The following is a 57,671-nucleotide window of genomic DNA, read 5'->3' on the forward strand; positions in this document are numbered from 1 at the left end:
AGAATGTGATGAAAGTAGATCGCGAAAGTGTCAAATCGATGCAGGAAAAAGGGAGCGCCACTTTGATAGAAGGCTTAGCTACTATTCCTGGAGTTTCTCAAGTTTCTACAGGAACTTCAATTGGGAAACCTGTAATTCGAGGATTGAGTGGCAATCGAGTGTTGGTCTATACGCAAGGCGTACGATTAGAAAATCAACAGTTTGGAGACGAACACGGCCTGGGGCTAAACGATGCAGGAGTAGAAAATGTTGAGGTTATAAAAGGACCAGCTTCTTTGCTTTACGGCTCGGATGCTTTGGGAGGTGTGTTGTTTTTTAATCCTGAAAAATTTGCTCTGGCCAATACTTTTCAAGGGGATTTCGGTCAACGATTGTTTTCGAATACGCTAGGGAGTAGTACTACTTTGGGTTTAAAAACATCTACTACAAATTGGAAATACTTAATTCGCGGCGCTTATAATACCCAATCCGATTATAAAATCCCAGATGGAGATCGTGTTACCAACACTCGCTTTCAGGAAATTGATTTCAAAGCAGGAATTGGATACAGTAATGCTAAGTTTTCGAGTGTTTTGAGATACAATTACAATAATTTGGATATTGGAATTCCAGAAGATGGTATTGCAGATCAAACTACAACCAAGAAGACTACTTTCCCCAAACAAGGTGTTTTTAATAATTTATTCTCTTTAAATAATACACTATTTTTTAGCGATTCAAAATTAGATGTGAATTTAGGCTATATCCAGAATGATCGAAGCGAATTTGAAGATAGCAATGTTGCAGTTTTACACATGATTTTGCATACTTTCGATTATAATGTCAAATATTATTTACCAAAGATTGGTAAAGTAGAAACAATTGTAGGTGTTCAAGGAATGTCTCAGGAAAATAAAAACCGTGCCGAAGAGTTTTTAATTCCAAATGCGAAAACCAATGATTTTGGAGTTTTTGGAACTGGAATTTATGACTGGGGTTCAAATTCCTTGCAAGCGGGTATTCGCTTTGACTATAGACATTTAGTTGCTGAAGAGCATGGGGTACTTGGAGAGGAAGGTTATTTTGAAGCACTTCATAAAAATTATGATAGTTTCAACGCTTCATTGGGATATAAAACCAATTTTGATAAGGATTTGACCTTCCGATTGAATGCTGCAACTGGGTTTAGAGCGCCAAATTTGGCAGAGTTGTCTTCAAATGGAGTACACGAAGGTACTTTTCGGTATGAAGTAGGAAATCCAAATTTAAGAACGGAGCAAAATATACAAACCGATTTGGATTTGGAATATAAAAGCACTCATTTTGAATTTAGTGTTAGTGGTTTTTACAATCATATTAACGATTATATTTATTCTTCACCAACAGGAGCCGAAATTGATGGGTTTAAAGTGTATAACTACATTCAAAACAATGCCAATTTGTATGGGGGAGAGGTAGCATTGCACATTCACCCGCATCCTTTAGATTGGTTGCATATAGAAAGTAGTTTTGAAACCGTAACTGGAAAATTGCAAACGGGTGGATATTTGCCTCAAATTCCAGCTAACAACTGGGACAATACCATAAAAACTGATTTTGAAATTGGAAAATGGCTTCAAGAAGCATTTGTTACTTTTAATGTTTCAACTACTTTCAGTCAGGATAAAGTTAGCGGTTTTGATATTTCTTCGGATGGTTATACTCTACTGAATATGGGTTTTGGAGGAAAAGTTAAGTTGGGAAAATCTACTTTTGATCTAAACTTAAACGGAAATAATTTGCTCAACAAAACCTACATCCCTCATTTATCACGACTGGCAACTGCTGGAATACCGAATCTGGGAAGGAATTTTGTTTGTGGTGTAGCTTTCAAATTCTAAAATGAAATCTGCGACAAACCTCTGTTGAAAGCATAGAATTGAATTTCACAGGGCACTAAAATAATGCGGAATCAAAACAAAAAACGTATTCCTAATAATTTATTTAGAGTAGCAAAACTAATTAAATTAGATACGATTCCTAGTTTTCTTTGAGAAACAAAATGTCTTAAAAAGAGATAATAAACTATGAATCATAAAAATATAAAAGATTTAAAATTATTTGGATAAAAAATGTATCTTTGCACCCTTAATTAATCGAGGTCGAGTACCTCAAAATTTAATCATAAGATTATGTCAGTAAAAATTAGATTACAAAGACACGGTAAAAAACAAAAACCTTTTTACTGGGTTGTAGCAGCAGATGCTCGCTCAAAAAGAGATGGTAAATACTTAGAGAAAATCGGTACTTACAATCCAAATACTAACCCAGCAACTATCGAATTAAACCTTGATAGTGCAGTGAAATGGTTGCACAATGGTGCTCAACCAACGGATACTGCAAAAGCAATTCTTTCTTACAAAGGTGCTTTATTGAAACACCACCTTGATGGAGGTATTCGTAAAGGAGCTTTAACTCAAGAACAAGCTGATGCAAAATTAGCTGCTTGGTTAGAAGCTAAAGCTGGAAAAGTGGATGCTAAAAAAGAAGGTTTGACTAAAGCTCAAGCTGCTGATAAAGCAAAAGCATTCAAAGCAGAACAAGAAGTAAATGCAAAACGTTTAGCTGCTGCTGCTCAAGCTGAAGCTGACGCAATTGCTGCTGCAACTCCTGCTGTTGAAGAAGTAGAAGCTGAAGAAGCTCCTGCTGCAGAAGAAAATAACGAAACAACTGAAGCATAATTTAGTAGGCGACGATGCGTAAAGAAGATTGTTTCTATTTGGGTAAAATCGCCAAAAAATTTAGTTTCAAAGGGGAAGTTCTTGCTTATTTAGACACGGACGAACCTGAGTTATACGAAAACTTGGAATCAGTGTTTGTTGAATGCAACAAACACTTGGTTCCTTTTTTTATAGAAAATAGCTCGTTACACAAAAATGATTTCCTAAGAATTCGTTTTGAAGATGTTAACACGGAAGAAGAAGCGGATGCCATTTTAGGCAACGATCTTTATCTTCCTTTAAAAATGTTACCCAAACTTACGGGTAACAAATTCTACTTTCATGAAGTTATTGGCTTTGAAGTAGAAGATAAACGTCTGGGAATTGTTGGTCAAATTCAATCGATCAATGATACCACTGCGCAACCACTATTTGAAGTATTAAATGGTGATGTTGAAATTTTGATTCCCATGATTGACCATTTCTTGGTTAAAATAGACCGTGAAAACAAAAAGGTCGTGATGGATTTACCAGAAGGACTCATTGAAATGTATTTATAAAAAAAAAAATAATTTTTTGAACCATTAGATTAAAGAGATTAAGAATACACTTAATGAAACTTAATTTCTTAATGGTTTAATTTTTTTAAATATCATGAGTGTGTCAAAATTTTCCTTTAAACAATTCTCAGTAGAACAAGACCGTTGCGCCATGAAAATTGGCACTGATGGTGTTTTATTAGGTGCTTGGACCCCAGTAGGTCATAATCCTTTTAGTATTCTAGATATTGGAACAGGAACAGGAATTATCGCTTTAATGCTTTCGCAAAGAAGCTATGCAGAACAAATTGATGCACTAGAAATCGATGAGGATGCATACGAACAAGCAGTAGATAATTTTGAAAATTCACCTTGGAGCGATCGACTTTTTTGCTTTCATGCTGGAGTTGATGAATTTGTAGAAGAGCCAGAAGATGAATATGATCTTATTGTTTCCAATCCTCCATTTTATACTGAAGATTATAAAACTGAAGACGGGAAACGTGATTTGGCTCGATTTGCTGATGCCTTGCCTTTTGAAGATTTAATTGAAGCTGCAGCATTGTTACTTTCAGAAAATGGTGTTTTTTCGACCATAATTCCATTTAAAGAAGAAGAAAAATTTTTGGCTCTTGCTATTGAATATGAATTGTATCCAATGAAAATCACCAGAGTTAAAGGTACACCTTCCTCTGATATCAAACGCAGTTTGTTGGCTTTCAGTCGCGATAATAAAACATCCGTTATCATTGAGGAATTAGTTATCGAAACTGCAAGGCACGTCTATACTCCTGAATATATTGAACTGACAAAAGATTTTTATTTAAAAATGTAGTTTAATGTTTTTTTTATTTCTGTGCTGTTTCTTAATTTATAATCATGATATTTGATTATCCATTTTAATCACATTTGTTATTATAAATCAATTAATGGGTTTCTTTCTTGAAAAACATGTTCAGTAAGGTGTTATTATTTAGTAGTTTGTAAAAAAAATAATATTTTTATTGAGAAAATTAACACAAAAAAACAATTTATTCCTTGTCCTTCAATTCTTTATTTTAAATCTTATTTTTTTTACTAAAATTTACTTAAATTTGATTTGAATCAAAAATTCAATCCTTTTGAATTCTATTTATCAATACGGATTAGTTATCATAATTGATAAATATGAAAATGCTTTTGGATTTCATTTAATATTTGAAAGATGAAAAGACATTTAATACTTCCATTCGTTTTTGCTTTATCACTACAAATAATAGCACAATCTCCGACAATATCGAATAAAAAAATTTCACTTGGAAGTTATGGTCGAGTTGGAATAGGGTATAGTCTTGGAGCTGAAAATAGTGATTTTCCTCAAGCTCTTAATTTGAATGGTATGGGGTCTATTGGAGGTCGTTTTGAAGAGAATGACTACTTTGAATTAGCGGCTGCCATGCACTTTACTCCGACAATTGCAAATAAAGAAACTACCCAGATTAATGTTCAATCGCGATTTTCATTTTATACCACTCGAGGGCAATTGATTGGCAATGTTTCTAACAAATCAATAGGAGGAATTACAACCGCTCTGCCGGAATTATATGCTGAAGCCTTAAATATAATGGGAAGTGATTGGAGTGTATGGTTAGGGGCACGATTATTTAGAGCAGATGATATTCAAATTATAGATCATTTTTATTTTGATGATCATTCAGGTCAAGGAGTAGGTGTTAAATACAAAAAAACTCAATTTTCACTTATTTTTACTGGCTCAATAGATACTACATCGACTTTGCCACCCAATTTCTATCTTAATATTGTAAATGGGACACCTACATTGGGATTGCGAAACAGATATGTTTCCATCTTGGAACATACAATAGATGTAAAAAATGGAACTGTCAAGTTAATGGGTGAATTTCAACGTTTACCTTCTGGTACCACAAAAGATGCTAATTCAAAATATAATTATCCAGCCGATTTTGGCTATGTCGTTGGTGCAAAATACTTCAAAACCATCCCATCCAAAATTTCTGGTTCTTTTAATGCTATAAGTGCTCGATATGGTGCTGGTATTGCCAATGGCGGAGATGGAGGTAGTAGTAGAACATATGTTACTTATGGAGGACCCAACCTGGAAACGAATAGTTTTAGAAAAGCCTATTCATTGGCATTGACTGAAACTTTCTTGTTGAATATTAATAAAAAATATTCCTTGAATGGATATGCTATTTATACCAAAAGTAAAGGGGCAAGTGATAGTCTAAACACCACTAGTGATTATCTTGGAAAACAAAAATTATTCAATAGAAAACAAGATATCGCTTTTGGAGCACGAGGAACTTGGTATATTAAAAACTGGCTTCACCTGCTTCACGAATTTGATCTTACTTGGAGGAAAGATGGTACGCAAGATTTTGCACAAATGACAAAATTTACTATAGCCCCAACAATAGTGCCTACTGGTCAACAAGATGTTTGGGCTAGACCCCATTTTAGGCTAGTGTATAGTGTAGCACATTATAACCAGTTTGCTGCAGACAACCTATATTCTCCCTATCTAGCTCAGAGTGGTACCAAAAATTGGGGACAATATTTAGGCTTTAAAGTCGAGTGGTGGGTTTGGTAAATAATACTGAATAACCCGTTTTGTGAAATTTAAATTAAAAATAATAATCATATAGAATTATAGATATGTGCTAAATAGGCAAAGAATAATTGGGAATAGTACTTTTTCAGACGTAGAATATCTATTTGAATAGTAAAACTTCTATTGTTTTGTTTTAAAAACTATAAATTATTATGTTTATGTGTTGTAAAAAAAATAATTTCAGCCAATGGGTATTGAAAAATTAAAAATCCCTATCCATAAATAAATAGTGGTAGGGATTTTTAAATGTCAAAATAAATAAGTTGACAATAATTTGGACTAGAGTAAAGTTTACTTCATATAACTGTTATTTCGATAAACAATAAGTACTCCCTGGATCTATATCTCCTTCTGGAAAGTTTTTACAATAGAAAGTTCTTTTGAGAGTAAAACAATCACCGTCTATACTTACAATATCCATTACTATTCTATCGCCAACTTCGATTTGATTCTCCACTGTTTTTTTAGTGCAGGTTACTTCATATTGACAATCTGTTATCCATTTTACACTCCATACCATTTGAAGGATGCCATTGTCATAACTTTCTTGAGTTGCCCCTTTTATCAGAAAAGTCTTTTTCGGATAGTCTGGATTGAATGCTTTAATATTTTTAAATTTACTGCAATCAAGAGTTTGTGAATACCCAATTGCTCCTACTAGTAGTAATAAAATAAGTGCTGCCTGCTTTTTCATATTTATTTATTGATTAATTTCTTCTTGTATTACTAAATTAAATTATTATTTTGATTGACTTTTCTTTTTTAAATGCTAATAATGACTAGCCTTAATTAGAATTTTTAAAAAAGCTAAAATGTTAATATTGTATAGATTAGATGTCTGTTTTTAAAAATTTAAGTAAACTTTAAAAACTTTTCAAATATATATGTTTATTTAGACAAATGAAAGATGAAATTAGGAGTAACAATTGTTAGTTTTAAACATTCGTTTTTTAATGCCTATCCAACAAGTATATAAAACATCTGCTTTTGCATTTATAACATTTTAGATTAGTTTTGTTATATTTCTTTGTGTAGATTTGTATCACTAAAACGTTTTATTATGAGACCCGATTTATTTCAAGCCCCAGATTATTACAATCTTGACGATTTATTAAGTGAAGAACACAAACTTGTTCGTGACTCAGCTCGTGCTTGGGTAAAACGCGAAGTTTCTCCCATCATAGAAGAATATGCTCAAAAAGCCGAGTTCCCGAAACAAATCATAAAAGGTCTTGGAGAAATTGGTGGCTTTGGTCCTTATATCCCAGAAGAATATGGAGGTGCAGGATTAGACCAGATTTCTTATGGCTTAATTATGCAAGAAATAGAAAGAGGGGATTCTGGTGTTCGTTCAACTTCTTCTGTGCAATCTTCTTTGGTTATGTATCCGATTTGGAAATATGGAAACGAAGAGCAACGAATGAAATACTTGCCAAAACTAGCTACTGGTGAATTTATGGGTTGTTTTGGATTAACAGAACCCAATTACGGTTCTGATCCTGGAAGCATGATTACCAATTTTAAAGATATGGGGGATTATTATCTTTTGAATGGTGCCAAAATGTGGATTTCAAATGCTCCATTTGCTGATATTGCCATCGTTTGGGCAAAAAATGAAGAAGGAAGAATTCATGGATTAATCGTAGAACGTGGTATGGAAGGTTTTACAACTCCTGAAACACATAACAAATGGTCGCTACGTGCTTCGTCAACTGGAGAATTGATCTTTGACAATGTAAAAGTACCTAAAGAAAATTTACTTCCTAATAAGTCTGGACTTGGAGCACCTCTTGGTTGCTTAGATTCGGCTCGTTATGGAATTGCATGGGGCGCAATTGGTGCCGCTATGGACTGTTACGATACAGCTTTACGTTATGCCAAAGAAAGAATTCAGTTTGACAAACCTATTGCAGGAACTCAACTGCAACAAAAGAAATTGGCTGAAATGATTACTGAAATTACCAAAGCACAATTATTAACGTGGAGACTTGGAGTTTTAAGAAACGAAGGAAGAGCGACAACGGCTCAAATTTCTATGGCAAAAAGAAACAATGTAGACATGGCTATTCATATTGCACGCGAAGCGCGACAAATGCTTGGCGGAATGGGAATCACTGGTGAATATTCAATCATGCGCCATATGATGAACTTAGAATCGGTAATTACTTACGAAGGAACGCATGACATTCATTTATTAATTACTGGAATGGATATTACTGGAATTCCAGCTTTCAAATAGCACTAAACAACTATTAAAGTATTTATAAAGTTAATAGTAAAAGCTTCTTGGAAACGAGAAGCTTTTTTAATTTTACATAAAAAAATCCCCAATGAATATTTCAGCTATAAATTCGAAAATACAAAATCATAAACAGCAATTATTAGATCATTCTTTATATGAAAAAGTAAATACGATTGATGATTTACATTATTTTTTGGAAAACCATGTATTTGCAGTTTGGGATTTCATGTCATTATTAAAAGCATTACAAAATAAATTAACGTGCACTACTATACCTTGGTTTGCTACAGCAAGTCCAGAAACTAGATATTTAATTAACGAAATTGTATTGGCCGAAGAAAGTGATTTAAGCTTTGATGGTCGTCGTTTAAGTCATTTTGAAATGTATATTGAAGCCATGCAAGATTGTGGAGCTGACACTTCTGGTATAGAGTGTTTTTTAGAAGAGGTAATTTCACTTCAAAATATATTTGTTGCCATTAAAAAGAGTACACTGCATCCAAACATAAAAGCTTTTCTAGATTTTACATTTAGAGTAATAGAAGAAGGAAAACCACATGAAATAGCTGCGGCATTTACATTTGGCAGGGAAGATTTAATACCAAGTATGTTTACCGAAATTCTAAAAAGTTTTCAATCGAATTTTCCAGAAAGAGATTTGAAAAAATTGCTTTATTATTTTGAAAGACATATAGAATTAGATTTGGATGAACATGGACCAATGGCAATGACAATGATCACAGAACTTTGTGGGGATGATTACAAAAAATGGTCAGAGGTAGAAGCGATTTCAATTTTAGCATTAGAAAAAAGAATTGGCCTTTGGGATGCCATAGAAGAACAAATTATTCGAAGACCTGAAATGGCTTAAGAGGTAATAGGATGACTTTCAGCTAAAAACAAACAAACATAAAATACTGAATATGTTTCGAAAATCAAGGTTGCTAGTTTGTATAATAATTCTATTGAATAGTAGCTGTCAAACGGATAACAGTTCAAGTCAGCAAACAACTATTGTTCCATCCACAAATATACCAGTATTAACTTTAGATACTAAAACGGATGTCATTAAGTATTTGGCGCTTGGTGATAGTTACACTATTGGTCAAAGCGTATGCGAAACCTGTAGATTTCCAGAACAATTAAAAAATAATCTCTTTAACTTAAACAAACAGAATACTTTTTATTTGAATATCATTGCGAAAACGGGATGGACAACAGGAAATTTAATCTCATCCATAAATAGTCAAAACCCAAATAATGATTATGACTTAGTTACTTTGCTTATAGGAGTAAACAACCAATATCAGGGAAACTCTTTTTCCGTATATGAAAAAGAATTTCCTGAATTAGTAAATAAAGCCATTTATTTGGCCAAAGGGGATAAATCAAATGTAATTGTTGTTTCTATTCCGGATTATGCTTTTACTCCTTTTGGAAATGGAAATAAAACAATTACTGCTGAAATAGATCTTTACAATGCTTATGCTGAAAGTTTTTGTTCAAAAAACGGTATTGCTTTTATAAACATAACAGATATTACACGACAAGGGATTATTGATCCAAGCTTAGTAGCATCCGATAATTTGCATCCTTCTGAAAAAGCATATCGTTTATTTGTAGAACGCATAATGCCAAAAGCGGTTATGATACTACAATAAAATTAAGATTCGGGTGCCAATTCCAATTCTAAGCCTACTAAACTTTCCGTTATAGGAATTTGACAACCTAAACGACTGTTTGATTTTACATAAAAAGCTTCCGAAAGCATCGCCTCTTCGTCATCGCCCATTTCAGGTAACGCAACATCATTAAGAACATAGCATTGGCAAGATGCACACATGGCCATTCCGCCACAAGTTCCTTCAACTGGAAGTTCATAAGCTTTGCACAATTCCATTATGTTCATTGCCATATCGGTTGGAGCTTGCAATTCATGTACTACACCTTCTCGATCTTTTATCTTTATTAAAACGTCCATTCGTTTATTTAATTTTTTTCACAAAGTGGTTTCCACTTTTATTTTTATTCTTTTATTTCAAGATTTAATAAATATTCTTTATTATTTTCCTTGTTAACAATTCTAAGTCCAATTACATCTGCTTTGTTGATGATAAACGTAACTTTTGAATTGGGAGTATATGTTCCGTCATGGGTTTTAAACACCAATTTCCCTTCATAGGTCACATTTAATAAACCATTTTTTTCTTCTTTTTCTTTGGTTAGAATTTGAGAAGATAAAACAGCTGTGCTATACGCGCTATCATCTAGCATATTTGCCTTTCCTCCACTAAGGTCAGTCAAAAATTCTGCATTTTCAATTTTTAGCTGTCCTTTTCTATTTGAAGAAATATTTACCATTTTACTAAAATTCAGTTGACTCCATTCTTCATCAACAACGGTTAACATCTTGGACACATAAGACTCTTGAATTGGTTCTTGCCCGTAATTTTTATAAAAACATAAAAATAAAACAATCAATAAGTACTTCTTTTTCATAATTCAAATTTGTAGGTTAGTGCTACAAAAGTAAATTTTTATTTGAATTTTCAAAGTAAAAAAAAATGAATTATTTATACTAGTTTTTGAATAAAACGAAATTATCCTTGATTTTATTGGTAATTCACTAATAATAATTACTAAAATAATTTGAATTTGTCACTATTTAACAAGTAATACCAAATCTTCTAGAGTAGTAAAAATGATTTTTATCTTATAATAAAAGATATTAATTCGCTATTGAATTTAATTATCGAAGCTATTATAGTGTTAAAAAAAAATAGCTTCAATAATTAATTATTAGAAAAATATTACAAAACATTTACAACTGTTTCAATTTGAGGGGCATATTTTTTAATTGTAGTTTCTACTCCTGCCCTTAGCGTCATTTGATTTACGCTACAACTTGTACAAGCTCCTTCAAGGCGGACTTTTACATGTTTTCCTTCATCAATTGAAATAAGGGTAATATCACCTCCATCTGAATTCAAAAAGGGTCTGATTTCATCAAGCGCTTTTAGAACATTATTTGTCAATTCTTCTGTTTTCATACTTTTTAAATTTCTTCTTTAGATAGAGATTAAGAATCTTATTTCTTAACTGATGAACATCCTGCCATTGTTGTGATTTTGATTACTTCGGTAGGTTCTAAATTTTCATTTCTATTTACTACTTCATTTACTACATTGCGGGTAATATCATCAAATACATTTTCAATAATTGAGCCTGCTTGTAATGCAGCTGGACGACCAAAATCACCTGCTTCACGAATTGATTGAACAATTGGTACTTCTCCTAGAAAAGCAACACCTAAATCTTGTGCCAAATCTTTTGCACCTTCTTTACCAAAAATGTAATATTTATTATTAGGCAATTCTTCAGGGGTAAAATAAGCCATGTTCTCGATAATTCCTAAAACGGGTACATTAATTGCTTCAGACATAAACATAGAAACCCCTTTTTTAGCATCGGCCAAAGCGACTGCTTGAGGAGTACTTACTACAACTGCTCCAGTTACTGGCAATGACTGCATAATTGATAAGTGAATGTCTCCTGTTCCTGGTGGTAAATCAATTAACATAAAATCCAATTCGCCCCAATTTGCATCAAAAATCATTTGATTCAAGGCTTTGGAAGCCATAGGACCTCTCCAGATTACAGCTTGACTTGGTGAAGTAAAAAATCCTATCGAAAGTATTTTTATTCCATAACTTTCAACTGGTTTCATTTTTGACATTCCATTAACTTCAACTGATAATGGTTTTTCATTTTCAACATCAAACATTATTGGCATTGATGGCCCGTAAATGTCTGCATCTAATACTCCTACAGCAAATCCCATTTTGGCTAATGTTACTGCTAAATTTGCCGTAACAGTAGATTTTCCAACTCCTCCTTTGCCTGAAGCTACTGCTATGATGTTTTTAATCCCAGGAATTGATTTTCCTTTAATTTGATTTGGATTTTCTGCTGCTTCTACTTTTATGTTAACTTTAATTTTTGCGTCTGGCGAAACTAATTCTAGGATTGTTTTTTTAATATCATCTTCGGCTCTTTTTTTAATGTGCATTGCCGGAGTATGTAAAACCAAATCCACAACGACTTCGTCCCCAAACGTAACTACATTTGCAATCGCTCCACTTTCAACCATGTTTTTTCCTTCTCCAGCAATTGTTATTGTTTCTAATGCTTTAAGAATATCTTTTCTTTCTAATTTCATATTTAAATATTGTTTTATATTGAAAATTCTTTTTTTTTATTAAAATTCTTTTTTGTAGCTTACAAGATCATTTTATTATTTTTTATACTTAAATATAAAAGTAACTATTCTTATTTAAACTAATTTTAGATTGCAAAGATAACAGATTAAGTTCTTATTTTAAAGGATTTGGATTGTATTTATTGATCGTATTATTCAATAAATGATATATTTCATTTTCTATTTATCAACTTTAAAATCTACCAAAAAAAGGTGTATTATATTATTTATTCCTTTAGTATTGGTTCCCAAAAAACAGATTCCAAATCGATAATTTGATTCTCTTTAACAATAATGCCTTCACTTTCCAGTAATTGTTGCATGAGATTGGTTCCATCAAAATGGTGTTTTCCTGTTAATAATCCTTTTCTATTGACCACTCTATGCGCGGGTACATCTTCTAGATTATGTGCTGCATTCATTGCCCAACCTACCATTCTTGCAGAGCGTGTTGCGCCTAATACTTTAGCAATTGCGCCATATGAGGTTACTTTTCCATATGGAATTTGCCTAACGACTCTATATACTCTTTCAAAAAAATTGTCGCTATTTGATTCCATTGGTTTTATCCAAAATAGGCTTTAATAAGTTTAAATAGTGTGATTATCGAAACAATTCCAGTTATTGTACCTATAATATAATTTCCGTTATTCATTAAAAAAGAGGACTTAGATTCCCTTTTTTTAAAGTAAATAATATAAAGATAAAAAACCAAAAAGGAACCTGAAACTACTCCTGTTACAAAGGAATATATAAAATATTGGGTAAAGTAAAAATAACCGTAACTACTGAGTGTTATAGATACAAAAACATAATAAGGTACGGGAAACAAATTCAAAGCCGACAATAACATTCCCAAAAACAAACGGTTTGTTTTACTGCGAATTTTTGTTTCAGACTCTGGTATTTTTGGTTTTTTGGCTTTCCATAAGAAATAAATGGTCAAAGCGATAAAGATAAACAACCCAATTTCTTGAAGTCTATTGATAATATCTGGCCTGCTATTGATGAAATTAGCAAATAATATTGCCAAAAGTGTTTGAAAAAATACAATTAGTGTAGCGCCAATAGCAAAGAAATATGCTTCATTTTTGCCATCTTTTAAACTCACTTTTGCAGCTGTCATATTGATTAGACCTGGAGGAGCAATACCGATTGCAGCAACAATAAACCCGAGTATAAAAGGTAAGATTAGCGTCATATATAGATTTTACAGTCTAATGTACAGTCACAAATTTGTTGCTAAAGGCTGTAACAAAAAACTATTTGATTTTAAAACGAATGTACGTAATTGCTTTATTAATTTCTAAATATTGTTTTTCATAAAAGGTCTGAAAAGCGGTAACTTCTTCAGGACTTCCTTCGTTTACATACACATTGTGGTTGGCATATAAAACTTCATGTCCTTCACCATGAAGCAATCCTAATGTATAGCCGTGCATAAACTCACTATCGGTTTTAAGGTTTACAACACCGTCTTTTTTCAATATTTTTTTATACAATTGTAAAAATTCAGAATTGGTCATTCTGTGTTTTGTTCTTTTGTATTTTATTTGAGGATCTGGAAAAGTGATCCAAATTTCGTCGACTTCCTTTTCTGCAAAAATATGGTTGATTAATTCGATTTGAGTTCGAATGAATGCCACATTATGCAATCCCGTTTCAACAGCAGTCTTTGCACCACGCCAAAAACGAGCCCCTTTGATATCGATTCCTACAAAGTTCTTATTGGGATATCTCTCGGCTAAACCAACAGAGTATTCTCCTTTACCACAACCCAATTCCAACACTAATGGATTTTCATTTTTAAAGAAGTCTGAATTCCATTTCCCTTTTAGCGGAAATAAATCTCCTACAACTTCTTCTCTTGTTGGTTGAAAAACATTATTGAATGTTTCGTTTTCCTTGAATCTCTTTAATTTATTTTTGCTTCCCACGATCTAATTACTATTTCGGCAAAATTAAGGAATTATATAAGAACGAAAGCTCAAGTATCGAAAAAATCAGAAATTATCATTTGATTTGCTTATTTTGTATCAATACGTCTTCTATTGGCGCAATGATTTTGATTACTTGGTCGGTATTTTCGTTGGGAATTGTCATGGATAGAACATAATGCTTTATTTTCCAATCTTTACCAATTTTGACCAAAACTCCAGAACCCCTACAAATTTTCATTTGTGTATTTAAAAGTTCATCAAACCAAGCTATTTTTCCTGATTCATCAAAATAAATATGACGTTCCATTGCTTTAAAATTCCATGCCTTGCCTTTATCGAAAAAGGGTTTTGCAAAAGCTTGAAAGTTTTTATAATTCCAATTCTCAGACGGATCTGTCCCAATAAAAACGGCGTCTTTGGTCATTAATCCAAAATAGGCATTAAAATTTGCTTCGGAAGCCGCTTTGTGCCAAGCATCAAGTGTTTTATTTACCTCTTCTTTTTTGTCTAATTCTTTATGTTGAAAAGCGTCAAAACTAAAAACTGATAATATTGCTAAACTTAAAAAAAATACTTTCATATGTAGTTACTATTTGTTCTTTATAGGATCCCGATAGCTATCGGGAGGTATTGTTATATCTTCATTGGTGTTTGCAACCAATTTACAGTCATGCTCCTTTCATATTACTGTAATTTTTTATCTGGAAGACTTCCTAATTTAATTTTCATTTCGTCATTTTTTCCGTCGACTACTAATAAATGCAATACAATCCCTTTATAACGTTTGGCTTCCTTTTCTTTTAAGTCTTTAATTTTTAAATCATCGGCTGGGTTCCGAAGCGGTATCACTACTCCTAATTTGGTTCCTTTCTGGAATGAATAGACACCTCCAACGTCAAAATTCAATACATTCGAACTTACTTTAAAATAATCAACTTCAAGAAAATTTCCTTTAACGGTAACACTTCCATACAAATCATTAAAGACAATATGTTTTACATCTCTGTTAGGAAAGGCAAATTTACCGATTTTGATAATGGGATTAAAATTGATTAAAGATCCGTTTTTGATTTCATATTTTAAGTTTCCTCTCGCAGATTCATTTATTAAATCTCCGTTTGAGGTAATTTTTAATGACAAATCGGCCTTTGCCGAAAGTTTTCCATTAATATTTTGAGGGTCAAAAGATTTGACACCAAAATTATTAAAAGACGATAAAAATTGAGGAATATCAACTGATGAGATAGTTACTTTGGTTTTTACATCATATTTATTTTGTTGTGGAATAAGCTCTGAATCAAAGGTGATTTTTCCTCCGCAACTTTCTATTGATCCTTGCTTGATAAAAAAACGCTTGTCATTGGCCGAAATGATAATTTTTGCATTCTTGGCTGTCAAATTGGAATACACCATTTTATCCAAATTCAAATTCAATACTACTTGGCATTTTTGTAAAAAAGCAATTCTTTTTTTTATAGTTATATGGTTCGTAATCGTATTCGTTTTGCCTCTTTTTTCATTACTTGCTAAGATACCCATAAAATTCTTTACATCCATAAACGGACTCTTGAGGTGGAGTACAGCAATCATTTTTTCGGGATTGTTATAATACAAATTTAGAAAGTTATCTATTCTACCATCCAAATAAACAACGTTTTTGTCTCTTTGATATTTAATGTTTCGAAGGAAAAAGGCTTTATCTGTAAAATCCAGTAAGATATTCGTTTGAAAAGTCAAGTTCTTGGGAACATAAAGTAGGTTAGCATTTTTTATATCCACTTTTCCTGTAAAATGAGGTTTTGAAATATGCAAGTCCACAATATCAACATTGAATTTAAAGTCAACATTGGCTGTTCCTCCACTGAATTTAAAAATATCTTCTCCAATAACCTTTCCTAATTTATTTACTTCAAAATTTGAATGAAAATCTCCAGTGGCAATGGGTTTTTCTAAATTATTGATGGCAGCAACAGGAATAGAAACTGGAATTCCCTCGTAGTTTCCTTTAAAATCTTTAATGATAACCGCAGAGTTAATGTCATTATTTCCTAACCCTTTATTAAAATTATTTATATATCTCCCTATAAAATTGCATGCTGTAACAGTTCCATCAGGAAAAACTAATGTGTTGTTTTTTATTTGTGCATCAACTATAATTTGAGGATCTCCTTCGGCGTTCATATCCCCAATAATACTACATTGCGCATCCAAGGGTTTTGTGATATTAAAATGATTTAGAATTTTAAATAAATGCGGATCCAATAAATGAGCAGCATTCAACCACAAAATATGCGTTTTTATGTTGAGATTCATCATCGGGTGAACCTTTTCGAGACCAAAACTTGCTTTTATGTCAAAATCGTCGTCACCTATTTTAAGAGCTTTGGATACAACTTCAATTTTATTCTTTTTATCAGTGTATTGAACAACAAGTTTTCCCTTAACTCTTTGGTTTTTTATAAAACTGCCCTTAATAGTATTGAAAGCCATATTTTTGGCAAAAACATCCAAATATAAATCAGTATGAAAACCATCATCTGTATAATCAATTTTACTTTTTAAAGAAGCTACTTCAAAATGGAACAATTTGTTTCTTTGGAGATTTTGAGAAATAAACACTACATTTTTAAAATTCACCTCATCGATTTCTGTTTCTGTATCTGTTTTGGGCCTACTTATTTTGTCTTTCTTTTTAAATATATTAAAATTAGATATGCCATTTTTATCTTTAAACAAATCAATTTTTGCGTTAATCAATATTACTTTGTCAATTTTTACCTTTTTATGCAATAAACTCAGCACATTCAAACGCACTTCAATTTCTTGAGCTTTAAGCACACTTCTTTTATGAACGGCATACAAACTGTCTTGTATTTCTACTTTTTTTAGGACTACCGTAAAATTTGGAAAACCAGTCAAAAACCTATAGTTAATATCTTCGATACTGGCATGACCCGAAATAGTTTCATTGATTTTCCGATTGATTTCGGTCGTTATAATGTCTTTATTTTGAATGAAATACATTCGCAAACCAATAAAGAAAATCAAGATTATTCCAAAAAAGCCAATGATAAAAAAAGCCAATTTTTTTAAAACCTTTTTAAATCGTTTTGTCTTCAAAAATTGTTTTCCTTTTTCTATAAATTCTTTCATACAAATCCTATAAATAGTATAATAAAAAAACATTTTGGTTCCAATCAGCAGCATTTTATTATCTGCAAAGCAAGTCGCTTCTTATCAAATCTAACATAATATTTTTAGAAAATAGCCGTTATATCTTAAAATGTTTACATTGTATTGTATTTAATATCAATATTTTATAAACTATCATTGTCGAACAACGAATACTCGATTGAAAATATTTATCAGTATAGTAATATGAAAATTGAAAAATTATAGTACTTTTAAATGAAGAACGAGTAATTAATTTAAAAACAAAAGATATGCGATTATTTAAAATTTTATTACTGGGTGCGTTTGTTGTATTAGTTTCTAATACCATATCAGCACAAGCGATTGGAGTTAGAGCAGGAGCCAACATTTCGAATATTGATGTAAATGGCTTGAACACAAATGCCAAAACAGGACTTTATGTTGGTATTTATAAAGAAATCCCATTAATTAAGGGCTTGCTTTTTGTACAACCGGAACTTCAATACTCACAAGAAGGATTCTCTACCAAAAATGCTCCAGACACAAAGATAGATTACCTTACTGTGCCCATTTTAGCAAAAGTATATGCTGTTAAATTATTGAGTTTTGAAACAGGACCACAATTTGCATTTAAAGTCTCAGACAATGCGAATTTTTTAGATGCAAAAAGTTTTGTGCCTTCATGGGCATTTGGAATGTCGCTAAACTTACCACTAGGATTATCCATAAATGGCCGTTACATTTCTAGTTTAAATGATACTTTTAATAATGTGGATGGAAAAAATCAAGTTTTTCAAATAGGTGCTGCTTTTCAATTTTAAAAAAGAGCATTCCATATTCCTACACTTAAAAAGTTGCCTTAAAGTTCATTTCTTTAAGGCAACTTTTTTTGTACTTTTATAGTATCACTTAATTCATTCGATCTATGAGAAAATCAATTGTGTTGCTTGCCCTCTTTGTTTTTGGTTCCTCACTTTCTGTACTTTCTTGCAAAAAAAAGGACGATGACACTATAAAATCACCACTTACCAGTACTACTCCTGCCAAAGCATCCAGTCTAATTCCATTTGATAGCACTTTGGTAACTGTTTTTTTTAAAAAGTATCCAGAATTAAATAAATATCATCAAGAAACTACCGAATTATATCAAAAACGAAATTATCAATACGTTTGGTTTGATTCAAAAGGAATGCTAGAAGTTGGTCATTTGCTGTATAACAAATTAAACAATATAGAAGAGGAAGGAATTAAAACTACTATTCCATATAAAAATAAATTGGACAGCCTTTTTCTGACCAAGGTAGAGAACAACAAAATAAATATTGATGATGAATTATTACTGACCACACTTTATTTTTTTTATACCCATAAAGTATTAAAAGGAATTGATCCCAAAAAATCAATAGAATTGGGTTGGTACTTGCCTAGAAAAAAGGAATCGTATGTTGGTTATTTGGATTCTATTATTGCTAATCCTTCCTTGATTACCAAAAACGAGAAAGAACAACTAAGCCAATATTACAAATTAAAAGAGGTATTGCAAAAATACAGAACGTTACAAAAAAACGATTCTTGGACTCCTATAGAAATGGATTCAAGCCAAGTGGCATTAAATCCTGGAGATTCTGCCACAACAATTGCACAAATTAGAAAACGGTTGTATCAGTTAGAAGACCTAACAAAGGACTCGAAAAGTGCAATATATGATGAAGATCTAAAAGCAGGAATTCTAAAATATCAAGCTCGAAATGGAATTAAAGAAAACACCTCAATAACCAAAAAACTAATTACCTCATTGAATGTTTCAATAGAAGATCGTATTAAAACCATCATGGTCAATATGGAACGTTGCCGCTGGATTGACGTAGATATTTCAAAGGTCGCAGCCTTAATTGTAATTAATATTCCTGCTTTTCAATTGACTTATTTAAAAGAGGGAAAAGCAGTTTTAAACTCGAATGTTGTGGTGGGGAAAGATATAAACAAGACAGTAATTTTTAGTGCAGACATGCGCTATATCGTTTTTAGCCCGTACTGGAATGTTCCCAAAAGCATCATCACAAAGGAAATTAAACCTAGCATAGCCAAAAATCCAAACTATCTGGCTCAACACAATATGGAATGGCATGAAGGGGGCATTAGACAAAAACCAGGTCCGAAAAATTCATTGGGATTAATAAAATTCTTGTTTCCCAATAACAATTCAATTTACCTGCATGACACGCCTTCCAAAAATTTATTTAACGAAGAGAAAAGGGCCTTTAGCCACGGCTGCATCCGAGTAGCTAAACCTGTAGAACTCGCAAACGAAATCCTAAAAGACGATAAAAACTGGACACCCGAAAAGATCAACGCCGCCATGCATAAAGGCAAAGAATCTTGGTACACACTAAAGAATAAAATTCCGGTTTACATTGGTTATTTTACCGCATGGGTTGATGACAACGGTGAAATCCATTTTTATGATGATGTTTACAAAAGAGACGATCGGCTAGCTACCATGTTGTTTGAGGAATAATACTATCTAAGCATAGAATTTACTGCAATAAAACATTCTTTTTTATGACTGTCCGTAACTCATACTAAGAGTCTAAAAATTGAAAATATACCTTTGCGCCTTTGCGAGCCCAATTTCACGCAAAGTCGCAGAGACGCAAAGAACAGAAAGGGAAAGTTTTGTGAATAACATTCAATAATTAATCTATTCTTTGAAATGGTACTAGTCACGGATAGTCATATTCTTTTTTACTTTCTTATTCAAAATAAAAAGAAACCGTAGTCCAGCTATGCTTGATTTTTTTTTTTCTAATAAAAAAAACGGCTGTTTTAATTAACAGTAAATTCTAAACTTAAATGGTACAAACCCAGATTCAGCATTAGACATTATTACGCAGAGTCACACGAAGAATTCGCGAAGAATCACAAAGTTTATTAAGCTCCATTCAAAGAATTCGATTTCCCTTTGCGCATCTTCTTGAAATTTTTTCTATTGCGGAATCTTGGATAAAAGGATTCAAAATAAATGCCAAAGGCTGTCTAAATATTAGACAGCCTTTGTTTTATGTATTACTTTTGTTAGAATACTTTTAGTGTGCTTTTTGTTTGTCGAAGGTTGTGTTTAGCACTTTTTTGATTTTGTCTAAGGCACCATTGAATGCTTTTTCAATAGAATCCGAATGTTCTGTTACGGCTATTGGTTGCATATTAGCCGGTCTAGCCTCAATAATACAACGTTTGTCGCCAAAACCTGTCTTGGCATTATTCTCGTCTCCAAAATGCACTTCAATACGTGTTACTTTTTCATCAAAACGGGATAACACTCTTTGGATTTCTGTAGAAAAATAAGCTTCCAATCTATCGCTACCCTCAATATTCTTGTCTGTGTTGATTTGTACTTTCATATTATTTTTTTATTAATTACATAATGCTATATCTCAAAGTTAAGAAATTTTCTTCATTTTTTTAGCCTTTTAATAAAAGATTATGAAAGAAAAAACCCGTTTTTTGATTTAAAGACAGAAGTGTCTGAAAACGAAAAATTTAGTTTTTATTTGATTGGTAATTAGCCTTTTTTTTGCATTAAAATAATTTCTTGTTGGTTTACGGCAATATAATTCTCTAGATTATTTTTCTATTTCGAGACTCCAAAAACGGATAACTTTCCATTTTTGAGCTTCCAGATAATTGTTTACATCAACATCTTTTTGAATGTTTCGTTCTATTTTCTTTTGCCAAAATTCTGTATTGGTTTTGACACGATCTTTTTGGATTTCCCAGTCTTTGCCGTAGAAGAATTCACTATCGACAAATATGGCAATTTTTAGTTTTTTGAAGGTTAAATCGGGTGTGCCAAAAACTGCTCTATTGTTTTACGATAACGGTAACCGAGATGCCACAAGGCTTTGCCCAATCGCACCTCCTCTTTGGTATTGGTGGAGTGAATGGCAGACATGATTTTGGAACGTTGGGCAGATGTAATACGATCCATGATGCAACGATTTAAAAATTGCTAGTTAAAGTTAAGGAGATTGTTTGGGAAATTTTACAACAAGAAATGAAACCTTTTTTATTTGAGATTTAAAACCTTTTCCCTAGTTATAATTTGATTACTTTCGATTACTTTAACTATTGGAGGATCAGAAAATTTATATTGTTTTAATTCATCAATTAAATCATTGAATTCATTACTAGTGGCTACAACAACTTTATCAATTCCAATAACATCTCCAGTTTTAATTTTTTCTTTAACTTTTTTGGCTTCACTAACATCAAGAGTCACCAAATAACATAATGCTTTTCTATGAACATATTTTAAAGCGATAGCTTCAAGGTCTGCTTGTTTATATCTTTCTCGCAAACTTGTCTTTGCTGAGATACATATTGGACCTCGTTCTGTCGTATAAAACATCAAATCATATACTACGTTCGGCACGAATGCAACATTTGCATTTAAATATAATGGCAAAATATTTTCACGAACACATAAAGTAGCAAGAATGTATTCAAATATCTTCCCATTAAGACTTTTATTCCCTTCAGAATGCTTTTTATATGCTTCCCAATAAATCGAAATGTATTCGGATGGTTTACTATATTCAATTTCTAAAAAATTTAAAAATAGACTATCAAATATAATATTGGCTTTCCCACTTTTTCCTACGACTATACCTAGTTGATTCAGTTTACTCATTTTATAAATCGTATTTGTAAATTCAGTTTAAAAAATAGTTCTTCATTTTCTTGGTAAACGATACCAAATCCATGTCTAGAAGAACTTGCAGTGTCCAATTTTGTGTTATTTATCAAATAGTTTTCAAATTCATTTTTGTTATAAACATGATAACATAATACTTCGCCATCTTCCTTTACTATCAGATAACCTCCCGTTGCATCATACTCTCCAGCCCAAACCTTTGATGGCATCATTCCTAAAGCAATATCCGTCAAAAGTCGTTTAGTTTTGTATTCATAAAATTTATGCTTGTTTGAGATATCAAAATTTAAAGGATTATCCTCTTCTACTTTTGAAATTAAATCGATGATTTTCGAAGAGTTACTTGTATAAAAATTGTAAATTATATTTGCTAAGATCTCAGGTAGTAAACTATCAATTAAAATCAAATTATTAGAAAAAACTTGTTGTTCAGTCCCAATAAACTGAAAAACACCGCCTTTATTTACTACGTATTCAATACGATCTTTTATTTTACTTCTTGTATCAATGGTATTAATCGTATCTATTTCATCCTGATTAAGATTCAATCCATTAATTTTAAAAATAAAATTTGTTGTTTTTCCTGCATTAAGAAGAGTTGAAGGATTCCCTAACTGTGATTTAATGCTAAACCCAAGAGTTGGTTGCTGATTTGTCCTTTGGTCGTGAACAACAATTGTAATATCAGTTTTAGCACTTGAATCTGCCTTTAAAGAAATACAATTAATACTAAGCATAAACTGTTCAATCTCGGGTACAGAAAAAGTAGTTTCTCTGTTAGATTTAATTAAATTTAACAATGAAATAGCCTTATCCTTAAACTCTTGTATAGGGATTCTTAAAACTTCTTCATTGCCTGAAATTAATACGATGTCATCCTGAATAGAATATTCAAAATCGCCATTTGTACCTGAACGCAATATTCTAATAATAGGGTAAAAGACATTTTTTATTTTTATGATATTTTCATCTCCAGGATGGAGAATCTTATCCCCCAAGAGTTTGAACAAAGTGTATATTTCACTCCATTCCCCTTTATTTCCTGTTATCATAATTTAGCTTTTATTAATTCAATAATTTTCTCCGCCGTTGCCTGAATTGCAGGAACTGCAACAGAATTTCCAAATTGTTTATAAGCTGAAGCATCTGCAACTGGAATAATAAAATTATCAGGAAAGCCTTGTAATCTTGCCCATTCTCGAGGAGTCATTTTTCTGATTCCTTCACGATTAACTTCGCCTTTAATATGTGTTGTTGGCGTAAAATCTGTTATTCGTTTATCAATAACAAGATTTCTTTCTCTTCCCATTCCACCAACTAGAATCGAATTTGATATTTCATCATCTTTAATAATTGCGAAACCAAATCCATTTCCTTTACCAGCATGTCTTGCTTTGTGATTAATCAGAGTTTGTAAATACTGAGTTGATAAATAATATTTAGTTGGAACAACTTTTTTCTCTTTTACATTTTTAAAAAACACCTTTTCTTCAAAAGGTTCAGGATATTCAAAAGAATTTATTTCCAAATCTTTTCTAAAACCTACAATGTAAATACGTTCTCTATTTTGTGGCACACCGAATTCTTTGGCATTAATTATTTGTGGCTCTGGAACAAAATATCCTAAATCATTTCTCAAAACGTTTAATATAGTTTCTAACGTTTTTCCTTTGTCATGGCTTCTTAAGCCTTTAACATTTTCTAAGAAAATTGCTTTTGGTTTCTTTGTTTTTATAATTTCTGCTACATCAAAAAAAAGGGTTCCTCTTGTATCTTCAAAACCACCTCTTTTTCCTGCAATAGAAAATGCTTGACATGGAAACCCTGCACATAAAACATCAAAATTATCTGGTATATAATTTTTAGTGCTTACTTTTGTTATATCTCCAAAAGGAGTTTCTCCAAAATTTGCTCTATAGGTTTTTTTAGCATTTTCATCCCATTCGCTTGTAAATACACACTTTCCTCCTAGATTTTGCATTGCCATTCTAAATCCACCAATTCCTGCAAACAAATCAATGAATTTGAAAGTGTAATTTTTCGGAGTTGGAAAAGGAACATTTTCTACTTCAAACAGTAATTGTTGTAGTGCCACATCAGAAACAATATCTATATTTTCTTCTTGATTTTTATATTCAACAATTTCTTTTAAATAAATTTTAGCTTCTTTTTCATAGTGTTTTTTGATACCGTTATGATAGTTATGGAGATAATGAGTTACTACTGCTTTTTTGTTATTATCTTCTTCCAAAGTTCGAATCTTAAACTTTTTTCCATCAAATTCTTCTATTGATATTTTCTCTTTCATCTTCATTTCTTAAAATTTAATTCGTTAAAAAAAGTCGCAAAATCACTATCCAATGCGAGGATTATTTTTTCCATAATTTCTATGGAGACATTTCTTTTTCCTTTTTCGATATCAGAAATATAAGTTCTGTCAACATTTGAAATATTTGCCAAAAACTCAATAGAGAAGCCTTTTTGCTCTCTTAGTTCTTTTACTTTAAATCCGAATTTTTCCTTTATATTCATAGCTCATAAAAATAGCTTCGTGAGGACAATTGACCTGCTTACAATTGTCCTCATTAAATAATAGTTTTCAACGTGTTTTCAGACCAAAAAAAAACGCCAATCTTTCGATCGGCGTTTTGAGTATAAAAATGTTTATTCTAATTTTCTTCTTCTAAGTTTTCGAGTTGTTTCTCGAGAACAGCATCAACTTTTATTCGCTTCACAGTTTCCTTACGGGTGATAAGCATCGGGATCGCAACTCCTGCGGCCAATGCCAAAATGATAAATAAAGCTTTTAGTCCATTGCTTGTTGTTTCAAAAAAAAGTTTGGAGTACAGTTCAGGATCCTTTTCGGCAGTCAATTCCATAACGCCTACCATGGCTTTATAGGCAAACAATCCCGGAATCATTGGGATTAATGCCGGTAATGCAAATGTCATTGGGGGCGCTTTTCTATAATGAGCCGCCAAGACACTCAAAAAACCAATGGTGCTGGATCCGCATAAGGCTGCAAATACCAATCCTATTTCTTGTGAAATCAAATAAAATTTAATCAATCCGCCAAGAGCAGCTATAATGTAAATAATTCCTAAAGTTCTACGAGGCACATTGAATAATACTGCAAAACCTATTGCTGCACAACCCAGCCAAATTCCTTTTTCTAATAATACAAAATCCATTTTAGTGTAAATTAAAAATTAATAATGAAGTCATCAATCCTAAAGCAATGGCAAATGCAATAACAAGCACATTTACGCCTCTGGTGGTTCCGTTTAATATGTTACCGTCAATTAAATCGGAGAAAGAATTGATCATTGGAACTCCAGGAATTAAGAACAATACTGAAGTGGATAGGGCATGAACGTAGGTTGCATCTGGATTCAAAAAAGAATATAGACCTACAGTAAAAGAGGAGGTTAGTGCTGCAAAATAAACGCACAAATAGAAGTTAAATTTGAGCTTCATGGTTTCTTGTCTTGCATAAAGGCCTAAGAAACTCCCTAGGAAACAAATTATCATTTCGATTAATTCTCCACCTAGAATTCTACAAAATGAAGCTCCTGCCAAAGCCACCAAAAACAAGACAGCAAATCTAGGGTATAAAGCTTTCCTGTCTAACGATTTCATTTCTTTGTTGATGCGTTCGACAGACCATTTTTCTTCTACAATTTTCCAACTCATGGTGCTGATATCGGCAATAAGGTTGAAGTTAAGATGCATGTTGGGCACCCATTTTACACTGGTAAAGGTTTTGATTTTGTTTTGATAGGTCAAAGTAATCATTAAGGCATGATTGGTAATCATCAAATCAGAATCACAACCAAATGCACCAGCTATTCTGCTGATCGTCATTTTGACACGTTCTGTATTGGCTCCAGAGACCATAAGCAAGGAACCTATTTCTAGGAGCATTTCTCCTAATTCATATTTATTGGGTTTTGCAATTACTTCCATTTAAAAGTGGTTATTTATTATACCTTCAAATTTAAAAAATTAAGACCTTAAAAAAGATGATATTTCCCCATAAAACGATAATTTATTTAGAAAATAAATAACAAGGCATTTCCAACGTTTTCGCTTGTTGTAAATTGTAAAAAAAAGATCATTTTGATTTGTTTTGACGGTTTTTGAACAGCCTTTTTACCGATTTTAAAAAGATTTTCCCAGTTTTAAAACTCAAAAAACGTCAGCAAAACGACTTTGGTTTGTCAAAAACGCATTTTTAGATATGCTTTTTTATTGAATTCTTGATTTCGACTGCTATAAAATAAAGTTATGAGAATATTGAAAAAAAAATAAAACATTAAGGCTTTCATTTATCATAGAATGTAGTTTGCTCCCTTTTGAATACAAAACCGTTGATGCCCTACTATATCAAACAACAACTTTTTTTCAAACAATATCCAAATGCATTAAAACAAAATGAACTGCAAAAAAATTAAAACAAACTAGAAAATGAAATTATTCTATCGCTAGGCTACCAACAGTAAGGTCATCCAATTTAAAAACAATCATTTGTACAAAATAACTATTAGCAATGCATTTATAATGAAAACTAATTTAAGAAAGACGTTTGATTGGGTTTTAATTTCTAAATTTGTACCTAAGTTAATAAACAAACAGGGAATTTAAATAAAAAATAAAAATAGTATGGCATTAGCAATAACAGATGCTACTTTTGAAGAAGTAGTTTTGAAATCGACACAACCAGTTATGGTTGATTTTTGGGCAGCTTGGTGTGGACCATGTAGAATGGTTGGACCAATCATTGACGAGATAAGTAAAGAATACGAAGGAAAAGTGGTTGTTGGTAAAGTAGATGTAGATGCTAACCAAGAATTTGCTGCAAAATACGGTGTTAGAAACATTCCAACTGTATTGGTTTTCCATAATGGAGAAGTAGTAGGAAAACAAGTAGGAGTAGCTCCAAAACAAACGTATGCAGATAGCTTAGACGCATTGTTGTAATCGTAAGATTAAAATTTATATAGAAAGGTTTGGCGAAAGTCAAGCCTTTTTTTTGATTTGTATTTAAATCAATTTCTCAAAGTGATTTTCTATTTGCAATCTTTGTAACTATTCAGCCTAACAAAATTTTGACACAAATTTCACGAATTAGCACAAATTAGATCCAATTAGAAAATAATATTTCACTAATTTGATTTACATTACTAATTTATGAAATTAAAACAACTGTTGTTTCGTCTAAATTTGTGCAATTTGCATCTGCTTTTATACAAAATCCTACATTAATTTCCTGAAAGCTGAATAGATCCCAATCTTCTAATTTTTAAATCTTTCAATCTTTCAATTTTTAAATCTTTTAAATCATTCAATCTTTTAATACATTTGAAGGATGAAGATCGAATCGCAAATAGAAAAGATATCCAGTTTTCAGCATTTGGAGTTGTTGGCTAATCAAGTGGTGGAAGGTTTTATTTCGGGAATGCATAAAAGTCCGTTTCATGGATTTTCAGCCGAATTTGCCGAACATAAAGTATATAATATAGGAGAAAGCACCAAACACATAGATTGGAAATTATTTGCCAAAACGGATCGTTTGTACACCAAATGCTTTGAGGAAGAAACCAACTTGAGGTGTCATATAATAATTGACAACTCTTCGTCGATGCATTATCCTAAATTGAAGGACAATCAGCCCTTTTACGAGAGTAAAATAGGATTTTCGATATTGGCATCGGCAGTTTTGATGAATTTGTTAAAAAAGCAACGAGATGCTGTAGGTTTAAGTGTGTTTTCGGATCGTTATGAGTATTACGCACCAGAAAAAGGAAGTGATCGTCATCACCGAATGATATTGAACAAGCTCGAAGGTCTTTTGGAAACCACAAAAGAGAGTAAGCAAACCGATACTATTACGTATTTGCATCAAATAGCTGAAAAAATTCACCGCCGATCGATGATTATTTTGTTTACAGACATGTTTCAATCCGAAAATGAAGAAGCTCTTTTTAATGCCTTGCAACATTTAAAACACAACAAGCATAAAGTTGTTTTATTTCATGTGATAGACAAAGAAACGGAGCTAAAATTTGATTTTGACAATGCTCCTAGAAAGTTTATTGATTTGGAAACAGGAGATGAGGTTGTCATTTTTGCTGATAATGTGAAGCAAGAATATGAAAAACAGGTGAGCGATTACTTCAAAAAGTTGGCTTTAACCTGTGCTCAAAACAAAATAAAGTACATTCCAGTGGGTGTTGATGAAAGTTTTGAAAAAATTTTAACGGCATACTTAGTTGAAAAACAAAAGTTTGGATAAATCGGTCAAAAAATATTTAAAATTCTCTAATAAAAGGCTTGTGTAAACGAAAATCTATTGTATCTTTGCCACCGCAATAAAGCAGAGGTTTGGTAGTTCAGTTGGTTAGAATACATGCCTGTCACGCATGGGGTCGCGGGTTCGAGTCCCGTCCAGACCGCAATATTGGGGAAAGCCTTTCGTAACAGAAAGGCTTTTTTGCCCAAATACGGTATCTAAAGCTAGTTGTGTTGTTTCTCGTCCATTATGACGAGATCGGTTTGTAGTTAGACCAATGAAAAGCTTTCCACTTTGTGGATGGCTTTTTTGATTTTAGAGTGTTTGTTATTTTTTTTAAAGTTGTGTTATAAAATAGTTGTGGATACGAAAATCTATTGTATATTTGCACTCGCAATAAAACAGGGTTTGGTAGTTCAGTTGGTTAGAATACATGCCTGTCACGCATGGGGTCGCGGGTTCGAGTCCCGTCCAGACCGCAACATATTGTTTAAAGCCTTTCCTAACGGTCAGGCTTTTTTTTATGCTTAAAAAACAACTGTTGCTTTTATTAAACGAATGCATTTCAAAAGTTGTGAACTAAGAGAGATTCCATCAGATCCGGAAATTGCTTATTTTGTTTTCACGCAGATTTTGCAGATTTACGCAGAAAAAGGAGTGTAGAATGTGCTGATTTTGTGATTCCTTTTTTTTTTCTTTTTTTCTAAGTTTAATTCTTGACTTTTAAACTTAATCCAAAAGTTGGCAAGTTGACTATTTCTGAAAATCTACAATTATATAGAAATCCTTATTTTACTGGCTTTAGTGCATAAAAAAAAGCCTCTCAATTGCTTGAAAGGCTTGTAATCTGTGGTCCCACCTGGGCTCGAACCAGGGACCACCTGATTATGAGTCAGGTGCTCTAACCAGCTGAGCTATAGGACCGGTTAAGAGTTTGCAATATTACTACATTTATTTTATTGTTACAAGTATTTTGGGGGTAGATTTTAATAATATTTCAGTATTAATCGCAAACGATTTGGAAGAAACTGATTATGAATATACTAATTCTTCCTTTTTTTTATTTTATTTCCTGACACAGTTCGATTAATACGCCATTTGTGCCTTTTGGATGCAAAAAAGCGACCCATTTATTGTCGGCTCCCTTTTTTGGGGTTTCGTTAAGGACGGTGAAACCTTCGGATTTGAGGCGCTGGATTTCGGTGTGGATGTCTTCTACGTCAAAAGCGATGTGATGGATTCCTTCTCCCTTTTTTTCAAGGAACTTGGCAATAGGGCTTTCGGGATTGGTGGCTTCGAGTAATTCTATTTTGTTAGGACCGTTCATGAAGAAAGATGTTTTTACACCTTCGCTGGCAACTTCTTCCTGCTTATAGGCGGGTGCGCCAAAGAGTTTTTCGAATAATAAATTCGATACTTCTAAGTTTTTGACTGCGATGCCAATGTGTTCTATTTTTCTCATGGTGTGCTGTTTTGTGTTTTTTAAATAGTTTCATAGAGAAACCATCGCTTCTCTTTAGCTCTGATGGGAGGGAAAATCCTTTTGTCTTGTCCTCAAGCAAGACAAAAGATTGGAACCCCGATAGCTATCGAGGGGCAGGAACTTTGTCTCCTGAAAAGCCTAATTTTCTGCTTCTAAATCATAAAACAAATATAAAAAACTTTATGAGTTTATGACTTTGTAAGGTGGTCTCTCAAAAAAATAGTATTTTTGCAGGATGGAAACAAATAGACAGAAAAAAATAGGTGGGGTGATCCAAAAAGATTTGGTTGACATTCTGCAAGGTGAAGTGAGAAAAAATGGAATTACGAATTTAATAATTTCAGTATCCAAGGTTGTTGTGACTACAGATTTGTCTGTGGCGACGGTGCATTTAAGTATTTTTCCTCAGGAAAAAGCAGCGGAAACGTTGGTGGGGATTAAGGCTAATTCGACTTTAATTAAGCACGATTTATCGCAAAGAGTGCGTTTGCAATTGCGCAAAGTGCCAAATTTGGTTTTCTTTATTGATGATTCTTTGGATTATATTGAGAAGATTGACAATGCCTTGAAAAATCAAGAAAATCCGATTGAGAATAGAGATTTGTTGGACAAACGCAGATTTCAATAAGATTTGAATTTCCCTCTTTACATAGCCAAGCGGTATATTTTTAGCAAAAGCAAAAATAATGCTATCAATATTATTAATCGTATTGCTAGTATGGGGATTGTTGTGGGAGCCATGGCGTTGTTTGTTGTGCTCTCGGTATTTACAGGTTTGAAGGAATTTAGCCTTTCGTTTACCAATGATATTGACCCCGATCTTAAAGTAAGCAGCACACTTGGAAAATCTTTTTTTGTACTACCCAAACAGGAAAAAGAGATTGCCGCAATTGAAGGTGTTGCGCACTATTCTAAAATTGTTGAAGAACGGGTTTTGTTTACTTTTAACGGAAAACAAGAGGTTACTTACTTAAAAGGTGTTGATGCTACTTTTAACACCGTTAGTGATTTTAATAAAAAATTATACAATGGGCAATGGCTAAAACCAGGCACGTATCAAGTGGTGGTGGGATATGGTATTGCTCAAAAGTTCTCGATGGGTTTGTTGGATTACAATAATGCCTTTGAGGTTTTTGTACCAAAACCAGGTAAAGGAACTATTGAAAACCCTGCTCAAGCGTTTAATTCAACGGATGTTTTTCCGGTTGGGATTTATGCAATTAGCGAAGATTTGGATTCTAAATATGTGTTTGCCGATTTGGGCTTGGCACAGGAATTATTGGAATATAAAACCAATCAAATTTCTTCTCTTGAAATCAAATTAAAGAAAGGAGCTGATGAAGATGCCGTTATCGCGAAACTTCAGTCGATTTTCCAGAATAAAATTACTGTAAAAAACAAGGAACAGTTGAACGAAGCCTTGTATAAAATGCTTAATACCGAGAATATTGCGGTGTATTTGATTTTTACTTTGGTGATTATTGTGGCGCTTTTTAATTTGATTGGTGCACTTATCATGATGATTTTGGATAAAAAAGGAAACCTAAAAACCCTTTTTAATCTAGGTACGGATATCAAAGATTTGCGAAATATATTTTTACTGCAAGGAACACTGTTGAGTGTTTTTGGTGGAATTATCGGTTTGTTATTGGGTGTTGTATTTGTAGTATTGCAACAACAATACCAACTGATTATGATAACCCCTACTCTGGCTTATCCAGTAGTTTTTACATTAGAAAATGTAGGGATTGTAATGGCAACTATTGTCACACTTGGTTTTATTGCTTCGCTTATTGCAAGTAGTCGAGTGAGTAAGAAGTTGTTGGATTAGAGATTTTTGATTATTGATTAATGATTTCTGGTTTTTGATTTTTTTTTAAATACCGATTATGAAATCTGTAAAATTTTGTTAGGAATGTCTTCTTTTGTATGCCAAAACGCTAAGATTGAAACCTCATTATTTTCCCAAATATAATACAAACCATAACGAAATTTATTCAGCCAAAATATTCTGACTTTAGAATAACGGCATTGGAAACTTTCGGGCTTTTTTGCAATAGTTTTAAAACCTAATCGAATTTCCTTTTCTATTCGTTTTGCTAGAATGGTGCTTTTTGAAGCATAATTGGAAATTATATTTTCGATTTCAACCGCTGCATTTGTTTTTAAAAGGAGTTTATTATAACTCATATTTAGATTTTAAGGAATCTAAAAAATCAAATGCATCAATTCCTGATCTAGGGTTTTCTTGATGTTCTAATAATCGTTTATCGAGTTCTTTTTTTTGATTTTCTGATAAAGAAACAGGCTCGATTTCGTGCAATATAAAATCCTTCACTTTCTGAATGATAGAAGCGTCATTGATGTTTTGAAGTAAATCAATTAAAAAAGATTTTTCGGTTTGAACACTCATAATAAAGATTGTTTGCAACAAATATAATGAAAATTAGAAAACAATATTTTAGGTTGATTAATTTTTACACCACTTCATAGCCACTATAAGTCTCTTCTATTTCTTTTAAAACGGCAAATAATTCTTCGGGATGATCTAGAGTTACTAGTTTTTGTTTGAAGGGTTTGAACGAATGGATTCCTTTGAAATAGTTGGTGTAATGCGGTCTTGTTTCTACAATTCCGAGTCTTTCTCCTTTCCATTCCATTGCCCAGGTGAGGTGATTTCGCACTGCTTCGGCACGGTCGGCAACGGTCGGTTTTGCAAGATGTTCGCCTGTTTTGAAGAAGTGTTTGATTTCGTTGAAAATCCATGGATAACCAATGGCGGCGCGACCAATCATAATTCCGTCAATGCCATATTCGTTTTTATAATGCAATGCTTTTTCGGGAGAATCAATATCGCCGTTTCCAAAAATAGGCATGGTGATTCTTGGGTTGTTTTTGACACGGGCAATGTGTGACCAATCGGAATGGCCTTTGTACATTTGGGCACGTGTACGAGCGTGTATGCTCAAGGCGGCTACGCCAATATCTTGCAACCGCTCGGCAACTTCGTCTATATTTATGGAATTGTCATCCCAACCCAAACGGGTTTTTACGGTAACAGGCAAATGGGTGCTGTCGATAACGGCTTGAGTCAAGCGAATCATTAAATCAACATCTTTCAAAACTCCGGCACCGGCGCCTTTGCAAACTACTTTTTTGACAGGACAACCGAAATTGATGTCGATTAAATCTGGGTTCACGGTAGATACTATTTTTGAGGAAAGTGCCATTGCTTCTTCGTCTCCACCAAAAATTTGGATTCCAACTGGGCGTTCGTAATCGAAAATGTCTAATTTCATTCGGCTTTTGATGGCGTCACGGATTAGACCTTCGGAAGAAATAAATTCGGAGTACATTAAATCGGCTCCATGCTGTTTGCATAATCTACGAAATGGAGGGTCGCTCACATCTTCCATAGGTGCTAACAGTAGGGGAAATTCGGGTAATATAATGTTGCCAATCTTGATCATCTTCCTTAAATTTTTTGCAAAATTACGGTTTTTAGACGAATAGAAGAAAGAGTAAAGAAGAAAGACTTCTTATTAAACGTGTTAGTTTACGAATTCGACACTTTGAAACTGTTTATTTTAGACTATATTTGCAGATTAATTGTCGCTTTACGGTACGCGCGTGAGGGCAATGTCATTAAGTTAAGCTTTTTTTTTTCTCGCCAAGACGCAAAGGCGCAAAGTTAAGAGCCGATTTCTTAGCGTCTTTGCGAGAGTTATATTTTGAAAAACCGTAGTGAGAAACCCTTAACTTAATGACATTGCGCGTGAGGGATAGTAGCGAAAAGCCCGCAGTAAAGTGAAGCGATAGCGGAACTGAGCGAGGACTTGTAGCGGATAGCCCGACCCTTGTGGTCACGCCCATACAAAGGCTACGCTCAGGAGGACATAAAATTTGATATTAGGATAAGAGACTTGCGGAGCATTGCCTGTTCCAAAAAGTAAATAAAAATGACACATGAAACATATTAGGAATTTTTGCATTATTGCACATATTGATCACGGAAAAAGTACATTGGCAGACCGATTATTGGGGGCAACCCAAACGGTAACTGCTCGTGAAGAAAAGGCGCAATTGCTTGATAATATGGACTTGGAGCGCGAACGTGGTATCACGATTAAAAGTCATGCCATACAAATGGAGTACACTTACAAAGGCGAAGAGTACATCTTGAACTTGATTGACACTCCGGGTCACGTGGATTTCTCCTATGAAGTTTCCCGTTCTATTGCGGCTTGTGAAGGTGCGTTATTGATTGTGGATGCGGCACAAAGCATACAGGCACAAACAATATCCAATTTATATTTGGCGTTAGAAAATGACTTGGAAATTATTCCGGTTTTGAACAAAGTAGATTTGCCAAGTGCCAATCCAGAAGAGGTAAGCGATGATATAATCGATTTATTGGGTTGTAAATTGGAAGATATTATTCACGCTTCCGGTAAAACTGGTTTTGGTGTAGAAAATATTTTGGCAGCCATTATTGAAAAAATTCCACATCCAAAAGGGGTGAAAGACGAACCGTTGCAGGCATTGATATTCGATTCGCATTACAATCCGTTTCGTGGTATTGAAGTAATTTTTCGTGTGAAAAACGGGGAAATTCGCAAAGGACAAAAAATAAAATTCATGGCTACTGGCAATGAATATTTTGCCGATGAAGTAGGGACTTTGAAATTGAATCAAGTGCCTAAAAATGTGATTTCGACAGGAGATGTTGGGTATTTGATTTCGGGTATAAAAGAAGCCAAAGAAGTAAAAGTAGGGGATACAATTACGGATGCCAAAACGCCTACCACGAATATGATTACTGGTTTTGAGGATGTAAAACCAATGGTATTTGCTGGAATTTATCCTGTAGATACTGAAGATTATGAGGATTTGCGTTCTTCGATGGAGAAACTGCAATTGAATGATGCGTCATTAGTATTTGTTCCGGAAAGTTCTGCTGCGTTGGGATTTGGTTTCCGTTGCGGGTTCTTAGGAATGTTGCACATGGAGATTATTCAAGAGCGATTGGAGCGTGAGTTTGATATGACAGTAATCACTACGGTTCCTAACGTTTCGTATTTGGCTTACACCAAAAAACATCCTGAAACTGCTTTTACGGTAAACAACCCGTCAGATTTGCCAGAACCATCTCGTTTAGACCGAGTTGAGGAACCTTATATCAAAGCGACTATTATTACCAAAGCTGATTTTGTTGGAAATGTTATGAGTTTGTGTATCGAAAAACGGGGTCAAATTACAAATCAGACGTATTTGACAACCGAGCGTGTAGAATTAAATTTCGATATGCCTTTGGCAGAGATAGTATTTGATTTTTACGATAGATTGAAAACGGTTTCAAAAGGGTATGCTTCATTTGATTATTCTCCGATTGGTATGAAAACTTCTAAATTAGTTCGTTTAGATGTTTTATTGAATGGTCAAACGGTTGATGCACTTTCTGCGTTGATACACGAAGACAATGCGTATAACATTGGTAAAAAAATGACCGAGAAATTGCGTGAATTGATTCCGAGACAGCAATTTGATATTCCGATTCAAGCGGCAATTGGTGCTAAAATCATTGCTCGTGAAACGATCAAAGCTTTACGTAAAGATGTTACTGCTAAATGTTACGGTGGGGATATTTCCCGTAAACGTAAATTGTTGGAAAAACAGAAAAAAGGTAAAAAGCGTATGCGTCAAGTAGGAAATGTAGAAATTCCGCAAGAAGCTTTTATGGCGGTATTGAAATTGAATGATTAGAGCCTCCTAACCCGCCAAGGTGGGAAAATAACAATATTGAGAAACCTGATGATGTAAAAATTGTCAGGTTTTTTTGTTTTTAGTAAAAATCTTATTTATTTTCAAACTAATAATAAGACTTATTATACTTTAGAAAATAGCTTAAGGTAAACAGGTTACAAAACCTTTTTTCGTTAACTTTGTTTTTATGGAAACAATAAAATTAAACATTGATTTAAGTGTAAGTCAATTACTTGAAGCAGTTAAACAATTATCTCCAAAAGATCGATTGAAAATCAATGATGCGCTTTGGAATGAAGATGTTGAAATTCCTATAGAACATCAACAAATTGTTTTAGATCGAATAGCTAAAGCCAAAACTAATCCTGAACGCCTTTTGGATTGGGACAAAGTATCTAAAACACTATAAAGGTTTGGGCTATAAATTAAAGATAGATATTGACGCATTCAATGACATCCTTGAAACCTCCGAATGGTACGAAATACAATTAAAAGGTTTGGGTTTTCGCTACAAAGCTCAAGTTAAAAGACAAATTAATTCTTTAAAGAAAACCCCTTACTTATACTCTATAAAATACGACGAGGTGAGATGTCGGAAAATTGAAAAATTCCCTTTCCTAATTCATTATCTAGTACACGAAGAACTATAGTTAATCACTATTTTTGCCATTTTTCATACTTCAAGAAATCCCGAAATTTGGAAAAACGAAATAAGTAACTTGTTTTTTCTGCAAATATAGCTTTAGCTTTTATGACAAAAACAGAAAACCTGATGATGTAAAAATTGTCAAGTTTTTTTGTTCCCCCTTTGGGGGCTAGGGGGCTTATTTATCCTTCAACCAATCAAACAAACGTTGCGCATCAGAACCTTTAAACAATTGAGTTCCTTCGTTCATGGTGGCTGCAGAACCACAGGCAACGCCCCAACGAATGACTTCTTTCAGGCTTTTATTTTGAGAAAGCGCCCAAACCATTCCACCCACCATACTATCACCTGCACCAACGGTACTTTTTTTGGCGACATTGGGAGCGGGAACAAATTCATAATGATCTTTGGTTACTAGCACTGCACCTTGAGGTCCTAGAGAAACCACAACTATTTCGGCTCCGCCTTTGGCAATAATTTTTTTGGCAGCTTCATTGACTTCTTCCATTTCTAGTCGTTCAACACCTACTAATTTGGCCAGTTCTCCTACGTTTGGTTTGATCAGATAAGCTCCGGTTTCTAAGACTTTTTCTAATGCTTCTCCAGAAGTATCAACTATCAATTTTGAATTGGATTTTTTAGCAATTTCGGCTACTTTTTGATAAAAATCTGCAGACAAACCTTCGTTAAGACTGCCGCTGGCTACCATGAATTTTGGTTTCAAGTTGGCTATGGCGTCAAGTACAGCTTGTTCTTCTTCATTGGTGATTTCTCCTTCAGTAAAACCAAAACGATATTGAGAATTGGTATTTTCATCTACAGCAACAAAACTTTCTCTAGTCCAAGTTTGAATAGGAATGGCTTGAAAGGCGATGGCTTCTTTGGCAACCAATTCTTCTAGCATTTTCCCCAGTGGTCCACCTGAAGTGAATACAGCTAAAGATGATCCACCCAAACGCGAAATAGCTTTAGAAACATTGATCCCGCCACCTCCGGCATCAAAACGAGGTTCGGAGCAACGAATTTTTTGTTCAGCAACCAATCCTTTAAAATGAGTGCTTTTGTCTAAAGCTGGATTTACGGTTAGGGTAACAATATCGAATGAGTTCATTGTATGTTTTTTAGTTGTGTTAGGATCCTCTAAAAAGAGTTTGTCTATTTTATGCAATTTACTAAAATATAAACCAATAATAGATTGTATAATCCGATTAATGAGAATGATTTTTAAATTTTAATATACTGAAATTCATCATATTAAAATTTAAAATAATCGTATCTTTAATGTCCCCAAACTGATAAAATCGGAATTATGAGAAAAACTCTACTTCTACTTTTATTATTTTGTTCGACAAAATTTTTTTCACAAGGAATTTCAGTCGATACTACTTCGTTGACTATACCCCAACTTATTCGTGAAGAGCTTATGCAAAATGCATGTGCTAATGAAAGTAACTTTCAATTTTCATCACACCAAGGTATTGGAAAATTTATAAATACCAATCCGAATTTCCCAATATCGGAGGGTATTATTATTCGAAATGGTTTGGCCAAATATACTGAAGGTACCTATACTGGACTTAATGAAAGTAGTCAATTGAATACCAAAACAGATAGTGATTTACAAGCCATAAGTGATAGCAACGGACAAGTAGTCCCCATTATTGATGTTGGCTATATCCAGTTTGATTTCACTCCTTTGTCGAGTAATTTTAGTTTTGATTTCCTGTTTGCCTCCAATGAATATGGCGAATTTCAATGTGGTTTTAGCGATGTTTTTGCTTTTAGATTAACCGATTTAACTACAGGAATCGCTACCAATCTGGCTGTTTTACCAAATACAACAATTCCAGTTTCCGTCAAAAATATCCGTGATGAACAATACAATTCCTCTTGTTTATCTGCCAATGCTAATTTGTTTGACCATTATAACGTAACCAATCCTGGAGCATCAGCTATTAATATGAGAGGGGAAACCAAAGTTTTGACAGCCTCGTCTACTGTCATTCCGAATCGGGCTTACAGCATAAAATTGGCCATCGGCGATTACAATGACAGCAGTTATGATTCGGCAGTTTTTATAAAAGGAGGCAGTTTTAAAACGACTATGGATCTAGGTCCCGACAAAACCATTTGCGAAGGCGAAAGAATTACACTTCAATCCAATCTAGTGGGGAATTACACTTATGTTTGGACATTCAATGGTACTGAAATTGCAGGAGAAACTTCCAGTTCCTTGATTCTAAACAAAGCAGGGATTTATGGTGTTACCGCAACACTTTCGGGTTGTGTAATAAAAGATGAAATTGTGATTACCGATTTAATAATTAAAACACCCAAAAATCTAATCACTTGTTACACGGGAAATTCAACGTATCAGTATGATTTAACCCAGAACAATTTAATCACATTAGGTTTAAATCCAGCAGAATATTCGCTTAATTATTTTGATTCTTTGGCAGCAGCCAACTCAAATGGCCCAACAATTCCTGATAATCAATTGGCTTCATACAGCAGTATGGGCAACCAAACAATCTATATTAAACCTGTACATGTTTCTAATAAAAATACGTATTGCAACAACTTGCTTTCCTTTGATTTACTAATCACCGCACCAATTAATGTTGCGATACCACCCGATTTAAGTTTTTGCGATACAAATTTTGGGAGAGTACCCGTTGATTTAAAGGTTCAAGAAACTCCAATTCTCAATGGGCTAAATCCATCAGACTACAAAATCACATTTTATAACAGTCAGGCAGACGCAAACAATGCTTCCAATGCAATTGCAAGTCCGCAAAACTACATCACCTCATTATCCAAATCTCCAGAAACTATTTGGGTACGAATAGCGGATACTAAGAGTTCCGTTTGTTTTGCAACCGTAAATTTTAAAGTTATGGTATATTCACTTCCAACCGTTGATGATATTCCAGATGTAATTGCTTGTAGTAGTTACATATTACCACCAATAGTTTCAGGAGAATATTACACTGGACCAAATGGAACAGGTATTAAACTGAATATTGGCGATGTCATTACCAAAACAGGAACCTATTACATATACAGTGGACCAACTGCAACCAATTCGTGTACCAATCAAAATACATTTAGACTTACTTTTATTTATGATATCAATTTTCCAAAAGAAGGATGCGGAAAATATTTTGTTCCAATAGTTGAGGCTGGCGCTTTTTATACTGCAACTGGAGGGGCAGGAAGCCTAATTCCTGCAGGAACAGCATTAACAACAAACCAAACTATATATTATTATGCGGTAATAAATGGAGTTGTTTGTCGGGATGAAGCTATCCCAATAACAGTCTATCCCTTGCCGTTGGTAGATCAGCCTAAGGATGTTATTACCTGTGATGCTTACACTTTAGAACCACTTACTTTTGGTCATTACTTCACACTTCCAAATGGTTTAGGATCAGCTTTAAATGCAGGGGATATTATTAATTCAAGCCAAGTAATTTATGTTTTCGCGAATGACGGCAAATGTACTAACGAAAACTCCTTTAGAATTGACATTATAAATACTGCAGCATTTATACCAATAAGCAATTGCGGCAGTTACACATTACCCAATTTAACTATTGGCGGTTATTTTGATCAGCCCAATGGCAAAGGAAATTCGATACCAGCAGGAACAATACTAACTACTTCACAAACGGTTTATTATTATGCGGTAACCACCACTACTCCTAATTGTACGGATACGTTAAAATATGAAATCACAATAAAACCATTGCCTTTAGTAGACACTCCTGTAGATCGATTAGAATGTCAAAGATACATTCTCCCTCCTTTAATCAATGGAAAATATTATACTCAACCACAAGGAAAAGGCATTTCGTTAAAGGCAGGAGATCTTATAACCAAAACCCAAATTTTATATGTTTATACTATTGGAACCGATTGCAGCAATGAGCATTCTTTTAAAATAGAGATCAGACCTCTTCCAGAAGTAGATAGTTTCACAGATGTTGTTAGCTGTAGTGATTTTATATTACCTAAGTTAAAAAATGGTGCTTATTTCACCGCAACAGGAGGACCTCATGGTCTAGGAAAACCATTAGCCGTTGGAACAGTTATAAATACTACTCAGACCATTTATATATACAATGAATGGACTGATTTTACCAAATGCAGCAATGAATCTTTTTTTAAAGTTAATATAAACGGGATCGATGTTGGTCCTTTTGCAGATATAAACGCTTGTGATAGTTACACATTACCACCATTAAAAATTGGCGACTATTATTCGCAACCTAATGGGAAAGGCTCAATAATACCAATGGGAACCCTTTTGAGAACCTCCCAAAAAATATATGTGTACGCCAAAGTCGGTAATCGTTTAACCTGTTCTAGCGAGAGTAAGTTTTTTGTAAATATTGCAACGGCACCCGTTTTAGTAGCTACATCAGATGTTGCTGTTTGCGGTAGCTATACTTTACCAACATTACCGATTGGCGATTATTATTCGGAACCAAATGGAGGTGGAATACTTTATTTAGCAGGCCAAACTATTACTGCCAGCCAAAAAATATACATTTTTGCCAAATCAGCAACCAATTCCAATTGTGTTTCTCAAGATGATTTTAATATTACCATTTATCCTTTAAAAAATTTGCCATTGAGGGACGGGGTAATCTGTGTCAATTATCAAACAAAAGCGATTATCAATCCAGCACAATTAAGTTCAGGACTTAATCCAATAGATTACACCATAGATTGGTATTTAGAGGGTGCTAAAATAGGCACGGGACCAACATATTCAGCCATTCAAGAAGGAACTTATACCGTCATTAGCACCAAAAATACCCCTAAAATTGGGAATGATTGTGGTTATAATCCTGCGGCAATAACCGTAGAAAAATCCAGTCCCGCCATTGCAACCGTAACCGTAACCGATTCTTTTGAGGATAACATCGACATTATAGTCTCCATTACAAATGGTTTTGGAATCTACGAATTTCAAATGGATGGCGGCAATTTTCAGACCAGCACTGTTTTCTCCAATGTAGATTCGGGGCAACACATTATAACCGTAAAAGATACCAAGGGCAACTGTGACAATAGCGTTTTAATTGCCAATGTACTCAAATATCCTAAATTTTTCACCCCAAACAACGACGGTTTTCACGATACTTGGAACATCATAGATCTGGCTTTTCAGCCGGAAGCAATAATAAATATTTTTGACCGCTACGGAAAATTTCTAATTGAAATCAGTCCATCAGGGCCAGGCTGGGATGGCAATCACAATGGGAATCCACTTCCCTCTACTGATTATTGGTTCCAAGTTTTCTATACTCAAAACGGAACACCACAGGTCTTCAAATCACATTTTGCCATGAAACGTTAATCTTTATTCGATCCAAACGAATATGCAAATAAGGGCGTGACCCCAATGGTATTACGTTAAGGATTTCTCACTACGCTTTTTCAAAATAGAGCACTCGCAAAGTCGCGAAGACGCAAAGAAATCATCTCTAAACTTTGCGTCTTTGTGAGAAAAAACAAAGCTTAACTTAACCGAGATTCCGCAATAGGAAAAAATTCAAGAAGACGCGCAAAGGATTCGCAAAAACGCACAAAGGGAAATCAAATTCTTTGAATGGAGCTTAAAAAACATTGCGATTCTTCGCGAATTTTTCGTGTGACTCTGCGTAATAATGTCTAATACTGAATCTGGGCTTAATGACCTTGGGCGTGACCCTGTTGCGAAAAGGGGCTTAGATACAGCACCGCTCATTCAGCCCCTTTGCACAACAGTGTCGGGCTATCACGAGCGCTTTGGCGCCTTGCTCTATCCCTCACGCAAACTGCAAAACAACAACTTCAGTTTGAACAAGAATAGTTCCTTAACCGTTTTTCGAAAACAAAAAAAATCCCGACTTTAGATTAAGTCGGGATTATAACATTTAAAAAATAAAAAACTAAGCTCCTATTTTCTTAGCAATATCTGTTGGAACTCCACCTTTATTTACCATCAATGAAGTAGTTTTGTATTTTACAAAATTCTTACTCACATACAAATAGCCTTTGTAGTCATTTGTAGCTCCCCAAGAATTTTTTACAATATAATACTCTTTACCCATTTGGTCTTTGGCAATCCCAACAATGTGCATGGCGTGATCATCTGTTGTTTGATAATTGTCAAAAGCTTTTTGACGGATTTCCTCAGTGATTTCCAATTCTTCTTTTGGACCATTAAACATGTTCTCTTTTTCAATAGCAGTCATGTCCTCATATTTTTTGGTAGGAACAAAAGCCACACCATTTTTCCAACTGAAACTTTTCTCACTCACATCCGAAGCCCACGCAACAGTGTAACCGTTTTTCAAGGCATTGTCAATTATTGCCGTCATATCATTCATTTTGATATTATAAACCATATCAAAAGACCAGTTGTCTGGAACCATCATCATTGTTTTGGTATAATAAGGCACATTGGCATAAGAGGCAAATTCTACATATTCATCAGCATTAATGCCTACAATTTCTTTTGCAAAAGATTGTGGAGTATAGCTTTTTCCTTTATACATAAAATTTTCAGGAACTTGACCTAAATAAGAATCAATAACTGCAGCATATGCTTTTTCCCAGTTTGGCGTTAATTCTCCATTTGGATTTTTTACCACTGCTGCTAATAATGCTTCTGTCAAAGCACCCATTTCAGCAAATTTATTTTTAGAGGTTCCATAATTCAAACCAGTATACACTTCTTGAGGAACAGCTCCGTATTTTTTGTACATATTAGTCACATCATGCAATTCGCCACCATCTCCCAATGTTACAGCACCATGCATGCGTACATAATTTTTCCCTTTTTCGATGTAAGCATTTCGAGCAGAGAAAACTTGTGATAATTCTACTGGCTGTTTACCCAATCGTATCATTTCAGATTCTAAAAATGAATTGGTAGAATAACTCCAACACGTTCCAGAAGAACCTTGATTTTTTACAGTCGTATTGGCCAAATTAATTACATCAGTAAATTTGAAACTTTCTACACTTTTTTCACTAGCATTTGCCTTCAATGAATTGACTAATCCATCTTGAGCCATTATGGTATTCATTCCAACAACCAAAGTTGTAGCAATAAATAATGATTTAATTGGTAATTTGAACATTTTGAAAAATTTTATGGTTTAATAATTTGTAACAATACTACTTGTTTTGTTACATTTATTCGAGTTAGTTTTTTATTTTAAACGAATTACAAGGTCTCTTTCAGCCATTTATAAAATTCTTTTTGCCAAATTTGAGCATTCTGGGGTTTTAAAACCCAGTGATTTTCTTCTGGAAAATAGAGAAATCTACTTTTAATACCACGAATTTGAGCCGCTTGAAAAGCTTCTTGCCCTTGCCCAATCGGCACTCTAAAATCATTACCGCCTTGAATAATTAAGATGGGAGTATTCCAATTTTGAACAAAATTAATTGGATTGAATTTTTCATACGTTTTTTGGGCGACTGCATTGTCTTTTTCCCAATACGGACCTCCAAAATCCCAATTATTAAAGAAAACTTCTTCGGTTGTTCCAAACATACTTTGTAAGTTAAAAACACCATCATGAGCAATAAATGTTTTAAATCTATTGTTGTGAATTCCCGCCAAATAAAACACAGAATAACCGCCATAGCTTGCACCTACACAACCCAAACGGGCTTTGTCAACATAACTTTCTTTAGCGACATCATCTATTGCCGAAAGATAGTCTTCCATTACTTGACCACCCCAATCTTTGCTAATTTGCTCGTTCCATTCTACTCCATGTCCTTGCATTCCGCGACGGTTTGGTGCTACAACAATATAACCATTAGCAGCCATCAATGAAAAATTCCAACGGAAAGAATAGGATTGAGTCAATGGAGATTGTGGTCCACCTTGACAAAATAATAATGTTGGGTATTTTTTGGAAGCATCAAAATTAGGTGGTAAAGCTACCCAAACTAACATTTTCTTTCCATCGGTAGTGGTCACGTAACGTCTTTCTATTTTACCCAACTGTAAGGAAGCGTAAGTTGCTGTATTTACATTTGTTAATTGTTTCCAAGTATTTTTCTTTAAGTTGAAAGAAAAAATTTCAGCAGCATGATTCATATCGGTTTTGGTCACAATAATATCCTCTCCTGAAAAGCCTACTAAATCATGTACATCAAAATCTCCACTTGTAATTTGTTTTACTGTAATTGCAATTTTTGTCATTCCAGGGAAGTTAACCTCAAAAAGTTGTACTGTTCCATCAATTGGAGCTAAAAAATAAATCTTTTTTCCGTCTTTACTCCACAGGAAACTATTTACAGTTCCATCCCAATGTGCAGTAAGATTCATATTTATCCCTTTAAAACTAACGATTAAGTCATTTTTGTCAGCTTCATAACCATCACGCTTCATTTGTAACCATGTCAAATCTCCAGAAGGTGAGAATTGTGGAGCCATATCATACCCTAAATTCCCTTCGGTTCTATTGATGGTTTTCCCTGTTTCAAGATTGTATTCATAAATATTGGTGTCTGTAGAAAGAGCATATTGAGTTCCTGCTTTTTTCTTGCATACATAAACTATACTTTTTCCGTCTGGAGACCAATTGTAATCTTCATCATCTCCAAAAGGTTTTTGCGGACTATCGAAATTTTCTCCTTTTAAAATATCAATTCCTTCAGATCCTTCTTTGTTTTCTCTGTAAAATACATGGTTAAATTTACCTTCGTTCCAAGTATCCCAATGGCGATAATCGAGACCATTATATATTTGAACATTGGATTTATCTAAATTAGGGTAGAAATCTTTCCCCAAAATATTATCAATTTTAACTTCTTGGTTGTAAACTATGTATTTCCCGTCTGGAGAAACGTTTTTATCTGCCAAAATTTCTTTGGTATCCTTAATTTCCAATACGTTTCCTGTGCTAATTGCAACAGTATATAATTTTGAATTGGATTTGTTTTCTTCGACAGAAGGTGTCGATACTTTATAAACAACATTTTTGCCATCTTTTGAAATTCCTAAAGGTGTAATTCGTCCTAACTTCCAAAGTAATTCCGGAGTCATAACATTTTGAGCGATTGCATTTAAACTCATCATTGTTAGCATTAAAAAGAGTAATTTTTTCATTATTATTGAAAATTTATGTTCAGATTTCAAATATAGCACTATAATTCTCAATTAGAATAGATAGTCTAACATAAAAAAACCTTAATTTTTCAATACACTCAAGTGCTAACAAAACTGTAGAAAATTAAGAAACTTTAAAAAATTGAATAGTCAAGAATGTGATTACAAAACACAAAACCAAAACAGCAACACCAACGATAATGGCTCTTTTCAAGAAAGATTTCTTTATTTTTATAACTTCGGAATCTATATTCACAATGGTTTTGAATTTATCAAAGGATTCAATAGTTTCCAAATATTTTATCCAACCACCACTCTCATATATTTGCTTGCCAAATTCAGTTAAATCACACCGAAACTCTTGCTCTTTTTCTAAAACAACAAGGCCTTTCTTGTCAAGAATTTCTGCAAATACTTTAGAATTTTTTAAATTAAAACCACATTCATCTTTAAAATTGATTCGCATCATAAATTGAGATTTCGATAAATAAAGTAATTTTAAATTTACCTCAATAATTTCATCGATATTTTCCAACATAACAAATATTTTATATTTACATTCATGCCCCATTTATACTTTTACAAATTATAAAAGCGCTTTTTTCAGGGTCTTTTTTCATTAATCAATTATAATGCCAAAGACTTCATTTTCATAAATTTAACACATTTCTATTTCAAAACTGAAGTATTCTAAAAAACAATACTATTCAATACATATTCATATAGGAAGTTTATATAACTAGAAAAATTATTTAATTTTATAAAAAAAAATAAGATGGAACTAAGCTATTGGGAATTGAAAAATTGGTTTAGCCAAGTTGATTATACTATTGTTGGTAGCGGTATAGTAGGATTGCATGCTGGATTGCGCTTGCGTGAAAAATACCCCAACAGTAAAATATTGATCCTCGAGAAAGGAATGTTACCACAGGGAGCCAGTACCAAAAATGCTGGATTTGCTTGTTTTGGAAGTATTTCTGAAATCATCGACGACCTAAAAACACATACTGAAGAGGACGTAATTCAGTTGGTACAAAAAAGATGGAGTGGTTTGCAATTACTCAGAAAAAGACTTAATGATACTACAATAGATTTCAAACCTTATGGAGGATATGAGTTGTTTTTAAAAAATGATGATAATAGTTTTAGTGAATGTTTCAATAAGTTACCGTTTATAAATGATATTCTAAAACCACTATTTAAAGCCGATGTATTTGCCAAAGAAATAGACCGATTTGGTTTTGGAGGCATTCAGGAATATTTAATTTTTAATCCTTTTGAAGCTCAAATTGATACCGGAAATATGATGCAAGCCTTATTAAAACAAGCCATTGCTCAAGACATATTAATACTGAACCAACAAACCGTTACTTCTTTTTTGGATAACGAAAAAAATGTTGAGGTAGCACTAGGCGATTTTAGTTTTACAACAAAAAAATTATTGTTTGCCACCAATGGTTTTGCCAATACGCTAACAAAAGGGGAAGTAAAACCAGCGAGAGCACAAGTTTTAATCACCAAACCAATTCCTAATCTGGATATAAAAGGTACATTTCATTTGGATAAAGGATACTATTATTTTAGAAACATCGGTGATCGTATTTTACTGGGAGGCGGAAGGAATCTCGATTTTGAAACGGAAACCACAACCGAGTTTGGTCAAACAGAAATTGTGCAAAAAAAATTGGAAGACGTATTAAAAAAAGTAATTTTGCCCAACCAAGATGTCCAGATAGAACACCGTTGGAGTGGCATTATGGGAATTGGCAATAGCAAAAAACCAATTATCACTCAATTGTCTGAAAACGTGTATTGTGGTGTACGACTTGGTGGTATGGGAGTAGCAATAGGCAGTTTAATAGGAACCGAATTAGCAGATTTAATATAAAATGGCGACCAAAATAACACCAAAAAAAACGACAAAGAAACCCGTTAAAAAAAACTCAGGGAGCATTATGACCAAAGTGAAATGGTTTTTGCTGAAAGCTTTGCTATGGTTTTTTGGGATTTCAATTGCTTTTGTAGTGCTTTTTAAATTTGTGCCAGTTCCTTTCACACCCCTGATGGTAATTCGTTATTTTGAAAATAAAGCTGCTGGAAAAGAAATTTACTTTAGCCATAATTGGGAACCGCTTGATAAAATCTCGATGAATTTACAAAAAGCCGTTATTGCCAGCGAAGATGGGACTTTCTTAACCCATAATGGTTTTGATTTTATCGCAATGCAAAAAGCTTATAAAAGTAACGAAAGAGGTCGAAAAATAAAAGGAGGAAGTACCATATCACAGCAAACTGCCAAAAATGTTTTTCTTTGGCAAGGACGCAGCTACCTTCGAAAAGGGCTAGAAGCCTATTTTACGGTTTTGATTGAACTTATTTGGGGCAAAGAACGTATTATGGAAGTCTATCTCAATAGCATCGAAATGGGTGATGGTGTTTATGGCGCCTATGCCGCGACAGAACATTGGTACAGGAAAGATGCGTCGAGTCTAACAATGACTCAAGCCGCAGGAATTGCAGCCATTTTACCCAATCCGCGAAAATACAAAGCCACCAGTTCTTCTTCATACATCAACAACAGAAAAACAAAAATTGTTCGAATTATGAGGCATATTGGCAAAATTGAATATTAAAAACAAACCTCAATGATAAGACTACCCCCAAAAAAGTTAAACACTATTTGGGGGTATTTTTATAAATTCCCACTTAAAAAATCATATACAAGTAAAAGAATAACATTGCAAAAGGATTCATTTTAGACATCCAGCAAAAATTGTTTTTTTTAAATGTAATTTTTTTTTTGGCATCCTCTAATGGTTGTGCTCAATATCGTTACGTTAATGATTTCTCACTACATTTTTTCAAAATATAGCTCTAGCAAAGATGCGAAGGCACAAAGAAATTGTCTCTAAACTTTGCGCCTTTGCATCTTGGCAAGAAAGACAAAGCTTAACTTAATGATATTGACATCAAGCTGTACGTACTCGCTTTTTTTTGTGAGCCTAAAAAGGCTTACAAAAAAAGAGTTCCACTGCCATAACTTACGAGACATCAAGACATAGTATCGTATTTGTATAAATAATTACCTTCATAAATGGAGTTAAAACAAAATATTTTTAAAAAAAAACATGATTTTATTAAAAAATACTAAAACTGGCATTGTTATTGTTTTGATTATAACCCCGATTCAATATTAGATTTCGCTATGATTCTGGATTATTCAATAAAAACAAGTGCCCAAGAACTATTTTAGAAATAGAAGATTTATTTCTTTCAATTTTAAAAATAGAAGAAAGTGCTTGGCTTTGAAGAAAAGAATCCAAACAAAGTAGATTTCTAATATAGCTGGGTTTATTATATTATGTACAAACCCCAATTTATTCGGATTTCAAATAAGTTACAAATGAGAAACTATGATATCACCTACAATTCCTGACAATGAAAAAATACGTATAAAAGCTTTAAAGTCTTTCTCTATTTTGGACACTTTTTCCGAAAAAGAATATGACGAAATAACCCTTTTAGCTTCAGTCATTTGTGATACCCCAATATCTTTAATTTCTCTTATTGATGAAGACAGACAGTGGTTTAAATCAAAAACGGGAATCGATATAGAAGAAACACCACGTGAGTTTTCTTTTTGCGGACACGCAATTTTGGATAACAGTCAACTGTTTACAATTGAAGATTCTCGGCTTGATGAAAGATTTCATGACAATCCATTAGTAACAGGTTATCCAAATGTGGTTTTTTATGCTGGAGCCCCATTGATTACATCCGATGGATTGGCTTTGGGGACTTTATGTGTTTTGGATAATAAGCCAAAAACACTAACGCCCATGCAGCAACAAGCAATGAAAGTACTTTCTAATAAGGTAATAAGCCTTTTTGAACTCAAAAAAGCGAATTTACTTTTAAAACAAAAAAATAAAGAGTTGGAATCACAGCGAACCGAATTGGAAATGTTTGCAAATGTGGCGGCCCATGACATTAAATCTCCTTTAAAAAATATAGGTAGTTTAACCCAACTTTTGCTTGAAGAATATGGACCCAAATTAGATGAAGGAGCGAATGAAATGTTGAATATGTTGCACACATCTTCCCTTATTTTGAATAGTTTAGTCGATGGAATTTTAAATCACAGTAAAGCAGGATCAATTTTAGAAATTAATAGAGATGAGTTTGATTTAAAATACTTTATAGACAATACAATACAACTTATGAATAGTCGAGGGCAATATGAATTCATAACCTTATTTGAAAATCAGTCCATAGTCGTTAATAGAGTTGCTTTGCAGCAAATTTTTATTAATTTAATCGGTAACGCAATTAAGTATAATAATAAGGAACAAATTGAAATTACAATCGGTTTTTCAGAAACCAAAAGTCATTATCATTTCTATATATCGGATAATGGAATGGGAATGGTTAAAGAACATCAATCAAAAATATTTAAAATTTTCGAGATTTTAGGGGTTGAAGATCGATTTGGCAATAAAGGAAATGGAATTGGACTTTCTACTGTAAAAAAATTAATTGAAGGTCTTGGCGGTAGTGTTTCAGTTGATTCTGAAATTGATAAAGGAACAAAAGTTAGTTTTTCAGTGTTGAAATAATGATTTGTTAAAAAGTTAAATAGCTCTAAATCATAAAAGATTTCACAAATATGCTAATTTATAGTTGATTAGAATAAAAATAGAGTACATTTGCTTCAATTATTATAAATAAGTACTTATGAATATTTTTGTTGGAAGCCTTCCATTCAGTATTGAGGAAGCAGATTTAAGAGAGTCTTTCGAGGCTTACGGAGCAGTTGATTCAGTTAAAATTATCACAGATAAATTTACAGGAAGAAGTAAAGGATTCGGATTTGTTGAAATGACAAATGATGATGAAGCTCAAAAAGCAATTGACGAATTGAACGGAGCTACTGTTCAAGGACGTGCAATCGTAGTAAACAAATCTGAACCAAAACCAGAAGGTGAAAGAAGAAGTTTTAACAATAACAGTCGTGGTGGAGATTCACGCGGTGGTTATGGTGGTGGAAACAGCCGTGGTGGAGACAACCGTGGAGGTGGAGACAGAGGAGGAAGATATTAATATTCTTTTCAATCATATAAAAAAAGGTGTCAATGTAAATTGACACCTTTTTTGTTTATTCTATTTTTAGGGTAGAGGCGTATTGAAATACACCTCTACTTATATAGTTACAAATTAGCAACCAACCAGTCACCAACTTCACTAGTTTTATATGCTTTTGTACCTTTGGCCACTAAATCTTCGGTTACAATTCCTTGTTCCAATGATTTGTTCACGACAGCTCTGATTGCTTCGGCTTCTTCTTTTAATCCAAAAGCATCTTCAAACATCATGGCTGCTGATAAAACAGTTGCTAATGGATTGGCAATATTCAAACCAGTTGCTTGTGGATAAGAACCGTGAATTGGTTCGTATAATGAAGTGTGTTCCCCAACAGAAGCTGATGGCATTAATCCCATTGATCCTGAAATAACAGAAGCCTCATCAGTCAAAATATCTCCAAATAAATTTTCTGTAATCAATACATCATAAGAGTTTGGCCATTGTACCAAACGCATGGCTACAGCATCCACAAATTCGTAAGACACTTCTACCTCTGGATAATCTTTTTCCATTGCCTGAACAGTTTCTCTCCACAAACGAGATGTCTCTAATACATTGGCTTTATCCACGCAACATAATTTTTTGGAGCGCGTCATAGCCAATTCAAATCCTTTTTTGGCCAAACGTTGTACTTCAACTCTAGTATACACACAGTTGTCAAAAGCAGTTTCTCCGTTGTCTCTTCTTCCTTTTTCTCCAAAATAAATTCCTCCAGTCAATTCTCTAAGGAAAACCAAATCAGTTCCTTCGATACGCTCTCTTTTTAAAGGAGAATTGTCAATTAATGATGGGAAAGTAAAGGTTGGACGTACATTGGCAAACAAGCCTAATTTTTTACGCATCAATAATAATCCTTGCTCTGGACGAACAGGAGCGCTTGGGTTGTTATCGTATTTTGGGTGACCGATAGCTCCAAAAAGAACCGCATCGGCAGCCATGCAAATTTCATGCGTTTCGTCAGGGTAAGGAACACCAACGGCATCAATGGCACAGGCTCCTGTCAATGCAGGCGTCCATGTGATTTCGTGGTTGAATTTTTTTGCAATGGCATCCGAAACTTTAACGGCTTCGTTAATTACTTCTGGTCCGATTCCGTCTCCGGCTAAAAGGGCGATATTTAATTTCATTATAAAATATTTTATTTAAAGATTGAATTATTTAAAGATTTAAAGATTGAAGTTTTAATTTTTCAATCTTTAAATCATTTCATTTTTTTAATTAGTAACCACATTGAGCATTTTTTGCGTAGCAATGATAGCGGCAACGGTTTGATCCGAGTCTAATCCTCTTGTTTTAAATTCTTTTCCATTATTAGTCCAAGTGATAATGGTTTCGCATAATGCATCCGAGCTACTTCCTGGTGGAATGCGAACCGCATAATCAATCAATTTAGGCAAAATCATTTTTCTGGATTTGTAAATTTTAGAAAGGGCATTCATAAAAGCATCAAATTGACCATCTCCTTGTGCATTTTCTTCAAAAATTTCACCTTCAATTTTTAAACATAGCGTTGTCGATGGGCGCAACCCTTTGGCATGAACCAATATATAGGATTCGACTACAATTTTTTCTTCATAAGACTGACTGTCCAATACATCCGAAATGATATAGGGCAAATCTTCTTTAGTAACGGTTTCTTTTTTGTCTCCCAATTCGATGATTCGTTGGGTTACCAATTTTAAATCCTCAGGGTTTAGTTTCAATCCCAATTCTTGTAAATTTTTTTCGATATTGGCTTTCCCGGATGTTTTTCCTAAAGCATATTTTCGCTTTCTTCCAAAACGTTCTGGAAGCAAATCATTAAAATACAAATTGTTTTTGTTGTCACCATCGGCGTGAATTCCTGCCGTTTGTGTAAAAACATTATCACCTACAATAGGCTTGTTGGCAGGGATTCTATAGCCAGTAAAGGTTTCAACAAGCTTGCTTACAGAATATAATGAGGATTCTTTGATGTTGATTTTTACCTCGGGCATAAAATCATTAATCACTGCAACGGTACTTTCCAGCGGAGCATTTCCAGCGCGTTCTCCCATTCCGTTTACGGTAACGTGCAGTCCGCTGATGCCTGCTTTTACAGCTTCCATCACATTGGCAACACTTAAATCATAGTCATTATGGGCGTGAAAATCAAAATGAATTTCAGGATATTTTGTGGTAATTTTAGAAATAAATTCAAAAGTATCGGATGGAATAAGCACACCTAGTGTATCTGGCAAAAGTACTCTTTTGATGGGCTGCGTTACTATAAAATCCAAATACTGAAAAACATATTCAGGAGAATTACGCATACCATTACTCCAATCTTCAAGATACACATTGGTGGCGATTCCATTTTCGTTAGCCAAAGCAATAGATTGTGCGATTTCGGCAAAATGTTGCTCCGGTGTTTTTTTTAATTGATGCGTCAAATGATTCAGAGAACCTTTGGTCAATAAATTTTGCACTTTGGCCCCCGCTTTTTTCATCCATTCGATAGAAATTCCGCCATCAACAAATGCCAATACTTCAATTCTGTCAGTATATCCCTTTTCTTCAGCCCAAGACATAATTCCTTTAACGCCTTGAAACTCTCCTTCGCTCACACGAGCGGAAGCCACTTCTATTCGATCAATGTTTAATTCTTCTAATAATAATTGCGCAATGGTTAATTTTTCTGTAGCAGAAAAGGATACTCCCGAGGTTTGTTCTCCATCCCGAAGTGTGGTATCCATTATTTCAATTTTTCTTTTTTCCATGTTGCTTTTTATGTTCCTTCTAAAAGGGTATTGCTTGATTCTTTTTTATTGCTATTCTATACTTTTATTTCAAATAAGCTCAATGTTATTCCTTTATAATGTTTGGGCAAACCATCATAATCGGGAGTTATAATTCCAAGGAAATTAAAACCACATTTTTGATAATATTCAATTAGAGCTTCATTGTCCCCCCAAGTATCCATTCTCAAATAATTCAAATTATTTTCTTTTGCAAATGGCAATCCCCAATCGATTATTTTTTCTACAAAATGCTGTCCTCTAAATTTAGGATGCGTTACTATTCGGTGAAAATAAACGGCTTTGTCACTGTTTTTCTCTTTCCAAATGCTTTTGTCTTCAAATGTGAGGGCAAATATGCAAGCAATTTCTTTATTAATTAAAACTTTCCATTGGCGGTTTTCTGCAATTTCTTTTTCTATTAATGCTCTGTCAAAACCTTGCCATTGTTTGTTGAATTTGGTTTTTTGATAGGCAATCGCCATATCATAAAATTCAAAAATGCTGTCTATGTCTTCAATTGTGCTGGGTTTGAAATTAATGTTTTCCATTATTTTATACCTCCAAACACGGAAAAATTACTATTTTTATGCAATACATCCACATAATGAAAACCTGCTTTTTTCAAAACCTCTAATTGATATATTACTGATCTTGGCGTATCTTCTTTGGCAATATAAGCAAATACATTTTCTTGATACGCTTTGCCTCCCACACCTTCCAAATAATCCGAATAGCGTTTCCACATCAATTGGTCAATGGCGGGATGGTCGTGCTTGATTAAATCGGATATCCAAAAGCAGCCTCCTTTTTTGAGACTTTTATATATTTTAGAAAAAACTTGTTCCCATTCTTCATCCGATCTTAAATGATGCATTGCTGCTCCTGTAACCACAATATCAAAAGTGTCTTCGGGTAATTCCATATTCAAAAAATCAGTTTGAATAGTAGTAATTTTTCCTTCTGAAACTTCAAAAATTCTTTCTTTTGCTTTATCCAACATTGGTAGACTTAAATCAATCAAGGTGGCATCAAAGTCAGGAATAAGCCCTAATAATTTTAATGTATAATTACCCGCACCACAGCCTAAATCCAAAACTTGTTTGGCATCAGGACAACAAACGCTAGCAGCTTGGGTCAATAATTCTAAACTCAAAGTGGCATCAACGGTACTGATTTGGCCTGTTTCTAAATTTGAAAAACGGGCTACTTCGTTGTCAAAACGTTGTTGTATTTCAGCTAATGTTGATTTCATTTTATATGATTTAAAATTATTTTTTAGACTCCAAAACCATTTCATAATGCTCCACAATCGGGAACGGGTTATAATAATGATGCAACAATTTTTTCCATTCTAAATACGCTTCAGATTCTCTAAAGCCGATGGTATGATTTTCCAATTTCTCCCAATTAACAAGCAATAGGTATTTGTTTTCTTGCTCTAAACATTTTCTCAAAACTGTGGTTTACATACCCAGGAATCGATTGTATGAATTGGCTGGCAATTGTAAAGTCTCTTTCAAATTGAATACCTGAACCTTCTCTAACCTGCAGAGTAGCCATTTCTAAAATCATATCTATTTTTATTTATAAACCCGACAGATTTAAAAAATGTGTCGGGTTTTTTAACTAAAACTAATTGTATTTATTTTTAGTAAGGCAGTTTGTCTGCAAACCCTGTAATCTCTTCTTTAATGTTTTGCAAGTAGTCAATATCATCAAATCCGTTAATCATATTGTCTTTTTTGTAACCAGAGATGTCAAAAGATTCTTTTTGCCCCGTTACTTTAAGTGTAATGGTTTGCTCTGGCAAATTGATTTCCAATTCTGTTTTTGGATCGGCTTCGATTGCTTTGAAAATAGTTTCAGCAAATTCTGGACTTACTTGTACGGGCAAAACACCAATATTCAAGCAATTTCCTTTGAAAATATCTGCAAAGAAACTAGAAACAACGGCACGGAATCCATAATCGTAAACCGCCCAAGCTGCGTGTTCTCTTGAAGAACCCGAACCAAAGTTTTTTCCGCCGACTAATATTTGACCGCTGTATGTTGCGTCGTTCAAAACGAAATCTGCTTTTGGAGTATCGTCTCCATTGTATCTCCAGTCTCTAAAAAGGTTGTCTCCAAAAGCTTCACGTTTTGTAGCTTTCAAGAAACGAGCTGGAATAATTTGATCCGTATCTACGTTTTCTATTGGTAGTGGCACTGCACTACTGGTAAGGATGGTGAATTTATCGTATGCCATTTTTATTTGTTTTTGGCAGTCGGCTTTGAGCTTTGAGCTTTGGGCAAAACTGCACTAATTTTATTGATTTAATTTTAGTCTTAATTGGTAAATCTGTTTTCTAATTTGAATAACTTTGCTTTCTAAAGTCTGATGAATTTCAGGTTTTAAAAATTTCAAGTCAGAAGAAAGTAATAATAAATATTCAACTTCTGAGCAGGAAGCAATTGCAATATTCAAATATCTTGCAAATTCTTTTTCGGAATTAGAACCACAACCTTCAGCAAAATTTGTTGGAATAGAAGAAACTGCTCTTCTCAATTGACTTGTTAATCCAAATAATTCTTCTTTTGGAAACTCATTTGTTACTTGATAAACTTCAAGTGTAAACAAATGACTTTCTTGCCAAACATTATATTTTCTAAAATCTCTCATATGGGCTTTGGGTCATCAGCTTTGAGCTTTCGGCTGATAGCCCATAGCCGAAAGCCCAAGGCCGACTGCTTTTTTACATCAATTCTCTTGGGTCAGTTAATTTTCCAGTAACGGCAGCAGCAGCAGCCATAATAGGGCTAGCCAATAGTGTTCTTGAACCAGGACCTTGACGCCCTTCAAAGTTTCTGTTGGATGTACTTACCGCATATTTTCCGGCAGGAACTTTGTCATCATTCATTGCCAAACAAGCGGAGCAACCTGGCTGACGCAATACAAAACCAGCTTCGGTAAGAATGTCTAGAAGACCTTCCTCTTTAATCTGTGCTTCTACAACGTGAGAACCTGGAACTAACCAAGCGGTAACGTTGTCTGCTTTTTTTCTGCCTTTAACAATTTCTGTAAAAGCTCTAAAATCTTCAATACGACCATTGGTACAACTTCCTAAGAAAACAAAATCAATTGGTTTACCAATCATTACGTCATTTTCGTGGAAGCCCATATAGGCCAAAGATTTTTTATAAGTTTCCTCACCACCTTCCACTTGGTTGGCGTTTGGAATATGTTTTGTGATACCAATTCCCATTCCAGGATTTGTACCATAAGTAATCATTGGTTCGATATCTGCAGCGTCGATGTTTAATTCAGCATCAAAAACGGCATCAGCATCAGTTTTCAAAGTTTTCCAGTATTCAACTGCTTTTGTCCAAGCTTCCCCTTTTGGAGCATATAAACGTCCTTCTAAGAAATCGAAAGTTTTTTGGTCCGGAGCAATCATACCACCACGAGCACCCATTTCGATACTCAAGTTACAAACGGTCATACGACCTTCCATGGACATTTCTTCAAAAACATTTCCGGCATATTCAGCAAAATAACCAGTTCCGCCCGAAGTTGTTAATTTTGAAATAATATATAGTGCAACGTCTTTTGGCCCCACACCTTTGCTCAAAGTTCCGTTTACGTTGATACGCATTTTTTTTGGTTTTGGCTGCATAATACATTGCGTAGCCATAACCATTTCCACCTCAGAAGTTCCGATACCAAAAGCAATCGCTCCAAAAGCACCGTGAGTAGAAGTGTGAGAGTCACCACAAACGATAGTAGCACCAGGCAAAGTAATTCCGTTTTCAGGCCCTACCACGTGAACGATACCATTTTTTTGATGTCCCAATCCCCAGTGAGAAATTCCATATTCGGCAGCATTATCTTCCAATGCTTTCAATTGATTGGCAGACAAAGCATCAGCAACAGGTAAGTGTTGGTTTATAGTTGGTGTGTTGTGATCGGCAGTTGCAAAAGTGCGTTCCGGATACAATACCTTAATGCCTCTTTCTTTCAAACCTAAAAAAGCAACAGGACTAGTTACCTCGTGAATAAAATGACGGTCAATAAAAAACACATCTGGTCCATCTTCTATTTTACGCACCACGTGCGAATCCCATACTTTGTCGAATAATGTAGTACTCATTTTAACTATTTTTTAGTGTATTTTTCTTTTATAATTTAGATAGTTTCCTACCAATTATATCATTGGCAACAAATTTAAAAAAGAAAAGAGAGTTGTCAATTTCGAAAAGCGGTTATATACGATACCCAAAAGAATATTACAACACTATTGTACTTTGGTTCGCTGTTTTTGGTCAA

General features: G+C 33.8%; 55 protein-coding genes, 3 tRNA genes and 1 pseudogene (1 of these 59 cut by a window edge). 23 read left to right on the forward strand and 36 right to left on the reverse strand.

Features of this window, described 5'->3' with window-relative positions:
* The 5 genes from OYT91_RS14745 to OYT91_RS14765 all read left to right on the forward strand — a co-directional run.
* Positions 1 to 1,859, forward strand: the 3' portion of a protein-coding gene (locus tag OYT91_RS14745) for a TonB-dependent receptor (protein WP_281238572.1). It extends 349 nt beyond the left edge of the window; the window shows 1,859 of its 2,208 coding nt (coding positions 350-2,208); its start codon lies off the left edge, out of view; the stop codon is at positions 1,857 to 1,859.
* 291 nt (positions 1,860 to 2,150) lie between these two features.
* A complete protein-coding gene (locus OYT91_RS14750) occupies positions 2,151 to 2,699 on the forward strand; it encodes a 30S ribosomal protein S16 (protein ID WP_269224174.1) in 549 nt (182 codons plus the stop codon).
* Between the two features lie 14 nt (positions 2,700 to 2,713).
* Complete coding sequence (gene rimM / locus OYT91_RS14755) at positions 2,714 to 3,238, forward strand: ribosome maturation factor RimM (RefSeq protein WP_269224173.1); 525 nt, start codon at positions 2,714 to 2,716, stop codon at positions 3,236 to 3,238.
* Between the two features lie 94 nt (positions 3,239 to 3,332).
* Positions 3,333 to 4,052 carry a tRNA1(Val) (adenine(37)-N6)-methyltransferase gene (locus tag OYT91_RS14760; RefSeq protein ID WP_281238573.1) on the forward strand — a complete coding sequence of 240 codons (720 nt, stop codon included), beginning with the start codon at positions 3,333 to 3,335 and terminating at the stop codon, positions 4,050 to 4,052.
* 369 nt (positions 4,053 to 4,421) lie between these two features.
* On the forward strand, positions 4,422 to 5,828 hold the full coding sequence (locus tag OYT91_RS14765) for a carbohydrate porin (protein ID WP_281238574.1): 1,407 nt from the start codon (positions 4,422 to 4,424) through the stop codon (positions 5,826 to 5,828).
* A gap of 328 nt (positions 5,829 to 6,156) precedes the next feature.
* Here OYT91_RS14765 and OYT91_RS14770 read toward each other — a convergent pair whose 3' ends face one another.
* Complete coding sequence (locus OYT91_RS14770) at positions 6,157 to 6,543, reverse strand: hypothetical protein (protein WP_269224170.1); 387 nt, start codon at positions 6,541 to 6,543, stop codon at positions 6,157 to 6,159.
* A 366-nt stretch (positions 6,544 to 6,909) separates the two neighbouring features.
* Between OYT91_RS14770 and OYT91_RS14775 the strand changes: the two genes are divergently transcribed.
* The 3 genes from OYT91_RS14775 to OYT91_RS14785 all read left to right on the forward strand — a co-directional run bounded on the left by OYT91_RS14775 (position 6,910) and on the right by OYT91_RS14785 (position 9,752).
* Positions 6,910 to 8,088: an acyl-CoA dehydrogenase family protein gene (locus OYT91_RS14775; RefSeq protein WP_281238575.1), complete on the forward strand. Its 1,179-nt coding sequence runs from the start codon at positions 6,910 to 6,912 to the stop codon at positions 8,086 to 8,088.
* Between the two features lie 91 nt (positions 8,089 to 8,179).
* The gene (locus OYT91_RS14780; RefSeq protein WP_281238576.1) at positions 8,180 to 8,962 is read left to right on the forward strand and encodes a DUF3050 domain-containing protein; all 783 of its coding nucleotides are present in this window, start codon (positions 8,180 to 8,182) and stop codon (positions 8,960 to 8,962) included.
* 52 nt (positions 8,963 to 9,014) lie between these two features.
* The gene (locus OYT91_RS14785) at positions 9,015 to 9,752 is read left to right on the forward strand and encodes an SGNH/GDSL hydrolase family protein (RefSeq protein WP_269224167.1); all 738 of its coding nucleotides are present in this window, start codon (positions 9,015 to 9,017) and stop codon (positions 9,750 to 9,752) included.
* Between the two features lie 2 nt (positions 9,753 to 9,754).
* Here the strand turns inward: OYT91_RS14785 and OYT91_RS14790 are convergent, their stop codons facing one another.
* The 9 genes from OYT91_RS14790 to OYT91_RS14830 all read right to left on the reverse strand — a co-directional run bounded on the left by OYT91_RS14790 (position 9,755) and on the right by OYT91_RS14830 (position 17,442).
* Positions 9,755 to 10,072 carry a 2Fe-2S iron-sulfur cluster-binding family protein gene (locus OYT91_RS14790; protein ID WP_281238577.1) on the reverse strand — a complete coding sequence of 106 codons (318 nt, stop codon included), beginning with the start codon at positions 10,070 to 10,072 and terminating at the stop codon, positions 9,755 to 9,757.
* A 44-nt stretch (positions 10,073 to 10,116) separates the two neighbouring features.
* Positions 10,117 to 10,590, reverse strand: a complete 474-nt coding sequence (locus OYT91_RS14795) for a hypothetical protein (protein WP_281238578.1) — start codon at positions 10,588 to 10,590, stop codon at positions 10,117 to 10,119.
* Between the two features lie 311 nt (positions 10,591 to 10,901).
* Complete coding sequence (locus tag OYT91_RS14800) at positions 10,902 to 11,141, reverse strand: NifU family protein (protein ID WP_116759479.1); 240 nt, start codon at positions 11,139 to 11,141, stop codon at positions 10,902 to 10,904.
* 38 nt (positions 11,142 to 11,179) lie between these two features.
* Complete coding sequence (locus tag OYT91_RS14805) at positions 11,180 to 12,310, reverse strand: Mrp/NBP35 family ATP-binding protein (protein ID WP_281238579.1); 1,131 nt, start codon at positions 12,308 to 12,310, stop codon at positions 11,180 to 11,182.
* Positions 12,311 to 12,576: 266 nt separating this feature from the next.
* On the reverse strand, positions 12,577 to 12,909 hold the full coding sequence (locus tag OYT91_RS14810; protein ID WP_269224164.1) for an MGMT family protein: 333 nt from the start codon (positions 12,907 to 12,909) through the stop codon (positions 12,577 to 12,579).
* A 5-nt stretch (positions 12,910 to 12,914) separates the two neighbouring features.
* Positions 12,915 to 13,550, reverse strand: a complete 636-nt coding sequence (locus tag OYT91_RS14815) for a LysE family transporter (RefSeq protein WP_269224163.1) — start codon at positions 13,548 to 13,550, stop codon at positions 12,915 to 12,917.
* A 61-nt stretch (positions 13,551 to 13,611) separates the two neighbouring features.
* Entirely contained in the window at positions 13,612 to 14,286 is a 675-nt protein-coding gene (trmB, locus tag OYT91_RS14820; protein ID WP_281238580.1) for a tRNA (guanosine(46)-N7)-methyltransferase TrmB, read from the reverse strand.
* 76 nt (positions 14,287 to 14,362) lie between these two features.
* Positions 14,363 to 14,869 carry a nuclear transport factor 2 family protein gene (locus OYT91_RS14825; protein ID WP_281238581.1) on the reverse strand — a complete coding sequence of 169 codons (507 nt, stop codon included), beginning with the start codon at positions 14,867 to 14,869 and terminating at the stop codon, positions 14,363 to 14,365.
* A 104-nt stretch (positions 14,870 to 14,973) separates the two neighbouring features.
* On the reverse strand, positions 14,974 to 17,442 hold the full coding sequence (locus tag OYT91_RS14830) for an AsmA family protein (RefSeq protein ID WP_281238582.1): 2,469 nt from the start codon (positions 17,440 to 17,442) through the stop codon (positions 14,974 to 14,976).
* Positions 17,443 to 17,732: 290 nt separating this feature from the next.
* Between OYT91_RS14830 and OYT91_RS14835 the strand changes: the two genes are divergently transcribed.
* Together OYT91_RS14835 and OYT91_RS14840 are read left to right on the forward strand one after the other, a co-directional pair.
* Complete coding sequence (locus OYT91_RS14835) at positions 17,733 to 18,263, forward strand: porin family protein (protein WP_281238583.1); 531 nt, start codon at positions 17,733 to 17,735, stop codon at positions 18,261 to 18,263.
* A gap of 104 nt (positions 18,264 to 18,367) precedes the next feature.
* Entirely contained in the window at positions 18,368 to 19,960 is a 1,593-nt protein-coding gene (locus tag OYT91_RS14840; protein WP_281238584.1) for a L,D-transpeptidase family protein, read from the forward strand.
* Positions 19,961 to 20,528: 568 nt separating this feature from the next.
* On the opposite strand, the gene OYT91_RS14845 is transcribed toward OYT91_RS14840, so the two are convergent.
* From OYT91_RS14845 to OYT91_RS14885, 8 genes and pseudogenes are all read right to left on the reverse strand, one after another.
* Positions 20,529 to 20,843: an HPF/RaiA family ribosome-associated protein gene (locus OYT91_RS14845; protein ID WP_269224155.1), complete on the reverse strand. Its 315-nt coding sequence runs from the start codon at positions 20,841 to 20,843 to the stop codon at positions 20,529 to 20,531.
* A gap of 222 nt (positions 20,844 to 21,065) precedes the next feature.
* Positions 21,066 to 21,430: pseudogene (locus tag OYT91_RS17785) on the reverse strand (very short patch repair endonuclease).
* A 78-nt stretch (positions 21,431 to 21,508) separates the two neighbouring features.
* Positions 21,509 to 22,132: a hypothetical protein gene (locus OYT91_RS14860; protein ID WP_269224154.1), complete on the reverse strand. Its 624-nt coding sequence runs from the start codon at positions 22,130 to 22,132 to the stop codon at positions 21,509 to 21,511.
* The gene (locus OYT91_RS14865; protein ID WP_269224153.1) at positions 22,129 to 23,208 is read right to left on the reverse strand and encodes an HpaII family restriction endonuclease; all 1,080 of its coding nucleotides are present in this window, start codon (positions 23,206 to 23,208) and stop codon (positions 22,129 to 22,131) included. Before OYT91_RS14865 ends, OYT91_RS14860 begins: the two co-directional genes overlap by 4 nt.
* Positions 23,205 to 24,464 carry a DNA cytosine methyltransferase gene (locus tag OYT91_RS14870; RefSeq protein ID WP_349293171.1) on the reverse strand — a complete coding sequence of 420 codons (1,260 nt, stop codon included), beginning with the start codon at positions 24,462 to 24,464 and terminating at the stop codon, positions 23,205 to 23,207. Before OYT91_RS14870 ends, OYT91_RS14865 begins: the two co-directional genes overlap by 4 nt.
* A gap of 2 nt (positions 24,465 to 24,466) precedes the next feature.
* The gene (locus OYT91_RS14875) at positions 24,467 to 24,688 is read right to left on the reverse strand and encodes a helix-turn-helix domain-containing protein (RefSeq protein WP_281238587.1); all 222 of its coding nucleotides are present in this window, start codon (positions 24,686 to 24,688) and stop codon (positions 24,467 to 24,469) included.
* 137 nt (positions 24,689 to 24,825) lie between these two features.
* On the reverse strand, positions 24,826 to 25,347 hold the full coding sequence (locus OYT91_RS14880) for a threonine/serine exporter family protein (RefSeq protein ID WP_281238588.1): 522 nt from the start codon (positions 25,345 to 25,347) through the stop codon (positions 24,826 to 24,828).
* Position 25,348: 1 nt separating this feature from the next.
* A complete protein-coding gene (locus tag OYT91_RS14885; RefSeq protein ID WP_281238589.1) occupies positions 25,349 to 26,122 on the reverse strand; it encodes a threonine/serine exporter family protein in 774 nt (257 codons plus the stop codon).
* A 696-nt stretch (positions 26,123 to 26,818) separates the two neighbouring features.
* Between OYT91_RS14885 and trxA the strand changes: the two genes are divergently transcribed.
* From trxA to OYT91_RS14905, 4 genes are all read left to right on the forward strand, one after another.
* Positions 26,819 to 27,136: a thioredoxin gene (gene trxA, locus OYT91_RS14890; protein WP_269224149.1), complete on the forward strand. Its 318-nt coding sequence runs from the start codon at positions 26,819 to 26,821 to the stop codon at positions 27,134 to 27,136.
* 388 nt (positions 27,137 to 27,524) lie between these two features.
* Complete coding sequence (locus OYT91_RS14895; RefSeq protein ID WP_281238590.1) at positions 27,525 to 28,451, forward strand: DUF58 domain-containing protein; 927 nt, start codon at positions 27,525 to 27,527, stop codon at positions 28,449 to 28,451.
* Between the two features lie 86 nt (positions 28,452 to 28,537).
* A tRNA-Asp gene (locus OYT91_RS14900) sits at positions 28,538 to 28,611 on the forward strand.
* A gap of 242 nt (positions 28,612 to 28,853) precedes the next feature.
* Positions 28,854 to 28,927: transfer RNA gene (locus OYT91_RS14905), tRNA-Asp, on the forward strand.
* Between the two features lie 371 nt (positions 28,928 to 29,298).
* On the opposite strand, the gene OYT91_RS14910 is transcribed toward OYT91_RS14905, so the two are convergent.
* Together OYT91_RS14910 and mce are read right to left on the reverse strand one after the other, a co-directional pair.
* Positions 29,299 to 29,372: transfer RNA gene (locus tag OYT91_RS14910), tRNA-Ile, on the reverse strand.
* A 136-nt stretch (positions 29,373 to 29,508) separates the two neighbouring features.
* Positions 29,509 to 29,910: a methylmalonyl-CoA epimerase gene (mce, locus tag OYT91_RS14915; RefSeq protein ID WP_281238591.1), complete on the reverse strand. Its 402-nt coding sequence runs from the start codon at positions 29,908 to 29,910 to the stop codon at positions 29,509 to 29,511.
* Between the two features lie 256 nt (positions 29,911 to 30,166).
* Between mce and rbfA the strand changes: the two genes are divergently transcribed.
* Together rbfA and OYT91_RS14925 are read left to right on the forward strand one after the other, a co-directional pair.
* Positions 30,167 to 30,559 carry a 30S ribosome-binding factor RbfA gene (gene rbfA, locus OYT91_RS14920; RefSeq protein WP_100432845.1) on the forward strand — a complete coding sequence of 131 codons (393 nt, stop codon included), beginning with the start codon at positions 30,167 to 30,169 and terminating at the stop codon, positions 30,557 to 30,559.
* Positions 30,560 to 30,562: 3 nt separating this feature from the next.
* On the forward strand, positions 30,563 to 31,762 hold the full coding sequence (locus OYT91_RS14925; protein ID WP_281238592.1) for an ABC transporter permease: 1,200 nt from the start codon (positions 30,563 to 30,565) through the stop codon (positions 31,760 to 31,762).
* A gap of 56 nt (positions 31,763 to 31,818) precedes the next feature.
* Here the strand turns inward: OYT91_RS14925 and OYT91_RS14930 are convergent, their stop codons facing one another.
* The 3 genes from OYT91_RS14930 to dusB form a co-directional block, all read right to left on the reverse strand.
* The gene (locus OYT91_RS14930; protein ID WP_281238593.1) at positions 31,819 to 32,121 is read right to left on the reverse strand and encodes a type II toxin-antitoxin system RelE/ParE family toxin; all 303 of its coding nucleotides are present in this window, start codon (positions 32,119 to 32,121) and stop codon (positions 31,819 to 31,821) included.
* Positions 32,111 to 32,344, reverse strand: coding sequence for a hypothetical protein (locus tag OYT91_RS14935; protein ID WP_269224131.1), 234 nt, complete (start codon positions 32,342 to 32,344; stop codon positions 32,111 to 32,113). The genes OYT91_RS14930 and OYT91_RS14935 overlap by 11 nt, the downstream gene beginning before the upstream one ends.
* 64 nt (positions 32,345 to 32,408) lie before the next feature.
* Complete coding sequence (dusB, locus tag OYT91_RS14940) at positions 32,409 to 33,401, reverse strand: tRNA dihydrouridine synthase DusB (protein ID WP_281238594.1); 993 nt, start codon at positions 33,399 to 33,401, stop codon at positions 32,409 to 32,411.
* Between the two features lie 496 nt (positions 33,402 to 33,897).
* Between dusB and lepA the strand changes: the two genes are divergently transcribed.
* Positions 33,898 to 35,694, forward strand: a complete 1,797-nt coding sequence (gene lepA, locus OYT91_RS14945; protein WP_269224130.1) for a translation elongation factor 4 — start codon at positions 33,898 to 33,900, stop codon at positions 35,692 to 35,694.
* A gap of 187 nt (positions 35,695 to 35,881) precedes the next feature.
* Complete coding sequence (locus tag OYT91_RS14950) at positions 35,882 to 36,103, forward strand: addiction module protein (protein WP_269224129.1); 222 nt, start codon at positions 35,882 to 35,884, stop codon at positions 36,101 to 36,103.
* Positions 36,104 to 36,518: 415 nt separating this feature from the next.
* On the opposite strand, the gene OYT91_RS14955 is transcribed toward OYT91_RS14950, so the two are convergent.
* Complete coding sequence (locus tag OYT91_RS14955) at positions 36,519 to 37,451, reverse strand: 1-phosphofructokinase family hexose kinase (RefSeq protein ID WP_281238595.1); 933 nt, start codon at positions 37,449 to 37,451, stop codon at positions 36,519 to 36,521.
* Positions 37,452 to 37,649: 198 nt separating this feature from the next.
* Here OYT91_RS14955 and OYT91_RS14960 point away from each other — a divergent pair, with 198 nt between their 5' ends.
* Positions 37,650 to 41,708 (forward strand): T9SS type B sorting domain-containing protein, encoded by a 4,059-nt coding sequence (locus tag OYT91_RS14960; RefSeq protein WP_281238596.1) that lies wholly within the window; start codon positions 37,650 to 37,652, stop codon positions 41,706 to 41,708.
* 574 nt (positions 41,709 to 42,282) lie between these two features.
* On the opposite strand, the gene OYT91_RS14965 is transcribed toward OYT91_RS14960, so the two are convergent.
* The 3 genes from OYT91_RS14965 to OYT91_RS14975 form a co-directional block, all read right to left on the reverse strand.
* Positions 42,283 to 43,479 (reverse strand): C1 family peptidase, encoded by a 1,197-nt coding sequence (locus OYT91_RS14965; protein WP_281238597.1) that lies wholly within the window; start codon positions 43,477 to 43,479, stop codon positions 42,283 to 42,285.
* An 86-nt stretch (positions 43,480 to 43,565) separates the two neighbouring features.
* Positions 43,566 to 45,467, reverse strand: coding sequence for a S9 family peptidase (locus tag OYT91_RS14970; RefSeq protein ID WP_281238598.1), 1,902 nt, complete (start codon positions 45,465 to 45,467; stop codon positions 43,566 to 43,568).
* A gap of 124 nt (positions 45,468 to 45,591) precedes the next feature.
* Positions 45,592 to 46,005, reverse strand: a complete 414-nt coding sequence (locus OYT91_RS14975) for a hypothetical protein (RefSeq protein WP_269224123.1) — start codon at positions 46,003 to 46,005, stop codon at positions 45,592 to 45,594.
* 237 nt (positions 46,006 to 46,242) lie between these two features.
* Here OYT91_RS14975 and OYT91_RS14980 point away from each other — a divergent pair, with 237 nt between their 5' ends.
* From OYT91_RS14980 to rbp, 4 genes are all read left to right on the forward strand, one after another.
* Entirely contained in the window at positions 46,243 to 47,355 is a 1,113-nt protein-coding gene (locus OYT91_RS14980; RefSeq protein ID WP_281238599.1) for an NAD(P)/FAD-dependent oxidoreductase, read from the forward strand.
* 1 nt (position 47,356) lies between these two features.
* Positions 47,357 to 48,100 (forward strand): monofunctional biosynthetic peptidoglycan transglycosylase, encoded by a 744-nt coding sequence (gene mtgA, locus OYT91_RS14985; protein ID WP_281238600.1) that lies wholly within the window; start codon positions 47,357 to 47,359, stop codon positions 48,098 to 48,100.
* A gap of 780 nt (positions 48,101 to 48,880) precedes the next feature.
* On the forward strand, positions 48,881 to 50,083 hold the full coding sequence (locus OYT91_RS14990; protein WP_281238601.1) for a sensor histidine kinase: 1,203 nt from the start codon (positions 48,881 to 48,883) through the stop codon (positions 50,081 to 50,083).
* A gap of 118 nt (positions 50,084 to 50,201) precedes the next feature.
* On the forward strand, positions 50,202 to 50,567 hold the full coding sequence (gene rbp / locus OYT91_RS14995) for an RNA-binding regulator (RefSeq protein ID WP_116759447.1): 366 nt from the start codon (positions 50,202 to 50,204) through the stop codon (positions 50,565 to 50,567).
* 107 nt (positions 50,568 to 50,674) lie between these two features.
* On the opposite strand, the gene leuB is transcribed toward rbp, so the two are convergent.
* The 9 genes from leuB to leuC form a co-directional block, all read right to left on the reverse strand.
* Entirely contained in the window at positions 50,675 to 51,736 is a 1,062-nt protein-coding gene (gene leuB, locus OYT91_RS15000) for a 3-isopropylmalate dehydrogenase (protein ID WP_281238602.1), read from the reverse strand.
* Positions 51,737 to 51,823: 87 nt separating this feature from the next.
* A complete protein-coding gene (locus OYT91_RS15005) occupies positions 51,824 to 53,347 on the reverse strand; it encodes a hydroxymethylglutaryl-CoA lyase-like TIM-barrel protein (protein ID WP_281238603.1) in 1,524 nt (507 codons plus the stop codon).
* Positions 53,348 to 53,403: 56 nt separating this feature from the next.
* On the reverse strand, positions 53,404 to 53,916 hold the full coding sequence (locus OYT91_RS15010) for a GNAT family N-acetyltransferase (RefSeq protein ID WP_281238604.1): 513 nt from the start codon (positions 53,914 to 53,916) through the stop codon (positions 53,404 to 53,406).
* Positions 53,916 to 54,620, reverse strand: a complete 705-nt coding sequence (locus tag OYT91_RS15015) for a class I SAM-dependent methyltransferase (protein WP_281238605.1) — start codon at positions 54,618 to 54,620, stop codon at positions 53,916 to 53,918. Before OYT91_RS15015 ends, OYT91_RS15010 begins: the two co-directional genes overlap by 1 nt.
* Positions 54,621 to 54,636: 16 nt before the next feature.
* Positions 54,637 to 54,765, reverse strand: coding sequence for a hypothetical protein (locus OYT91_RS15020; RefSeq protein ID WP_281238606.1), 129 nt, complete (start codon positions 54,763 to 54,765; stop codon positions 54,637 to 54,639).
* A gap of 10 nt (positions 54,766 to 54,775) precedes the next feature.
* Positions 54,776 to 54,940, reverse strand: a complete 165-nt coding sequence (locus OYT91_RS15025; RefSeq protein WP_281238607.1) for an ABM domain-containing protein — start codon at positions 54,938 to 54,940, stop codon at positions 54,776 to 54,778.
* Positions 54,941 to 55,016: 76 nt separating this feature from the next.
* The gene (leuD, locus tag OYT91_RS15030; protein WP_269224114.1) at positions 55,017 to 55,613 is read right to left on the reverse strand and encodes a 3-isopropylmalate dehydratase small subunit; all 597 of its coding nucleotides are present in this window, start codon (positions 55,611 to 55,613) and stop codon (positions 55,017 to 55,019) included.
* Positions 55,614 to 55,673: 60 nt separating this feature from the next.
* The gene (locus tag OYT91_RS15035; RefSeq protein ID WP_281238608.1) at positions 55,674 to 56,027 is read right to left on the reverse strand and encodes a four helix bundle protein; all 354 of its coding nucleotides are present in this window, start codon (positions 56,025 to 56,027) and stop codon (positions 55,674 to 55,676) included.
* A 73-nt stretch (positions 56,028 to 56,100) separates the two neighbouring features.
* On the reverse strand, positions 56,101 to 57,495 hold the full coding sequence (gene leuC / locus OYT91_RS15040; RefSeq protein ID WP_281238609.1) for a 3-isopropylmalate dehydratase large subunit: 1,395 nt from the start codon (positions 57,493 to 57,495) through the stop codon (positions 56,101 to 56,103).
* Positions 57,496 to 57,671 lie beyond the last annotated feature (176 nt).

Source organism: Flavobacterium praedii (assembly GCF_026810365.1).
Lineage (GTDB): Bacteria > Bacteroidota > Bacteroidia > Flavobacteriales > Flavobacteriaceae > Flavobacterium > Flavobacterium praedii.

What these genes read in the sequence shown, in the direction of transcription:
- OYT91_RS14965 (WP_281238597.1), bottom strand. Translation starts at nt 43,479, where the DNA reads ATGTTCAAATTACCAATTAAATCATTATTTATTGCTACAACTTTGGTT.
- lepA (WP_269224130.1), top strand. Translation starts at nt 33,898, where the DNA reads ATGAAACATATTAGGAATTTTTGCATTATTGCACATATTGATCACGGA.
- rimM (WP_269224173.1), top strand. Translation starts at nt 2,714, where the DNA reads ATGCGTAAAGAAGATTGTTTCTATTTGGGTAAAATCGCCAAAAAATTT.
- OYT91_RS14935 (WP_269224131.1), bottom strand. Translation starts at nt 32,344, where the DNA reads ATGAGTGTTCAAACCGAAAAATCTTTTTTAATTGATTTACTTCAAAAC.
- OYT91_RS14860 (WP_269224154.1), bottom strand. Translation starts at nt 22,132, where the DNA reads ATGAGTAAACTGAATCAACTAGGTATAGTCGTAGGAAAAAGTGGGAAA.
- OYT91_RS14845 (WP_269224155.1), bottom strand. Translation starts at nt 20,843, where the DNA reads ATGAAAGTACAAATCAACACAGACAAGAATATTGAGGGTAGCGATAGA.
- OYT91_RS14955 (WP_281238595.1), bottom strand. Translation starts at nt 37,451, where the DNA reads ATGAACTCATTCGATATTGTTACCCTAACCGTAAATCCAGCTTTAGAC.
- OYT91_RS14785 (WP_269224167.1), top strand. Translation starts at nt 9,015, where the DNA reads ATGTTTCGAAAATCAAGGTTGCTAGTTTGTATAATAATTCTATTGAAT.
- OYT91_RS14875 (WP_281238587.1), bottom strand. Translation starts at nt 24,688, where the DNA reads ATGAATATAAAGGAAAAATTCGGATTTAAAGTAAAAGAACTAAGAGAG.
- OYT91_RS14760 (WP_281238573.1), top strand. Translation starts at nt 3,333, where the DNA reads ATGAGTGTGTCAAAATTTTCCTTTAAACAATTCTCAGTAGAACAAGAC.
- OYT91_RS14840 (WP_281238584.1), top strand. Translation starts at nt 18,368, where the DNA reads ATGAGAAAATCAATTGTGTTGCTTGCCCTCTTTGTTTTTGGTTCCTCA.
- OYT91_RS14800 (WP_116759479.1), bottom strand. Translation starts at nt 11,141, where the DNA reads ATGAAAACAGAAGAATTGACAAATAATGTTCTAAAAGCGCTTGATGAA.
- OYT91_RS14975 (WP_269224123.1), bottom strand. Translation starts at nt 46,005, where the DNA reads ATGTTGGAAAATATCGATGAAATTATTGAGGTAAATTTAAAATTACTT.
- OYT91_RS15035 (WP_281238608.1), bottom strand. Translation starts at nt 56,027, where the DNA reads ATGAGAGATTTTAGAAAATATAATGTTTGGCAAGAAAGTCATTTGTTT.
- OYT91_RS14825 (WP_281238581.1), bottom strand. Translation starts at nt 14,869, where the DNA reads ATGAAAGTATTTTTTTTAAGTTTAGCAATATTATCAGTTTTTAGTTTT.
- OYT91_RS14930 (WP_281238593.1), bottom strand. Translation starts at nt 32,121, where the DNA reads ATGAGTTATAATAAACTCCTTTTAAAAACAAATGCAGCGGTTGAAATC.
- OYT91_RS14970 (WP_281238598.1), bottom strand. Translation starts at nt 45,467, where the DNA reads ATGAAAAAATTACTCTTTTTAATGCTAACAATGATGAGTTTAAATGCA.
- OYT91_RS14805 (WP_281238579.1), bottom strand. Translation starts at nt 12,310, where the DNA reads ATGAAATTAGAAAGAAAAGATATTCTTAAAGCATTAGAAACAATAACA.
- OYT91_RS14980 (WP_281238599.1), top strand. Translation starts at nt 46,243, where the DNA reads ATGGAACTAAGCTATTGGGAATTGAAAAATTGGTTTAGCCAAGTTGAT.
- OYT91_RS14950 (WP_269224129.1), top strand. Translation starts at nt 35,882, where the DNA reads ATGGAAACAATAAAATTAAACATTGATTTAAGTGTAAGTCAATTACTT.
- mce (WP_281238591.1), bottom strand. Translation starts at nt 29,910, where the DNA reads ATGAGAAAAATAGAACACATTGGCATCGCAGTCAAAAACTTAGAAGTA.
- OYT91_RS14815 (WP_269224163.1), bottom strand. Translation starts at nt 13,550, where the DNA reads ATGACGCTAATCTTACCTTTTATACTCGGGTTTATTGTTGCTGCAATC.
- rbp (WP_116759447.1), top strand. Translation starts at nt 50,202, where the DNA reads ATGAATATTTTTGTTGGAAGCCTTCCATTCAGTATTGAGGAAGCAGAT.
- OYT91_RS14895 (WP_281238590.1), top strand. Translation starts at nt 27,525, where the DNA reads ATGAAGATCGAATCGCAAATAGAAAAGATATCCAGTTTTCAGCATTTG.
- OYT91_RS15005 (WP_281238603.1), bottom strand. Translation starts at nt 53,347, where the DNA reads ATGGAAAAAAGAAAAATTGAAATAATGGATACCACACTTCGGGATGGA.
- OYT91_RS14775 (WP_281238575.1), top strand. Translation starts at nt 6,910, where the DNA reads ATGAGACCCGATTTATTTCAAGCCCCAGATTATTACAATCTTGACGAT.
- rbfA (WP_100432845.1), top strand. Translation starts at nt 30,167, where the DNA reads ATGGAAACAAATAGACAGAAAAAAATAGGTGGGGTGATCCAAAAAGAT.
- OYT91_RS15015 (WP_281238605.1), bottom strand. Translation starts at nt 54,620, where the DNA reads ATGAAATCAACATTAGCTGAAATACAACAACGTTTTGACAACGAAGTA.
- OYT91_RS14780 (WP_281238576.1), top strand. Translation starts at nt 8,180, where the DNA reads ATGAATATTTCAGCTATAAATTCGAAAATACAAAATCATAAACAGCAA.
- OYT91_RS14835 (WP_281238583.1), top strand. Translation starts at nt 17,733, where the DNA reads ATGCGATTATTTAAAATTTTATTACTGGGTGCGTTTGTTGTATTAGTT.
- trxA (WP_269224149.1), top strand. Translation starts at nt 26,819, where the DNA reads ATGGCATTAGCAATAACAGATGCTACTTTTGAAGAAGTAGTTTTGAAA.
- OYT91_RS14960 (WP_281238596.1), top strand. Translation starts at nt 37,650, where the DNA reads ATGAGAAAAACTCTACTTCTACTTTTATTATTTTGTTCGACAAAATTT.
- leuC (WP_281238609.1), bottom strand. Translation starts at nt 57,495, where the DNA reads ATGAGTACTACATTATTCGACAAAGTATGGGATTCGCACGTGGTGCGT.
- leuB (WP_281238602.1), bottom strand. Translation starts at nt 51,736, where the DNA reads ATGAAATTAAATATCGCCCTTTTAGCCGGAGACGGAATCGGACCAGAA.
- OYT91_RS14865 (WP_269224153.1), bottom strand. Translation starts at nt 23,208, where the DNA reads ATGATAACAGGAAATAAAGGGGAATGGAGTGAAATATACACTTTGTTC.
- OYT91_RS15025 (WP_281238607.1), bottom strand. Translation starts at nt 54,940, where the DNA reads ATGATTTTAGAAATGGCTACTCTGCAGGTTAGAGAAGGTTCAGGTATT.
- OYT91_RS15010 (WP_281238604.1), bottom strand. Translation starts at nt 53,916, where the DNA reads ATGGAAAACATTAATTTCAAACCCAGCACAATTGAAGACATAGACAGC.
- leuD (WP_269224114.1), bottom strand. Translation starts at nt 55,613, where the DNA reads ATGGCATACGATAAATTCACCATCCTTACCAGTAGTGCAGTGCCACTA.
- OYT91_RS14880 (WP_281238588.1), bottom strand. Translation starts at nt 25,347, where the DNA reads ATGGATTTTGTATTATTAGAAAAAGGAATTTGGCTGGGTTGTGCAGCA.
- mtgA (WP_281238600.1), top strand. Translation starts at nt 47,357, where the DNA reads ATGGCGACCAAAATAACACCAAAAAAAACGACAAAGAAACCCGTTAAA.
- OYT91_RS14810 (WP_269224164.1), bottom strand. Translation starts at nt 12,909, where the DNA reads ATGGAATCAAATAGCGACAATTTTTTTGAAAGAGTATATAGAGTCGTT.
- OYT91_RS14870 (WP_349293171.1), bottom strand. Translation starts at nt 24,464, where the DNA reads ATGAAAGAGAAAATATCAATAGAAGAATTTGATGGAAAAAAGTTTAAG.
- dusB (WP_281238594.1), bottom strand. Translation starts at nt 33,401, where the DNA reads ATGATCAAGATTGGCAACATTATATTACCCGAATTTCCCCTACTGTTA.
- OYT91_RS14765 (WP_281238574.1), top strand. Translation starts at nt 4,422, where the DNA reads ATGAAAAGACATTTAATACTTCCATTCGTTTTTGCTTTATCACTACAA.
- OYT91_RS14795 (WP_281238578.1), bottom strand. Translation starts at nt 10,590, where the DNA reads ATGAAAAAGAAGTACTTATTGATTGTTTTATTTTTATGTTTTTATAAA.
- OYT91_RS14990 (WP_281238601.1), top strand. Translation starts at nt 48,881, where the DNA reads ATGATATCACCTACAATTCCTGACAATGAAAAAATACGTATAAAAGCT.
- OYT91_RS14750 (WP_269224174.1), top strand. Translation starts at nt 2,151, where the DNA reads ATGTCAGTAAAAATTAGATTACAAAGACACGGTAAAAAACAAAAACCT.
- OYT91_RS14790 (WP_281238577.1), bottom strand. Translation starts at nt 10,072, where the DNA reads ATGGACGTTTTAATAAAGATAAAAGATCGAGAAGGTGTAGTACATGAA.
- OYT91_RS14885 (WP_281238589.1), bottom strand. Translation starts at nt 26,122, where the DNA reads ATGGAAGTAATTGCAAAACCCAATAAATATGAATTAGGAGAAATGCTC.
- OYT91_RS14830 (WP_281238582.1), bottom strand. Translation starts at nt 17,442, where the DNA reads ATGAAAGAATTTATAGAAAAAGGAAAACAATTTTTGAAGACAAAACGA.
- OYT91_RS14770 (WP_269224170.1), bottom strand. Translation starts at nt 6,543, where the DNA reads ATGAAAAAGCAGGCAGCACTTATTTTATTACTACTAGTAGGAGCAATT.